The sequence below is a fragment of the Microbacterium sp. NPDC079176 genome, assembly GCF_040686675.1.
Classification (GTDB): Bacteria; Actinomycetota; Actinomycetes; order Actinomycetales; family Microbacteriaceae; genus Microbacterium.
This window is the reverse complement of sequence record NZ_JBFBLM010000001.1, coordinates 168,214-224,744: the sequence shown is the minus strand read 5'-3', so window position 1 is coordinate 224,744 and position 56,531 is coordinate 168,214. Positions and strand designations below refer to the sequence as shown.

At 68.8% G+C, this 56,531-nt stretch carries 54 protein-coding genes (1 of these 54 running past the window's edge); 25 read left to right on the top strand and 29 right to left on the bottom strand.

Annotation, left to right across the window (positions count from 1 at the left end):
• On the top strand, window positions 1-915 hold the 3' portion of the coding sequence (locus AB0P11_RS01110) for a WYL domain-containing protein (protein ID WP_363519003.1). 39 nt of this gene lie to the left of the window's left edge; 915 of the gene's 954 nt are visible here — the last part of the coding sequence; its start codon lies off the left edge, out of view; it ends in the stop codon at window positions 913-915.
• 52 nt (window positions 916-967) lie between these two features.
• Here AB0P11_RS01110 and AB0P11_RS01105 read toward each other — a convergent pair whose 3' ends face one another.
• Genes AB0P11_RS01105 through AB0P11_RS01090 form a run of 4 tightly spaced genes read right to left on the bottom strand, consistent with a single transcriptional unit; the run spans window position 968 to window position 5,275 of the window.
• On the bottom strand, window positions 968-1,363 hold the full coding sequence (locus AB0P11_RS01105; protein WP_200955145.1) for a Rid family hydrolase: 396 nt from the start codon (window positions 1,361-1,363) through the stop codon (window positions 968-970).
• A 32-nt stretch (window positions 1,364-1,395) separates the two neighbouring features.
• Complete coding sequence (gene solA, locus AB0P11_RS01100) at window positions 1,396-2,607, bottom strand: N-methyl-L-tryptophan oxidase (protein ID WP_072590479.1); 1,212 nt, start codon at window positions 2,605-2,607, stop codon at window positions 1,396-1,398.
• A complete protein-coding gene (locus AB0P11_RS01095) occupies window positions 2,604-3,743 on the bottom strand; it encodes a tyramine oxidase subunit B (RefSeq protein ID WP_056276002.1) in 1,140 nt (379 codons plus the stop codon). Before AB0P11_RS01095 ends, solA begins: the two co-directional genes overlap by 4 nt.
• A 59-nt stretch (window positions 3,744-3,802) precedes the next feature.
• On the bottom strand, window positions 3,803-5,275 hold the full coding sequence (locus tag AB0P11_RS01090) for an APC family permease (RefSeq protein WP_053098388.1): 1,473 nt from the start codon (window positions 5,273-5,275) through the stop codon (window positions 3,803-3,805).
• Window positions 5,276-5,495: 220 nt separating this feature from the next.
• Here AB0P11_RS01090 and AB0P11_RS01085 point away from each other — a divergent pair, with 220 nt between their 5' ends.
• The 5 genes from AB0P11_RS01085 to AB0P11_RS01065 all read left to right on the top strand — a co-directional run bounded on the left by AB0P11_RS01085 (window position 5,496) and on the right by AB0P11_RS01065 (window position 11,199).
• A complete protein-coding gene (locus AB0P11_RS01085; RefSeq protein ID WP_363518997.1) occupies window positions 5,496-7,007 on the top strand; it encodes an APC family permease in 1,512 nt (503 codons plus the stop codon).
• Window positions 7,004-7,687 (top strand): helix-turn-helix domain-containing protein, encoded by a 684-nt coding sequence (locus tag AB0P11_RS01080; protein WP_187249056.1) that lies wholly within the window; start codon window positions 7,004-7,006, stop codon window positions 7,685-7,687. The genes AB0P11_RS01085 and AB0P11_RS01080 overlap by 4 nt, the downstream gene beginning before the upstream one ends.
• A gap of 84 nt (window positions 7,688-7,771) precedes the next feature.
• Complete coding sequence (gene purL, locus AB0P11_RS01075) at window positions 7,772-10,105, top strand: phosphoribosylformylglycinamidine synthase subunit PurL (RefSeq protein ID WP_230101074.1); 2,334 nt, start codon at window positions 7,772-7,774, stop codon at window positions 10,103-10,105.
• Complete coding sequence (locus tag AB0P11_RS01070; RefSeq protein WP_171821968.1) at window positions 10,102-10,245, top strand: hypothetical protein; 144 nt, start codon at window positions 10,102-10,104, stop codon at window positions 10,243-10,245. Before purL ends, AB0P11_RS01070 begins: the two co-directional genes overlap by 4 nt.
• A gap of 243 nt (window positions 10,246-10,488) precedes the next feature.
• Complete coding sequence (locus tag AB0P11_RS01065; protein WP_363518988.1) at window positions 10,489-11,199, top strand: DUF2786 domain-containing protein; 711 nt, start codon at window positions 10,489-10,491, stop codon at window positions 11,197-11,199.
• Between the two features lie 17 nt (window positions 11,200-11,216).
• On the opposite strand, the gene AB0P11_RS01060 is transcribed toward AB0P11_RS01065, so the two are convergent.
• Window positions 11,217-11,789: a TetR/AcrR family transcriptional regulator gene (locus AB0P11_RS01060; RefSeq protein WP_285363651.1), complete on the bottom strand. Its 573-nt coding sequence runs from the start codon at window positions 11,787-11,789 to the stop codon at window positions 11,217-11,219.
• Window positions 11,790-11,858: 69 nt separating this feature from the next.
• Here AB0P11_RS01060 and AB0P11_RS01055 point away from each other — a divergent pair, with 69 nt between their 5' ends.
• Entirely contained in the window at window positions 11,859-14,399 is a 2,541-nt protein-coding gene (locus AB0P11_RS01055; RefSeq protein WP_363518984.1) for an MMPL family transporter, read from the top strand.
• A 416-nt stretch (window positions 14,400-14,815) separates the two neighbouring features.
• Here the strand turns inward: AB0P11_RS01055 and AB0P11_RS01050 are convergent, their stop codons facing one another.
• The 3 genes from AB0P11_RS01050 to AB0P11_RS01040 are packed head-to-tail and all read right to left on the bottom strand — an operon-like array spanning window position 14,816 to window position 16,601.
• Entirely contained in the window at window positions 14,816-15,565 is a 750-nt protein-coding gene (locus tag AB0P11_RS01050; protein WP_363518982.1) for a TetR/AcrR family transcriptional regulator, read from the bottom strand.
• Complete coding sequence (locus AB0P11_RS01045) at window positions 15,562-16,329, bottom strand: tyrosine-protein phosphatase (protein ID WP_363518979.1); 768 nt, start codon at window positions 16,327-16,329, stop codon at window positions 15,562-15,564. Before AB0P11_RS01045 ends, AB0P11_RS01050 begins: the two co-directional genes overlap by 4 nt.
• Window positions 16,326-16,601 (bottom strand): ABC transporter permease subunit, encoded by a 276-nt coding sequence (locus AB0P11_RS01040; protein ID WP_363518976.1) that lies wholly within the window; start codon window positions 16,599-16,601, stop codon window positions 16,326-16,328. The genes AB0P11_RS01045 and AB0P11_RS01040 overlap by 4 nt, the downstream gene beginning before the upstream one ends.
• A 74-nt stretch (window positions 16,602-16,675) precedes the next feature.
• Between AB0P11_RS01040 and AB0P11_RS01035 the strand changes: the two genes are divergently transcribed.
• The 3 genes from AB0P11_RS01035 (at window position 16,676) to AB0P11_RS01025 (ending at window position 18,880) form a co-directional block, all read left to right on the top strand.
• Window positions 16,676-17,026 carry a TraR/DksA C4-type zinc finger protein gene (locus tag AB0P11_RS01035; RefSeq protein WP_053098380.1) on the top strand — a complete coding sequence of 117 codons (351 nt, stop codon included), beginning with the start codon at window positions 16,676-16,678 and terminating at the stop codon, window positions 17,024-17,026.
• Window positions 17,027-17,210: 184 nt separating this feature from the next.
• Window positions 17,211-18,038, top strand: coding sequence for a hypothetical protein (locus AB0P11_RS01030; protein WP_363518973.1), 828 nt, complete (start codon window positions 17,211-17,213; stop codon window positions 18,036-18,038).
• Complete coding sequence (locus AB0P11_RS01025; RefSeq protein WP_363518970.1) at window positions 18,035-18,880, top strand: SMP-30/gluconolactonase/LRE family protein; 846 nt, start codon at window positions 18,035-18,037, stop codon at window positions 18,878-18,880. Before AB0P11_RS01030 ends, AB0P11_RS01025 begins: the two co-directional genes overlap by 4 nt.
• A 102-nt stretch (window positions 18,881-18,982) precedes the next feature.
• Here the strand turns inward: AB0P11_RS01025 and AB0P11_RS01020 are convergent, their stop codons facing one another.
• From AB0P11_RS01020 to AB0P11_RS01010, 3 genes are read right to left on the bottom strand one after another with little or no spacing between them, the layout of a single operon-like run.
• Window positions 18,983-19,837, bottom strand: coding sequence for a fumarylacetoacetate hydrolase family protein (locus AB0P11_RS01020; RefSeq protein WP_363518968.1), 855 nt, complete (start codon window positions 19,835-19,837; stop codon window positions 18,983-18,985).
• A gap of 32 nt (window positions 19,838-19,869) precedes the next feature.
• On the bottom strand, window positions 19,870-20,844 hold the full coding sequence (locus AB0P11_RS01015; RefSeq protein ID WP_363518965.1) for a C-terminal binding protein: 975 nt from the start codon (window positions 20,842-20,844) through the stop codon (window positions 19,870-19,872).
• Window positions 20,845-20,863: 19 nt separating this feature from the next.
• Window positions 20,864-21,805 carry a LysR family transcriptional regulator gene (locus AB0P11_RS01010; protein ID WP_363518962.1) on the bottom strand — a complete coding sequence of 314 codons (942 nt, stop codon included), beginning with the start codon at window positions 21,803-21,805 and terminating at the stop codon, window positions 20,864-20,866.
• Between AB0P11_RS01010 and AB0P11_RS01005 the strand changes: the two genes are divergently transcribed.
• Genes AB0P11_RS01005 through AB0P11_RS00995 form a run of 3 tightly spaced genes read left to right on the top strand, consistent with a single transcriptional unit; the run spans window position 21,785 to window position 23,485 of the window.
• Window positions 21,785-22,348: an amidohydrolase family protein gene (locus tag AB0P11_RS01005; protein WP_363518959.1), complete on the top strand. Its 564-nt coding sequence runs from the start codon at window positions 21,785-21,787 to the stop codon at window positions 22,346-22,348. The two genes, AB0P11_RS01010 and AB0P11_RS01005, sit on opposite strands and share 21 nt — an antisense overlap.
• A gap of 59 nt (window positions 22,349-22,407) precedes the next feature.
• Window positions 22,408-23,157: an SDR family NAD(P)-dependent oxidoreductase gene (locus AB0P11_RS01000; RefSeq protein ID WP_363518956.1), complete on the top strand. Its 750-nt coding sequence runs from the start codon at window positions 22,408-22,410 to the stop codon at window positions 23,155-23,157.
• The gene (locus AB0P11_RS00995) at window positions 23,150-23,485 is read left to right on the top strand and encodes a nuclear transport factor 2 family protein (RefSeq protein ID WP_363518953.1); all 336 of its coding nucleotides are present in this window, start codon (window positions 23,150-23,152) and stop codon (window positions 23,483-23,485) included. The genes AB0P11_RS01000 and AB0P11_RS00995 overlap by 8 nt, the downstream gene beginning before the upstream one ends.
• 5 nt (window positions 23,486-23,490) lie before the next feature.
• On the opposite strand, the gene AB0P11_RS00990 is transcribed toward AB0P11_RS00995, so the two are convergent.
• The 4 genes from AB0P11_RS00990 to AB0P11_RS00975 are packed head-to-tail and all read right to left on the bottom strand — an operon-like array spanning window position 23,491 to window position 27,568.
• Entirely contained in the window at window positions 23,491-24,282 is a 792-nt protein-coding gene (locus AB0P11_RS00990; protein WP_363518950.1) for an SDR family oxidoreductase, read from the bottom strand.
• A gap of 1 nt (window position 24,283) precedes the next feature.
• Window positions 24,284-25,360, bottom strand: coding sequence for an enolase C-terminal domain-like protein (locus tag AB0P11_RS00985; RefSeq protein ID WP_363518947.1), 1,077 nt, complete (start codon window positions 25,358-25,360; stop codon window positions 24,284-24,286).
• Window positions 25,357-26,130 (bottom strand): SDR family oxidoreductase, encoded by a 774-nt coding sequence (locus AB0P11_RS00980; protein WP_363518944.1) that lies wholly within the window; start codon window positions 26,128-26,130, stop codon window positions 25,357-25,359. The genes AB0P11_RS00985 and AB0P11_RS00980 overlap by 4 nt, the downstream gene beginning before the upstream one ends.
• 52 nt (window positions 26,131-26,182) lie before the next feature.
• On the bottom strand, window positions 26,183-27,568 hold the full coding sequence (locus tag AB0P11_RS00975) for a hypothetical protein (RefSeq protein ID WP_363518942.1): 1,386 nt from the start codon (window positions 27,566-27,568) through the stop codon (window positions 26,183-26,185).
• 81 nt (window positions 27,569-27,649) lie between these two features.
• On the opposite strand from AB0P11_RS00975, the gene AB0P11_RS00970 reads away from it, so the two are divergent.
• Both AB0P11_RS00970 and AB0P11_RS00965 read left to right on the top strand, forming a co-directional pair.
• Window positions 27,650-28,306 (top strand): GntR family transcriptional regulator, encoded by a 657-nt coding sequence (locus AB0P11_RS00970; RefSeq protein WP_363518938.1) that lies wholly within the window; start codon window positions 27,650-27,652, stop codon window positions 28,304-28,306.
• 8 nt (window positions 28,307-28,314) lie between these two features.
• Window positions 28,315-29,157, top strand: a complete 843-nt coding sequence (locus tag AB0P11_RS00965; protein ID WP_363518936.1) for an SDR family NAD(P)-dependent oxidoreductase — start codon at window positions 28,315-28,317, stop codon at window positions 29,155-29,157.
• A gap of 34 nt (window positions 29,158-29,191) precedes the next feature.
• Here AB0P11_RS00965 and AB0P11_RS00960 read toward each other — a convergent pair whose 3' ends face one another.
• The 8 genes from AB0P11_RS00960 to AB0P11_RS00925 form a co-directional block, all read right to left on the bottom strand.
• Complete coding sequence (locus AB0P11_RS00960; protein WP_363518933.1) at window positions 29,192-31,345, bottom strand: peptidase C14; 2,154 nt, start codon at window positions 31,343-31,345, stop codon at window positions 29,192-29,194.
• Window positions 31,346-31,347: 2 nt separating this feature from the next.
• Entirely contained in the window at window positions 31,348-32,376 is a 1,029-nt protein-coding gene (locus tag AB0P11_RS00955; protein WP_363518930.1) for a hypothetical protein, read from the bottom strand.
• A complete protein-coding gene (locus AB0P11_RS00950) occupies window positions 32,373-33,374 on the bottom strand; it encodes a hydroxyacid dehydrogenase (protein ID WP_363518927.1) in 1,002 nt (333 codons plus the stop codon). The genes AB0P11_RS00955 and AB0P11_RS00950 overlap by 4 nt, the downstream gene beginning before the upstream one ends.
• The gene (locus tag AB0P11_RS00945) at window positions 33,371-34,432 is read right to left on the bottom strand and encodes a dihydrodipicolinate synthase family protein (RefSeq protein WP_363518924.1); all 1,062 of its coding nucleotides are present in this window, start codon (window positions 34,430-34,432) and stop codon (window positions 33,371-33,373) included. The genes AB0P11_RS00950 and AB0P11_RS00945 overlap by 4 nt, the downstream gene beginning before the upstream one ends.
• Complete coding sequence (locus AB0P11_RS00940) at window positions 34,432-35,466, bottom strand: epimerase (protein WP_363518922.1); 1,035 nt, start codon at window positions 35,464-35,466, stop codon at window positions 34,432-34,434. Before AB0P11_RS00940 ends, AB0P11_RS00945 begins: the two co-directional genes overlap by 1 nt.
• Before the next feature lie 19 nt (window positions 35,467-35,485).
• Window positions 35,486-36,286 (bottom strand): carbohydrate ABC transporter permease, encoded by an 801-nt coding sequence (locus AB0P11_RS00935; protein ID WP_363518919.1) that lies wholly within the window; start codon window positions 36,284-36,286, stop codon window positions 35,486-35,488.
• A gap of 104 nt (window positions 36,287-36,390) precedes the next feature.
• A complete protein-coding gene (locus AB0P11_RS00930) occupies window positions 36,391-37,299 on the bottom strand; it encodes a sugar ABC transporter permease (RefSeq protein WP_363518916.1) in 909 nt (302 codons plus the stop codon).
• Window positions 37,300-37,365: 66 nt separating this feature from the next.
• Window positions 37,366-38,604 (bottom strand): sugar ABC transporter substrate-binding protein, encoded by a 1,239-nt coding sequence (locus AB0P11_RS00925; RefSeq protein WP_363518913.1) that lies wholly within the window; start codon window positions 38,602-38,604, stop codon window positions 37,366-37,368.
• A gap of 186 nt (window positions 38,605-38,790) precedes the next feature.
• Between AB0P11_RS00925 and AB0P11_RS00920 the strand changes: the two genes are divergently transcribed.
• From AB0P11_RS00920 to AB0P11_RS00905, 4 genes are all read left to right on the top strand, one after another.
• On the top strand, window positions 38,791-39,963 hold the full coding sequence (locus AB0P11_RS00920; protein WP_363518910.1) for an ROK family transcriptional regulator: 1,173 nt from the start codon (window positions 38,791-38,793) through the stop codon (window positions 39,961-39,963).
• On the top strand, window positions 39,960-40,964 hold the full coding sequence (locus AB0P11_RS00915; RefSeq protein WP_363518908.1) for a Gfo/Idh/MocA family oxidoreductase: 1,005 nt from the start codon (window positions 39,960-39,962) through the stop codon (window positions 40,962-40,964). The genes AB0P11_RS00920 and AB0P11_RS00915 overlap by 4 nt, the downstream gene beginning before the upstream one ends.
• Window positions 40,961-41,986 carry a Gfo/Idh/MocA family oxidoreductase gene (locus AB0P11_RS00910; RefSeq protein ID WP_363518905.1) on the top strand — a complete coding sequence of 342 codons (1,026 nt, stop codon included), beginning with the start codon at window positions 40,961-40,963 and terminating at the stop codon, window positions 41,984-41,986. Before AB0P11_RS00915 ends, AB0P11_RS00910 begins: the two co-directional genes overlap by 4 nt.
• Before the next feature lie 291 nt (window positions 41,987-42,277).
• Complete coding sequence (locus AB0P11_RS00905) at window positions 42,278-43,279, top strand: magnesium and cobalt transport protein CorA (protein WP_363518902.1); 1,002 nt, start codon at window positions 42,278-42,280, stop codon at window positions 43,277-43,279.
• A gap of 12 nt (window positions 43,280-43,291) precedes the next feature.
• Here AB0P11_RS00905 and AB0P11_RS00900 read toward each other — a convergent pair whose 3' ends face one another.
• Entirely contained in the window at window positions 43,292-43,825 is a 534-nt protein-coding gene (locus tag AB0P11_RS00900) for a hypothetical protein (RefSeq protein WP_053098376.1), read from the bottom strand.
• A 41-nt stretch (window positions 43,826-43,866) separates the two neighbouring features.
• Between AB0P11_RS00900 and AB0P11_RS00895 the strand changes: the two genes are divergently transcribed.
• The 6 genes from AB0P11_RS00895 to AB0P11_RS00870 all read left to right on the top strand — a co-directional run bounded on the left by AB0P11_RS00895 (window position 43,867) and on the right by AB0P11_RS00870 (window position 48,544).
• On the top strand, window positions 43,867-44,598 hold the full coding sequence (locus AB0P11_RS00895) for an SGNH/GDSL hydrolase family protein (RefSeq protein ID WP_363518899.1): 732 nt from the start codon (window positions 43,867-43,869) through the stop codon (window positions 44,596-44,598).
• A 96-nt stretch (window positions 44,599-44,694) separates the two neighbouring features.
• Complete coding sequence (locus AB0P11_RS00890) at window positions 44,695-46,059, top strand: threonine/serine exporter family protein (protein ID WP_363518896.1); 1,365 nt, start codon at window positions 44,695-44,697, stop codon at window positions 46,057-46,059.
• Between the two features lie 206 nt (window positions 46,060-46,265).
• Window positions 46,266-46,625, top strand: coding sequence for a PadR family transcriptional regulator (locus AB0P11_RS00885; protein WP_053098373.1), 360 nt, complete (start codon window positions 46,266-46,268; stop codon window positions 46,623-46,625).
• A gap of 1 nt (window position 46,626) precedes the next feature.
• Window positions 46,627-46,998 (top strand): DUF1048 domain-containing protein, encoded by a 372-nt coding sequence (locus tag AB0P11_RS00880; protein ID WP_053098372.1) that lies wholly within the window; start codon window positions 46,627-46,629, stop codon window positions 46,996-46,998.
• A complete protein-coding gene (locus AB0P11_RS00875) occupies window positions 46,995-47,780 on the top strand; it encodes an ATP-binding cassette domain-containing protein (RefSeq protein WP_056275960.1) in 786 nt (261 codons plus the stop codon). Before AB0P11_RS00880 ends, AB0P11_RS00875 begins: the two co-directional genes overlap by 4 nt.
• Entirely contained in the window at window positions 47,777-48,544 is a 768-nt protein-coding gene (locus AB0P11_RS00870; protein WP_363518891.1) for an ABC transporter permease, read from the top strand. Before AB0P11_RS00875 ends, AB0P11_RS00870 begins: the two co-directional genes overlap by 4 nt.
• A 195-nt stretch (window positions 48,545-48,739) precedes the next feature.
• Here AB0P11_RS00870 and AB0P11_RS00865 read toward each other — a convergent pair whose 3' ends face one another.
• From AB0P11_RS00865 to AB0P11_RS00845, 5 genes are all read right to left on the bottom strand, one after another.
• A complete protein-coding gene (locus AB0P11_RS00865; RefSeq protein WP_363518888.1) occupies window positions 48,740-50,212 on the bottom strand; it encodes a lipase maturation factor family protein in 1,473 nt (490 codons plus the stop codon).
• 183 nt (window positions 50,213-50,395) lie between these two features.
• Entirely contained in the window at window positions 50,396-52,696 is a 2,301-nt protein-coding gene (locus tag AB0P11_RS00860; protein WP_363518885.1) for a GEVED domain-containing protein, read from the bottom strand.
• A gap of 288 nt (window positions 52,697-52,984) precedes the next feature.
• On the bottom strand, window positions 52,985-53,902 hold the full coding sequence (locus AB0P11_RS00855; RefSeq protein ID WP_053098368.1) for a glycine betaine ABC transporter substrate-binding protein: 918 nt from the start codon (window positions 53,900-53,902) through the stop codon (window positions 52,985-52,987).
• A gap of 76 nt (window positions 53,903-53,978) precedes the next feature.
• Window positions 53,979-55,007: a proline/glycine betaine ABC transporter permease gene (locus AB0P11_RS00850; RefSeq protein ID WP_363518882.1), complete on the bottom strand. Its 1,029-nt coding sequence runs from the start codon at window positions 55,005-55,007 to the stop codon at window positions 53,979-53,981.
• Window positions 55,007-56,311 (bottom strand): glycine betaine/L-proline ABC transporter ATP-binding protein, encoded by a 1,305-nt coding sequence (locus tag AB0P11_RS00845; protein ID WP_053098367.1) that lies wholly within the window; start codon window positions 56,309-56,311, stop codon window positions 55,007-55,009. Before AB0P11_RS00845 ends, AB0P11_RS00850 begins: the two co-directional genes overlap by 1 nt.
• Window positions 56,312-56,531: the final 220 nt, after the last annotated feature.

The following is a 56,531-nucleotide window of genomic DNA, read 5'->3' as shown; positions in this document are numbered from 1 at the left end:
CTGCTGCAGACGGCTCGCGATTGGCCGGGGCAGGTGCTCGCCGACCGCCTCGACGTCACACCCCGCACGGTGCGACGAGACGTCGACCGACTGCGCGAGCTCGGCTACCGCATCAGCGCGATCAAGGGCCCCGACGGCGGATACCGCCTCGCCGCCGGTTCCGAGCTGCCGCCGCTGCTCTTCGACGACGAGCAGGCCGTCGCGATCGCCGTCGCGCTGCAGAACGTGCCGGCCACAGGGATCGACATCGACGAGGGCGCGGCTCGTGCGCTGGCCACCGTGCGCCAGGTGATGCCGTCGCGCCTACGGCACCGGGTCGACGGCATCCGCTTCGCCGGGGTCGAGAACGAGACGCGCGTGGATCCGGCGGTGCTCGAAGCCGTCAGCGGTGCGGTGCGAGACCACCACGTGCTGCGCTTCGATTACGGAGAGAACCATGACCGCCCGGCGCGGCGCACCGAGCCACACGCAGTCGTCGCCCGGGAGGGCCGCTGGTACCTGCTCGCGTGGGACCTCGAGGCCGATGACTGGCGCACCTTCCGACTCGACCGGATGACACCGCGCATCCCGACCGGCCCCGCTTTCACGCCACGCGAGCTGCCCGCCGCCGACGCCCAGACCTACCTCGCAGCTCGGGCGAAGGGATCGGATGCCGCAGACCGCTGGCCGTGCATCGGAGAGCTCGTGCTCGATCTGCCCGCCCGCGAGGTCGCGCACTGGATCGGCCGCGACGGCACCGTCGAGCCGATCGACGACAGCTCGTGCCGCGTGACCGTCGGATCGTGGTCGTGGGTCGGCATCCTCGCGTCGATCGCCCGCTTCGACGCGCCGTTCCGCGTCGTCGCACCGCCCGCGCTGGCGGACGCCGCGACCGCCCTCTCGCGACGCCTGTCCGGCGCGGGCGAGGCCCGCTGACCCGGTCAGGCCTGACCGTATCCGAGACCCCGCACCCCGAGTCGCCGAGTGCTCACAGATCGATCTGCGTGCGCCTCGCCGCCCCCGCCCCGCGGTGCGCGGTCACCTCGATCTCGGCCTTGTACTCGCCCGCGAGCGGGCTGCGCGTCATGGTGAGTGCCGGGTCGATGCCGCGGAACTCCTCGCCGAGCACTTCGATCGTCTCGTCCTGATCGGACGCATCCGGAACGAAGACCTGGATCCGGACGACATCGGAGAGCGACGAATCCACGGCGGCGAGCGCCCGCGCGACGGTGGCGATCGCGAGACGCAGCTGCTCTGCCGCCGTGTCCGGCAGGGTCCTCGTCTCGTAATCGATGCCGGCGGTGTTCGAGACGAAGATCCAGTCGCCGATCGCGACGGCCCGCGAATAGCTTGCGAGGGTCTCGAACTTGCTGCCGCTCTTCACGCTGGTGATTATCAACGGTTCCGTCTTTCGTGTCAGTGGCCCTGGAGGACCGGATAGTCGTCTGCGAGGACAAGATCGTCGGCCCGCGCCTGAGCACGGCGCCGGTGGTGACCGAGCGTGAACAGGGGGTGCTGCAGCGCGCTCGACCCGCTCTCGGCGAGTTGCGCCAACACTCGCCCGTAGGCGGGCGAGAACTTGAAGCCGTTGCCGGAGAATCCGGCTCCGATGATGGTCCGGCCCGACTCGGAGACGTCGAGGATCGGGACATGATCGGCCGTCGCCGACTCCGGGTGGATGGACGACCGGACCACCTCGGGCAGGATGCCGGGGAACATCCGGGTGGCGATCGCCGTGCATCTCCGCAGTTGCTCACGCGACAGATCGCGGGGATCTGTGTCGGGGTCCTCGATCGTGTCGATGCGGGTCGTGGGGGCGATCTTGACCGAGTAGCCGTCGAGTGTGGGGACCCCGAAGGCATGGTCGCCGTCCAGGTCCCGCATCCAGCATGGGAAGCGATCCGGGGTGAACTGGCTGATGTCCTCCGGCATGAACCACGTGAGCGGTATGGCGATGGCGCTCACCAGATCGCGCACCTCCGGCACGATCCTCGTCGTCCACGCACCGGTCGTCACGATCACCTTCTGCGCGTGGACGATCCCCTCGGATGTCGAGATCACGACACCGCTCTCGTGCTCATCGATGCCGAGCACCGGAGTGTTGTACAGGATCTCCGCCCCGCGCCTGATCGCGGCCCGCTGCGCGGTCGCCACCGCCAGCTCCGAGCGCAAGCCGCCGCCCAGCAGGTCCATGATCCCGATGTCGCCGTCCTCGACGGTGAACTGCGGATACTCCCGGCGGAGCTCTGCGGCGTCGAGGAACCGGTGCGGCAGATCGCCCTCCACGATCGACCGCTGCGTGGACTCGAGGAATGGATGTCCCTCCGGCGCGATCGCGAGGACGCCGGTCTTCAGCAGCAGCTGGCGGCCGGTTTCACGCTCCAGCTCGGTCCACAGCGCCCTGGCCTCGAGAGCAGCGGCCGTGTAGAGCGCGCCCTCCTTGTTCGCCGCACGGAACAGACGCGACTCGCCGGCGAATGCCGCGTGGCCGTGCGCCGGTCCGTACTGCTCGATGCCCAGCACGGACATCCCCGTCGATCTCGCGAGGTGCCACAGCGCCATCGATCCCATGGAGCCTGCACCCACCACCGCGACGTCGACGGTCCGGATGACCTCTGCCGCACTCACGCGAGAGCCGGCTCGGTCCACAGGTTCAGCTTCTGGCCGATGCCGCGCTCAAGGGCGTTGCGATACACCTTCGTCCCCCACGCGACGTCCTCCACCGGCATCCCGCCGACCGACATGATGACGATCTCGTCGTCGCTCTGCCGACCGGGCCGCTTTCCGGAGACGACATCGCCGATGTCGACGAGCTCGTCACGTGAGAGCTCCCCGGCCTTCACGAGATCCATCCACTTCTGCCCGACCATCGGAATGTACTCGAACGACGGCTTCGGGAACTCCTCATACCAGGTCTCGTACAACCCGTACGCATCGACGACCTTCGTGATGTCGCTGTCCAGCAGCGAGTCGTCGGTGTTGCACAGGGACGGCATCGCGAAGAACGCCCCCGGCGTGATCCACTCCCGCTGGATCGTGGGGTAGCTCTCCGAGCCGCCGGCACCGGTGCCCGTGGTGCAGAAGCTCACCAGGTCGCTGCCCCGGACGACGTCTTCGATCGAGTCGACGACTTCGATCGTGGTGATCGTCGGGAACTCCTCGCGCACCCACTCCTGGAAGCGCGCGAGGCTCTCCGCCCCTCGCCCCTTGATCTTCAGCGTGTCGATCAGCGGGCACGCATCCATGAAGGCCAGGAGCACCGTGCGTGCCATGACGCCGGGCCCGGCGATCCCCGCGACGCGCGAGTCCTTGCGGGCGAAGTGCCGCGCACCGACCCCCGGCACGGCGCCGGTCCGGTATGCCGACAGCAGGTTCGCCGACATGAACGCGAGTGGCGCCCCGGTGTCGGTGTCGTTGAGCGTGAACATGAGGATCGACCGCGGCAGACCCTTCTCGCGGTTGGCGATGTTGGATCCGTACCACTTGACGCCAGTCGTCTGGAAGTCTCCGCCGAGGTACGCCGGCATCGCCATGAACCGTCGATCCTCAGTGGGCACCGGCATGTTCGGGAACGGCGACGCCTCAGGGAACGTCATCATCGCGCCGTGCGAGTCGTTGCTCTCACCGGTCATGCGGTAGTCGCCGGCCGCGAACAGTGCGAACATCTCCTCCATGGTGTCGACGCACTGGTGCATATCGGTCACTCCGGCCGCGATCATGTCGGCTTCGGAAAGGTAGAGGAAATCCACGTGGGGCAGGGGCATGACGGTCCTTCTCGTCGAGGGGGTGGGGGAGAGTGTGTCGGTCGCGCTCATGGTGCGCCTCAGCCGGCGATGGCGTCGGTGAGCTTGACGTATGCCGCGGGCCTGCGGGCTCTGATCCACGCGGCCTGGGCGTACCCGATGAGGGGGAAGACGATCACCAGCCCGAGCAGACTCCAGCTGACCGCGCCGAACACCGGGGCGCCTGTGGCATCCGCATCGCCGACCATGATCGGGAAGTAGACGACGATCATGACCACGGAGAGCACCAGGCCGATGAAACCGAGCACGGGGGCGATCACGGTGTTCCAGATCCTCCGGTCCTTGCGTGTCCTCGCGAAGTAGACGATGACTGCGATCGAGGTGACCGCCATCAGGAGGGCGATCGCCACGGTCGCGACCCCGGCGAACCAGGTGAACACCTGCAGCACCGGGTCGAGCTGCAGGACGGCGAACAGCGCGACGAGGACGATCGCGGTGATGCTCTGCACGAGCGAGGACACGTGCGGAGACATGTGCCGGGGGTGCACGGCGCCCACCCGGTCGGGCAGCACGCCGGCGCCTGACATGGAGTACTGGTAACGGGCGACGACGTTGTGGAACGACAGCACGCAGGCGAACATCGCGGTGATGAGGAGGATGTTCGTGATGATCTCGCCGGTGGCGCCGAGGTACGCCGACATCGTGCGGAGGATGAGCGTTCCCGGGTCGGCCGCGGCCTCCTCCAGGATGTTCGAGGGACCCCACGCCATGACGAGGCCCCATGAGGCGAGCGTGTAGAACACGCCGACGCCGATCACGGCCATATAGGTGGCGCGGGGGATCGTGCGGTCGGGATCGCGCGCCTCGCTGCGGAAGACGGCGGTCGCCTCGAACCCGATGAAGGCGGCGATCGCCATCATGAGGCCGACGCCGGGGGAGCCGCTCGCGACGTTCTTCGGCTCGAACGGAGCCAGGCTCAGACCTTCAGGGCCGCCGGAGATCACGACCGCCGCTACGAGAAGGAGGACGATTCCGACCTCGGCGCAGAGCAGGACGCCGAGCACTTTGCTGGACAGATCGATGTGGCGATAGCCGAGGAACCCGACGAGCGCGACGACGGCGATCGAGTACAGCCACCACGGGAGCGTGATGCCGAACCCCTCGAAAGTGAAGCTCAGCACGTAGCCCATGTACCCGTACACGGACACCTGGATCGTCGTATACGTGAGCATCGCGATCCAGGCGGACGCGAGACCGGTCGAGCGTCCGAGGCCGTATCCGACGTAGGTGAAGAACGCCCCGGGGTTGGGGACGTGCTTGGCCATCGCGGAGACGCCGACGGCGAAGAGCACGAGAACGACGGCGCTGATCGCATACAGCGCCGGGAAGCCCGCCCCGTTGCCGAGCAGGATGCCGAGTGGGGCGGACCCGCCGATGACAGTCAGGGGCGAGGCGGCGGCGACGACCATGAAGACGATCGCGGTAGCACCGAGCGATCCCGACAGGACCTTCTTCGGGGAGGTCTCGGTGGCGCTGGGTTGAATCTGGACCATGTGCAAACCCTTCTGAGAGAAGCGGAGTGGAGCGGTTCCCCCACCCTGCCGCGGCGGGATTTCCCACCCGTCTCGCCGGAGTGACGTCTGCGTTCGCCGCGAACGGGACGCCGGAACTCCGGCCGTCTCATTCGGGTGACATCTGCGTGAAACATCGCAGACGCGCTCCGGCAACAGGCCGCTCGTAGCCTCCTCCCATCACGAGACAGGCGGAGGCCCCATGTCTGCACTGGAAGAGGCGATCGAGCGCCCGCAGACCGTGCGCTCGTTCGCCGCCCGCTCGCCGTTGCACGGACTGGACAGACACACCGTGGGTTTCGCCGACATCCTCGCGCAATCGGTCGCGGCCGTCGCCCCAGCCGCCGCCTCGGCGATGGCGGTGCTGCTGGTGGCGGACCTGGCGGGCGGCGCCACCGTGCTCGTGATGGCCCTCGCCATGATCATCACGTTCCTGGTCGCTCGGACGATCAACCAGTTCACTCGTCGGTTCGCCGCCAGCGGCTCCCTGTACACCTACGCGGCGCGCGGACTCGGCGCGGCGGGCGGACTCGCGACCGGTGCAGCGATCCTCGTCGGGTATGCCTTCATCTCGATCTTCGCTCTTCTGGGCGGCGCCCATTATGCGACCATGCTCGTGACCCGACTGTGGCCTCAGCTCGCCGCGACGCCGATCGCCCTGGGCGCTCTCGTCGTCGAAGCAGCGGTGCTCGCGATCGTCCTCGTGCGCGGCATCCGCCTCTCATCCCGGGTCGCGCTCGTCGTCGAACTCATCTCCGTCGCGCTGATCCTGTCGCTGATGATCGTGCTCCTCGTGCACATCGGGCCGCTCCAACCGGCGGCGATCTTCTCGGCCGACGGCATCTCCGTGGCCGGCGTCGCCGGCGGTGCCGTTCTCGCGATCACCGCGTTCGTGGGGTTCGAGAGCTCCGCGACGCTCGGCGTCGAGGCCCGCTCGCCGCTGAAGAACATCCCTCGCGCCATCGTGTGGAGCGTCGGCGTCGCCGGAGTGTTCTACCTCATCGCCGCCTACACGCAGATCGCAGGAGCCGCCGCGATCGGGGGGACGGCATCGGTCGCGCTCCTCGACGATCTCGCGTCGCGTTTCGGCCTCTCCGCATGGGCCGCCGTGGCGGACGTCGGCATCGCCACCTCGGGTCTGGCCTGCGCGATCGCCTCGACGACCGCCCTCACCCGTATCGTGTTCGCGCTCGCCCGCGACGGTGTCCTCCCCGCCCGACTCGGCCGCACGCACGGGCGCCACCGCACCCCGATCGGCGCGGTCGTCGTCGCGGTCCCGCCGATCGTCCTCGCACCGCTCGTGATCGTCGCGGCCGGCGTGTCACCGTGGGACGCGATGAAGGCCGTCCTGCTGATCTCGGCAGCGGGCTACATCGTCGCCTACGTGCTGGTCTGCATCGCCGCTCCCCTGTTCCTGCGCCGTATCGGGGAGGTCACCGTCGGTTCCATCATCGCCGCCGTCAGCGCGGCGGCGGCGCTTGCGGCATGCCTGACGGTCTATCTCGTCGCGGAGGCGGCCGCGGGAAACCCCGGGGTCTGGTTCGCCCTCGGCTTCGCCCTGATCGCCGCGGTACTGATCCGGTGGCGACGGCGCTCGCCTCTCGGCGAGGTCGGGCGCTACGACGAGCCGGTCGCCGCCCACGTTCTCGGCGGCGTGGCCCGCACCGGCGGCGGCAGCGCACACGGGGGCGAACCGGGGGACGCCGACGGATGACGGCTGGCGACGCGGTATCGATCACGGCCCGACAGCCCGCCGCCATCCACAGCGCACTGTCGATGCTGGAGGCCGTCGCTGCGATGGGTGCCGGCGTCACAGCGCGGCAGCTGGCCGACCGGCTCGGGATGCCGCGTGCGACCACCTATCGCCTGCTCAACCTGCTGGTGCAGGACGAGTACCTCGTCCGGACGCCGGATCTCACCGGATTCGCCCTGGGCACGAAGGTGGCGCTGCTGGCCGGCAGCATCGGCGTCGAGCGCATCCCGCGCGCCGCACGGGACGTGCTCGAGCGCACCAGGGCGAGCGCGAGGGGCGGCATCCACCTCGTGCTCTATCGTGACGACCGGGTCGTCGTCGCCGATGAGGACCCCGACTTCCCCCTCTCGAATCGGCAGGGCCTGCAGCAGGAGCCCACCCGCTACGCCCTCGGCCTGCTGCCCCTGGTCGTGCGCGGGGAGACCGCCGCCGGTGACCTGGTCTCCGAACTCCGCTCGCAGGGGGTGATCCGCGCCCGCGACGGTCAGCGTGGCTGCCTCGTCGCGCCGATCACCGATGCCTCCGGCACGCTCGCCGGAGCGCTCTCCTACTCGGGCCCGCGCCGGCAGATCGACAGCTCCGACTCGATCGCGCTCTCCCTCATCGCGGCCGCACGGGAGCTCGGGCCGCTCCTGACGTAGACCCCGCTGTCCGCCCGGGCCGATGGCCACGGCATCCCCCGGTAGACTGGCCATGCCCCGCCGGCCCCTCATCTAGGAGTGCGCGTGACCACCGCCCCTGCACCTGCCCACAAGCACGTCCCCGACTCCGTCGAGAACGCCACCGCGACTCCGGAGAAGGAGCAGCCGTACGCAGCGCTGGGCCTCAAGGACGACGAGTACGCCCGCATCAAGGAGATCCTGGGCCGCCGCCCGACCTCCGGCGAGCTGGCGATGTACTCGGTCATGTGGTCGGAGCACTGCTCGTACAAGTCGTCGAAGAACTACCTGCGCCGCTTCGGCCAGAAGGTCTCCGACGAGATGAAGGAACGCCTCATGGTGGGCATGGGCCAGAACGCGGGCGTCATCGACGTCGGCGAGGGCTGGGCCGTCACCTTCAAGGCCGAGAGCCACAACCACCCCAGCTTCATCGAGCCGTTCCAGGGCGCCGCGACCGGCGTCGGCGGCATCGTCCGCGACATCATCTCGATGGGCGCACGTCCGGTCGCGGTCATGGACGCCCTCCGCTTCGGCGCGATCGACCACCCCGACACCGCTCGCGTCGTGCACGGCGTGACCAGCGGCATCAGCTTCTACGGCAACTGCCTGGGTCTGCCGAACATCGGGGGCGAGACGGTCTTCGACTCCGTCTACCAGGCCAACCCGCTCGTCAACGCGCTCGCGGTCGGCGTGCTCCGCCACGAGGACCTCAAGCTCGCCAATGCGACCGGCGTCGGCAACAAGGTCGTGCTGTTCGGCGCCCGCACGGGTGGCGACGGCATCGGCGGTGCCAGCATCCTGGCATCCGACTCGTTCGACAGCACCGGACCCACCAAGCGCCCCGCGGTGCAGGTGGGCGACCCGTTCGCCGAGAAGGTGCTCATCGAGTGCTGCCTCGAGCTCTACCGCGACGAGCTGGTCGAGGCCATCCAGGACCTCGGTGCTGCCGGCATCTCGTGCGCGACCAGCGAGCTCGCGGCCAACGGCAACAGCGGCATGAAGGTCTCGCTCGACAACGTGCTGCTGCGCGACCCGTCGCTCACGGCCGAGGAGATCCTCATGTCGGAGTCGCAGGAGCGCATGATGGCGATCGTCGCTCCCGAGAAGCTCGACGCGTTCCTTGCCGTCGTTGAGAAGTGGGACGTCGAGACGTCGGTCCTCGGTGAGGTCACCGGCGACGGCCGCCTCATCATCGACTGGCAGGGCGAGCGCATCGTCGACGTCGACCCCTCGACCGTCGCGGTCGACGGCCCGGTCTACGACCGCCCGGTCGCGTACCCGACGTGGATCGACGCACTGCAGGCGGATGCCGCCGAGAACCTTCCGCGGTCGAACGACCCCGAGGTGCTCCGCGAGCAGTTCCTCGACCTGGTCGCGTCGCCGAACCTCGCCGACACCCGCTGGATCACCAACCAGTACGACTACTACGTGCTCGGCAACACGGCCCTGTCGTTCCCCGATGACGCCGGCATGATCCGCGTCGACGAGGAGTCGGGACTCGGCTTCGCGATCTCGACCGACGCCAACGGACGCTACTGCCAGCTCGACCCGTACGCCGGTGCGCAGCTCGCACTCGCCGAGGCGTACCGCAACGTCGCCGTCACGGGTGCCGTTCCCACCGCGATCACCGACTGCCTGAACTTCGGCTCTCCCGAGAACCCCGAGGTCATGTGGCAGTTCGGGCAGACCGTCGACGGTCTCGCCGACGGATGCTACGAACTCGGCACCCCGGTCACCGGCGGCAACGTCTCGTTCTACAACCAGACCGGCGACGTGCCGATCCACCCGACCCCGCTCGTCGGCGTGCTCGGCATCATCGACGACGTCTCGCGCCGCATCCCCTCGGGATGGCAGGACGAGGGTCAGAACATCTACCTGCTGGGCACGACCTCGACCGAGCTCTCGGGTTCGGCGTGGGCCGAGACCGTGCACCAGCACCTCGGCGGACTGCCCCCGAAGGTCGACCTCGCGGGCGAGAAGCGCCTCGCGGGTCTGCTCGGAGCCGCCCGTGACGAGTGGCTGATCTCGTCGGCGCACGACGTGTCGGAGGGTGGCCTCGCGCAGGCCCTCGCCGAGGGCGTCTCGCGCTTCGGCGTCGGCGCACGCGTCTGGCTGAACGAGATCATCGAGCGCGACGGTGTGGATGCGGCATCCGCCCTCTTCTCGGAGTCGACGGGCCGCGTCATCGTCACCGTTCCGCGTGAAGACGACGTCAAGTTCCGCGGACTCTGCGAAGGCCGCGACTACCCGGTGATGCGCATCGGCGTGACCGACTCCGAGGGCGACAAGCTCGAGGTGCAGGACGTCTTCACCGTGCCGATCGCCGAGATCCGCGAGCGTTCGCAGGCCACCCTGCCCGCCGCCTTCGGCCCCACGGTCACCGAGCCGGTCAGCGCATGAGCGGCGACGGTCTGAGCGAGGACTACGGCGATCTCGGCGAGAAGCGCAATCGCCGCATGCGCATCGTCGCCTGGACCGTCATCATCGCCCTCATCCTGGGTGGCGGCGGCGCGACAGTCATCACGCTGATCCTGGGCTGAGTCGAGTTCTTATCGGGTCTCATTCCGACGCGTTTTCGGGTGCCCGACGGCACTCCGGCGACCCCGGCCCCCGTGGCGGCGTGTCGGCGACCGGGTCCGAACCTGCGCCCGGCCGGCCTCGCGGCATCCTCTTCTGCACCGGCATCCGTCATCCGGGTTTCTTCACACTCCCCGGAGCTCGGCCTCGCAGTGTAGGTAACCCCGCGAAGGATCCGAGGCATCACAGATCCATTGGGGGATGCCATGACCGAAGCCAAGCTCGACCTGATCGCCAAACTGCTCGCCAAGGCCGAGAGCACGACGCCCGAAGAGGCCGAGGCTCTGACCGAGCACGCCGAGCGCCTGATCGTGAAGTACGGGATCGAGCAGGCGCAGATCGACGAAAGACGGGGACTCCTGGGGCAGACGCGCGAGCAGATCGTCACCGAAAGGATGCTGTTCCGCGGCGTCTACGCGAAGGACCTTCGTGAGATAGGCATCGGCGTGGCCTACGGGCTGGGCGCGGTGCGCCCGATCCTGGCGGAGTACCCGCCGATCGCCGGCCTGCTTCTGGTCGGGCACTCGTCGGATGTGACGCAGGTGCAGACGCTGACCGCCAGTCTGCAGGTGCAGGCCACGGTCGCGATGCGCGCGTGGTGGATCGCGCATCGCGATCTGTATGCCGGCCATCGCGAAGGGGTGAGACGTCGAGCGCGCAGCGGCTTCCTCCGGGGGTTCGCCGCGGGTGCCATGAACCGGATCGAGCAGAGTCGCCGCGCTGCGGTCGAAGAGAGCGGCTCGGGGACCGAGCTCGTTCTCACCTCGCGCCGGAGCCGAGTGGACGACGCGGTCGACGAGATGGCGACGACACACGCCCGGCGACGCCGCGGCGCGGATCCCGGCTCCTTCGCGCACGGCCACCGTTCGGGCCTGGAGGCTCAGATCGGCGGCGGCAGAGCGGTCTCGGCGCGATGACCACGCGCCCGCTGCTGCTATCGCGAGAAGAGGAAGCGCGTCAGCCGAACGATCGCGTCGGTGTCGTGCTCGTCTCGAACGAGGGACTCGACGATGATCGCCCCGAGGATCGCCCGTCCCAGCTGCTCGACCGGTGCGTCCGGGGCGAGCTGCCCGTCGCGGATGCCGCCGCGGATACGCTCGGCGAGGTACTTCTCGACGCCGAGGCTCTCACCGAGGTGCGCGCCGACTCCGGCGTCCTCGGTGGCGGCCGCCACGAGCGAGCGGAGAAGTGCCCCTCCCTCCGGCGCTTCGAGGATGGACAGCACGCTGCGCAGCCAGGTCTCGACATCGTCGGCGAGGTCTCCCGTGTCGGGAACCACGAAGTCGACGGGGATCAGGCGGCCCTCGGCGAGGCATTCGCCGATGAGGGCTCCGCGCGACGGCCACCACCGATAGATGGTCTGCTTGCCGACGCCGGCCTCTTTCGCGATTCCCTCGATCGTGAGACGGTCGTACCCCTGGTTATGGAAGAGGCGAGCGGTGGCGTCGAGGATCGCTTCACGGGCAGCCGTGCTGCGCACGGGTCCGCTCCGATGCTCGTTCACCACACGTTCAGGATAACCACAGAACACTAGACGAGACGCCCCGTATGATCTATTCGTCTGAAGGAGATCGTTGTGGCTTCACTGCTGTTCCGCCTGGGTTCGTTCGCTGCACGCAAGGCGTGGACGGTGATCGTCTCGTGGGTCGTCATCCTCGGCCTGGGTGTCGGCGCGTTCCTCACGCTCGGCGGCACGCTGAGCAACAGCTTCGACATCCCCGGCACCGCCTCGGGCGCTGTGACCGACCAGCTCGCCGAGAAGCTGCCCGACACCGCCGGCGGCACGGGCACGGTGGTCTATCAGACGACCGACGGCTCGGCTTTCACGGAGCAGCAGAAGCAGGAGATCTCCGCGCTCGCGAAGAGCGCCGAAGACCTCGACGGCGTGGCGTCCGTGATCGACCCGTTCGACGCACAGCAGCAGCAGGCCGTGCAGGCGCAGGATCTCGCCGACGGCAAGGACCAGATCGAGGGCGGCCGGGCGCAGCTCGACGCCGGTCAGGCGCAGCTCGACGAGGGTCGCACGCAGCTCGAGGCCGGTCTCGACCAGCTGACCACGGCTCGGTCGCAGGCAGAAGCGGGCGGCGCTCCGGCCCAGCAGCTCGCAGCACTGGATGCGCAGATCGAAGCTCTGAACGCGCAGGCAGCCCAGCTCGATGCGCAGCACAAGACCATCGACGACTCGCGCGCCGAACTCGATGCGAACGCCGAGAAGGTCGACCTCGGTTCCACGCTCCTCGACCTCACGAACGGCATCGGCGTCGTCTCGGAGGATGGCTCGACGGCCATCGTCAACGTCTCGTTCGAAGACCCCCGTCTCGAACTCTCCGAAGAGGTCAAGCAGGGCACGATCGAGCACTTCGAGTCCTCGCCGATCGAGGGCGTCGAGGTCGACTTCGGCACCGACATCGCGCAGGGCGTGCCCGAGATCTTCGGCGTCGGCGAAGCGATCGGACTCGCATTCGCCGCAGTCGTGCTGATCGTCATGCTCGGCACACTCATCGGCGCAGCACTGCCGATCGTGACGGCCGTCGTCGGCGTGGGCGTCGGCGTGACCGCATCTCTCGCCTTCTCGGGCGTCGTCGACATGGCATCCGTCACCCCCGTGCTCGGCGTCATGCTCGGTCTCGCCGTCGGCATCGACTACTCGCTCTTCATCGTGAACCGGCACCGCAAGCAGCTGCTCAACGGTGTTCCGGTTCGCGAATCCATCGGCCTCGCCACCGGCACCTCGGGGACGGCCGTGGTGTTCGCCGGCACCACGGTGATCGTCGCGCTGCTGGCCCTCAACGTCACCGGCGTTCCGTTCCTCGGACTCATGGGCACGGTCGGCGCGGTCTGCGTCGGCGTCGCCGTGCTCGTCGCCATCACGCTCGCCCCCGCGATCCTCGGGCTCGTCGGAACACGACTGCTCAGCGGCAAGGCTCGCGCCACGATCGGCCAGCCGCACGCCGCGGGCAAGCCCGTGAAGCGGATGTCCACGCTCCGCGCGATCGTCACCGTGCTCGTCAGCGTGATCGCACTGCTGATCGTCGCGGTCCCGTCGATGTCGATGCGCCTCGGACTGCCCGACGGCGCGAGCGAACCGTCGGATTCGACCAGCTACCGCGCCTTCCACATCGTCGACGAGCAGTTCGGCGAAGGGGCGAACGGTCCGCTGCTCGTCACAGCCACCCTCGACGACGCGGTGAGCGACGACGACCTGCTCGCCACGCAGGTCGAGATCGCCCAGAAGATCGCCGACCAGGACGACGTCGTGGGTGTCGCGCCGATCGCGAACTCCGACGACAACACCCTGCTCGCGTTCCAGGTGCTCCCCGCCGAAGGCCCGAACAGCGCATCGACCGAGAAGCTCGTGCAGGACATCCGCGCCCTGCCGCAGCTCGACGGCGGCATCACCCTCGGCGTCGCCGGGCAGGCCGCGACCAACATCGACATCTCCGAGGCGCTGGCCGCCGTCCTGCCGCTCTACCTCGTGGTCGTGGTCGGGCTCTCGCTGCTCATCATGATCGTCGTGTTCCGCTCGCTGCTCGTGCCGATCATCGCCACCGGTGGCTTCGTGCTCTCGCTGTTCGCGACCTACGGCCTGATCGTCGCCGTGTTCCAGTGGGGCTGGGGCGCCGACCTCATCGGCCTGGACAGCCCGGGGCCCATCCTCAGCTTCCTGCCCGTGATCCTCGTCGGCATCCTGTTCGGGTTGGCGATGGACTACCAGCTCTTCCTCGCCTCGGGGATGCGCGAGGCGTACGTGCACGGAGCCTCGGCACGGGATGCCGTCGCCCAGGGCTTCCGGGCCGGACGTTCGGTCGTCGTCGCCGCGGCACTCATCATGGTGTCGGTCTTCGGCGGATTCATCTTCTCGGAGTCGACCATCATCCGCTCGATCGGCTTCGGCCTGGCGTTCGGTGTGCTGCTCGACGCCTTCGTCGTCCGGATGCTGCTCATGCCGGCGCTCATGCACCTGCTCGGCCGGTCGGCCTGGTGGCTGCCGCAGTGGCTCGATCGCATCCTTCCGAACGTCGACATGGAGGGTACTGCGCTCGAGCGCGAGCACCCGGGAGTCAGGACCGACACGGTGCAGGTCGTGGCGAGCTCGGAGACGCCTGAGGCGCGCTGACGTCGCGGCAGTGGCTGTCGCTCGGACTGCCGCTCGGCGTCCCTGCGAAGGAGATCTCGCACAACGAAGGAGCCCATCCGCGGAATGCTCCTTCCGTGCGTGAGATCTCCTTCCGTGCGTGAGATCCCTTCGGTATGTGAGATCCCTTCGGTATGTGAGATCTCCTTCGGTGCGTGAGATCCCTTCGGCGCGTGAGATCTCCTTCCGCTGACGTCGCGGCAGTGACTGCCGCTCGGCGTCCCTGCGAAGGAGATCTCGCACAACGAAGGAGCCCATCCGAGGAATGCTCCTTCGTTGCGTGAGATCTCCTTCGGTACGTGAGATCCCCTGAGGGCGATGCTCCCGCCATTCGTGACCCAGCCCGCCGTCTGCATCACCTCACCCGGATGCCCGGGTGGGTCCCCGGGACGCGTGAGTCAGGCCACCATCCCGCGCCAGATCGTCTCGACCGCAGCCCGCAGGCGAGCGGCCACTGCAGGGTCGTCCATCCGGTCGCCGCGCACGACGATCTGGTAGTACGCGGTGCCGGCTATCGCATCGAAGCACGCCTCGACGTCGAGGTCGGCCCGCAGCTCGCCGCGGGAGATTCCCGCGCGCAACGCGTTCAGGAGCGGCACTCGTCGCCGCGACACGTGCGACTGCCAGTACGCCTTCTGCAGTGCGCGATCCGCCATGACGAGTCGGATGCGCTGCCGGAATCGTTCCTCCGCATAGCCGGATGCCGCGACAGACAGCGCCACACCGGTGTCACCGAGACCGAACCCGTCGAACAGCGCCTCGCGCAGGTCGACATGGTCCGGGTATTCGGGCGGGATGGTGCGTCCGACGTCGAGCGCCGCCGCGATCAGCGTCGTGAGCGACGGCCACCGCCGATACAGGGCAGCGCGACTGACTCCGCTCCGCGCGACGACGCGGCTGACGGTGACGTCCTCGCCCGCATCGATGATCTCGAGCGTCGCGGCGACGATCTGCCCGTCCATGTCCTCATCGCGCGGGCGGCCGGGGCGGCGGCGGACCGCAGCCCCGGCATCCGACGCGCCCGCAGACTTCGAGCCCACAGACTTCGCGCCCGCAGACGTCGAGCCCGCAGTTGCGACGGCGACCGGAACGGCACCGACAGCGTCACCCGCGCTCGCGACGCGAGCCTCCAGCTCCACGGTCGTCACGCGGCGAGCGCCCGCTCACGGAGCCGCGCGACAGTCGCATCCGACAGTCCCGCCGCTCGCAGCGGAGCGAGTGCATCGCCGTGCTGCGCACGGAGGGTGTCGAGCAGGGTGCGCATCGACACCTCCATCGACCCCTCCAGCAGCGACGACGTCGCACCGGCGGCATCCGCGTCGAAGCCGAGCGCCTTCCACATCGCGCCCATCACGGGTGCGGTGCGCTGCATGATCGCGACCATGTTGCCGCCGGTGAGGGCGTAGTCGGCGACGATGTCATCATCGGCCGCGCCGAGGGCGAGCAGCAGCATCGCCGCCACGACTCCGGTGCGGTCGCGTCCGGCCGCGCAGTGGAACGCCGCGGTTCCCGGTGTGTGGGCGATCACGTTCAGCGCGGTGACGAGCTGGGGTGCGGCGACCTCGACCATGCGCAGGTACATCCGGCCCATGGCGTCGTGGCTGAGCTCGGGAGCGTCGCGGTTCATCGACTCCCCGACATCCGCGATCAGCGGCAGGTGGTGGTACGCGACCGGGTAGTCGGCGAGCGGACCCCGCCCCGTGACCGAGACCTCGAGCGGCGAGCGCAGGTCGATGATCGCGGTGAGCCCTGCGGCTACGAGCTGCGACGCGATCTCGGTCGTGACGTAGGCGAGGTCATCCGTGCGGATCGCGAGACCCTCCCGCAGTACTCCCCCCTCGATCGGGATGCCGCCGAGGTCGCGCAGGTTCACGGGGGCGCTGAGCACCAGGTCGATGTCGGCGATGGTCATGTGATTCTCCTTCGGATGAGGGCGCTGCCCTGGTCGATCGCCGTGACGAGCACGATGATGCAGATGATGATGGCGCTGAGGTGGCCGTAGTCGTACATGCGCATGGCGGTGGTCAGCTCGAGGCCGATGCCACCGGCGCCGACGAGGCCGAGGATGGTCGCGCCGCGCACGTTGCCCTCGAACAGCAGCAGCGTGTAGGACGTGAGCAGCGGTGCGCTCTGCGGCCGAATTCCGAGAACACGGGTATTCCAACTCGCGAAGGTGACAGGCAATTACGAGACCGCCGTACTCGAAACGGAACGCTGAGTGAACGGCTGGTGTCGGAGGTGCCGCCTAGAGTGTGCGGATGACGTCGGATGCCCGCTCACGCCTCGAGATGCTGCGCGCCGAGGCGACGGCGCGGGTCGCATCGACGGCGGCGACCCTCGCCGAGCTGATGCACGATCGCGAAGGCTCGAACGACGACGACGAGCACGACCCCGAGGGCGTCACGCTCTCGTCCGAGTGGTCACGGCTGACCGGGCTCGCCGACGCGGCGGCATCCGAACTCCAGCAGGTCGACGACGCGATCGCACGACTGGATGCCGGCACCTACGGCGTCTGCGCGCACTGCGGCAGGCCGATTCCCGAGGCGCGACTCGAGGTGCGCCCGTTCGCCACGCACTGCGTCGCCTGCGCGGAGAAGCTCGGCCTCTGATCGGCGCCCCGGGGGCTCCATAACTCCGGAGATCCTGTGCACCCCCGCGAGGGCCGCCCGTCTTCTCGGCGCTTGCGAACGAACGTGGTCGCCTGCCAGTCCGGATCTCCGGAGTTGTGGACCACACGCGCACGTAACCCCGGCCGCCCACGCCGCACAGCGCGAGAAGTAGGCTGAGGGCATCATGGACGAGTTCATCCAGGGCTTCTGGAACTTCGCGGGGCACTACTGGTGGCTCGTCTTCCCCATCATGGGCATGGCCGGCGGCGCCGCGAAGGCGTGGGAGCGCAACTCGAAGCGTCGCCACGAACGTCGCATCGAGACCCTGCGACTGAAGGCCGAGATCAAGACGGCTCAGCTCGAAGCTCGCACCGGAAGGGCGAGGCAGGCGGGACCGGCGTTCGTCGACACTCGTGCTTCCGTCGCACCGAACACCCTGCTCGAGCGGCTCTTCTCCGAGCACGACGAGATCACCGCGCGGTGGCTCGACTACGAGCTCGACGTCGCGAAGCTCATCGCCTTCCCCGCCATGAGCGACGGACGCCAGCCTCTGGTCGCGGCGTTCCTGCGGGCCAAGAGGACGGCGGATGCGCTGCGCCCGCTCTCCGCTGACGCAGCCGTGACGGAGCAGCAGGTGTCGGAGTACCTCGACGCCGTCGGCGCGTACGCCGTCGCATTCGAGATCGCCGAGAAGGATGCCCGGCGGCTGCGCGACTCGACCTTCACCGAACCTGAGCGCAAGCGCCTCGACCGCGCGCAGCAGCTGCTCAAGGTCGCCGTCGACGAGTCGGCCACCCAGGCCGAGCGCAACGTCGCCTACCGACGCGTGCGCGACGAGCTCGAGGGCCTGATCCTGCTGAGCGACGAGGCCGTGCAGGTGCTCGAGAAGCAGGTCGCGCGCGAGCTCCCCGCACATCCGTCAGTGGGCACCGTCACGGATGCCGCATCGCCGAGCACGCCCGAAACCCAGCCCGAGCGGATGCCGCTGCGCAGGACCGACGAGACGTCATGAGGCCCGAGAACGTCACGGGGCCGATCTGCGTGCACGCGGAGGCCCCTGTGTGGTCGCCGTCGTGGGGCGGAATCCGCTGGGTCGACGGCGACGCCGCCGATCTGGTGACCCTGCGCGACGACGGCATCCACCGCCTGCATCTCGCCGACGAGTACGCGGCCTTCGTGCGTCCGCGGGTCAACGGCGGCTTCGTCGCGATGGGTGCGCGCAGCCTGCATCTCGCCGACTCGGCCGACGGCCCGACCCACCTCGCCACGTCGTTCGACCTCGGATCGGCGCGTTTCAACGACGGCACGATCGATCCGCGCGGTCGTCTGCTCGCCGGGTCGATGGCGCTCGACGGCGCAGGCCAGGTCGGCCGCGTGCTGCAGATAGGTGCCGGCCTCACCGGCATCGAGGTGCTGTCGGGGGTCGAGTGCTCGAACGGCGTCGGCTTCGATCCCGACGAAGCGAGGGCCTATTACACCGACACACCGACCGGCCGCGTCGACGTGTTCGACGTGGCCGACGGCGAGCTGAGCGACAGGCGCCCGTTCGTCACGATCGCCGACGACCAGGGCATGCCGGACGGCCTGTGCGTGGCAGCGGACGGATCGGTCTGGGTCGCGCTCTGGGGCGGAGGAGCCGTGCACGGGTACGCACCGGACGGCACACTGATCGCGCGCATCGAACTGCCGGCACCGCAGGTGAGCGCCTGCACGTTCGGCGGCGACGACCTCGACACCCTGTTCATCACCACCTCGGCGCAGGGCCTCGGCGATCGCCACGGCACCGAGGCCGGATCATTGTTCGCAGTGACCCTCGGCATCCAGGGCCAACCGGTCGTGCCCTTCGCCGGGTGAGACGGAGCCGCGTCTGCGAGGCGGACCCGGCGACTTCCGCCCGCGACACGGTTGCACTCAGCCATGAACCGTGCCGCGGGCGCAAGCCGCCAGGCCTCGTGCTCACCCCAGAGCGACCCTCTCGACCTGCTGGGTCTGAACTCCGAGGCCCTCGATCTCGATGCGCATCTCGTCGCCCTCGACGAGATACGGGAAACGACCCGAGAGCGCCACACCCTGCGGTGTGCCCGTGTTCACGACGTCGCCCGGCTCGAGCACCATGTACTGACTGAGATCGCGGATCAGCTCGTGCACCGAGAAGATCATGTCGGCCGTCGACGAGTCCTGCCTGGGCGATCCGTTGACGAACGACCGCAGCCGCAGGCTCTGCGGCTCGACCTCGTCGGCGGGGACGAGCGCCGGACCCAGCGGGTTGAACGTCTCGGCGCACTTGCCCTTCGACCACTGCCCGCCGGACACCTCGATCTGCAGCTCGCGCTCAGACACGTCGTTCGACACCGTATAGCCGGCGATCACGTCGCGTGCAGCCTCGGCACACGGAAGATACCGCGCGCGGCGACCGATCACGACGGCGAGCTCCACCTCCCAGTCCACCCTGTCGGCGCCCGGAGGCATCAGCACCACGTCGTCGGGCCCGACGACCGTGTTCGGATGCTTGAAGAAGACGACGGGGTGCTCGGGCGGCAGCGATCCCGACTCCGCGGCATGGGCGGCGTAGTTCATGCCGATGCAGATCACGGCACCCGGACGGGCGACCGGGGGACCCACGCGCAGCCCGTCGGCATCGGCGACGGGAAGTTCACCCGTCGCGACCGCGGCGCGCACGCGACGGATGCCGTCTGCAGCGAGGAAGGCACCGTCGATGTCGGCCGTTACGGCGGTGAGGTCGTAGGTGATGCCCGCGTGGCGCACGAAGGGGCGCTCTTCACCGGCGGAGCCGAGACGAAGGAGTTCCATGGGTGTCTTTCGATGAGGGGTCGACGCTCGGCTCACCGTGCGTCGGCGTAAGCGGGGTTCACGACGGGGACGGAATCGCCGGCGAGGAAGCGGATGATGTTCTCGGCGGCGTGCACCGGAAGATCGAGCAGCGCCTCGGGGGAGAACCACGCGGCGTGCGGGGTGAGCAGCACGCTCTCGAGGTCGCGCAGCGGAGAGTCGGCGCCGAGCGGCTCTCCGTCGAACACATCGAGCGCGGCAGCGCCGAGGTGCCCCGCCCGCAGCGACGCGGCCAGCGCGGCCTCATCGATCAACGGACCCCGGCAGGTGTTCACGACGACTGCTCCCGGCCTCATCATCGACAGTGCGGCAGCGTCGATCAGGTGGCGCGTCGCGTCGGTCAAAGGCACATGCAGGGTCAGGATGTCGGCCTGCGCCACCGCGTCGGGTATCTCGACGGGTTCGCAGCCGGCCCCGCGGATCGCGTCAGGGGCGGCGAAGGGATCGGCGACGAGCACGCGGAACCCGATCGCTCTGCACGCCTGAGCGACGATCGAGCCGATGCGTCCGAAACCGAGAACCGAGACGGTCGTGCGCGAGGGCCGCACGGCCATCGGGCGGGCGTCGACCGCCCTCCAGGTGCCGGCCCGCACCGCACGGTCATAGGCGGGAAGGCCCCTGGCCTGGGTCATGATCATCGCGACGGTGTGGGCCGCCACCTCTTCGATGCAGTAGCTCGGCGTGTTCGCCACGGCGATTCCGCGCGCGGTCGCCGCGGCGACGTCGACCATGTCGTAGCCGATGCCGACGCGGCTGATGATGCGCAGCCGCGGCATGCGGTCCATGATCTCGCCCGTGATGGGCGCCCACTGCACGACGAGCCCTTCGGCCTGCGCTCCTGCGACGGCGAGATCGTTTGGGGCTGGCGATGTGGCGCGCACGCAGCGGAGTCCGGCGTCGCGAAGGGTGTCTTCGATGACGGTTCCCGGGAGGTCGCAGTCGCTGACCAGGATGAACGGCTCTGTCATGCACCAAATGCTATAGCATCTAGCGCTCGCTACCGGCCGGGTCGTACAACCCGCGCACATGATCGCCCGCGAACTCGGCGAGCTCCTGCACCACCCGGCGGATGTCCTCACGGGCGTAGTGCGTGCGCTCCCAGCTCGCGTAGAGGGCGCATTGCATCGGTTCACCCCGGTGATGGAGCGGCCGGGAGAGGAGCCCGAAGCGTGGCGGCTCGACCACGACGCACGGACCGTGACCGGCCGATGACCGCGCCTGGATGATCGGGGCATCCGCACCGAACCCCGCCATCTCGATCGACCACGCCTCGCTCTCGGCCGCTCGCTGGATCTGCGTCCAGGCGGCCGATCCCGCACCGGAGGTGAGGAAGGGCGCCGCGAGCATCTCCTCCAGCTCCGGGCGATCCCGTGCCGCCAGCGGATGCGACGCCGGCATCTGACAGAGCAGGGGCAGCGTCAGGACGCGCACGCTGCTCAGCCGCGAATCCGGCATGCTCGTGGTCACGGCGAGGTCGGCGCCGCTGCGAAGCCGGTCGTAGGTCTCGGGCGGCGTCGCGACGACGACATCCGAGATCGGACCACCCCGTGCGATGAACGGAGCGAGCACGAGCACGCTCGTCATCTCGGGCGCTGCGGCGACGAACGATCGCTGTTCCTGCACGATGCCGGTCATCACCTCTCTCGCACGCCTCCCGCGTCGCACGAGGTCCCGTGCCATGGGTTCGAGGCGGTCACCCGCATAGGTCTTGACCATCCCGTGCGGCATGCGTCGGAAGAGAGACGCCCCCACCTGTCGCTCGAGCAGGGCGATCTGCCGAGACACCGTCGGCTGCGTCCTGATCAGGCGTTCTGCGGCCAGGCTCACCGACCCACAGTCGATGACCGCGACGAACGCTTCCAGCTCTCGCTCTCCGTACATACGTAAAGCGACCGAGCCATCGCGCATGTGCTCGATGCGATCGAGCACGCCCAGAGCATCGCACCGCGGCCCGGTGTGCGGCATCGCATCGAGCACTTCGCCCTCGCGAGCGACGCCGACATCGCCAGGGCTGCGGCGCTCGGCGTCATCCCCGTGCCGCAGGGTGTGTTCGTCTCGGACTTCGGCGACGGTATGGCGGCGGCGGTAGACGTGGACCGCCGGGACGACATCTATCGCGTGAAGTCGCTGGCGGATGCCGGGATCGTGCTCAACGGCTCGACGGATTCCCCCATCTCCGACGCGAATCCCCTCGTCTCGCTGCGCGACATGGTGCTGCGCCGCACGTCGAGCGGACAGGTGCTCGGAGCCCGCGAGCGCGTGAGCATCGACGAGGCCGTGCGCGCCTACACCCACGGCTCGGCATATGCCGTCGGGCAGGAGCAGCACAAGGGCACGCTGAAGGTCGGCATGCTCGCCGACTTCATCGCCCTGAGCGACGACCTCTTCGAGATCGCCCCCGAGCGGATCACCGATCAGCAGGTCACGACGACGGTCGTCGGCGGCGAGGTCGTCTTCGGCGGAGCACCCTGATCGGTCACCCGGCGAGCGCGGATCGAGACGAGCTGATGATTTTGCTATAGCGTTTAGACATGACCTCCCGTCGCGCACTCATCACCGGCGCCAGCTCCGGCATCGGTACCGCCGCCGCTCTCGAACTCGCTCGAGCCGGCCTGTCGCTCTGGCTGACCTACACGGGCCGCCAGGCCGAGGCCGCCCAGGTCGCCGACGAGTGCCGCGCGGCCGGGTCGCCCGACGTGCGGGTCTCTCGACTCGACCTCCGCGACCCCGAGTCCATCGATGCCCTGGCCGCTGAGATCACCGCCGCCTGGGGCGACCTGCACGTGCTCGTCAACAACGGCGGCGTCTGCCCGTACACGCCCTACCCCGACATCGATGTCGACGAGTGGGACTTCGTCCTCGAGACCAACGCCCGCGGCACCTTCCTGCTCACACGCGCCGCGCTGCCGCTGCTCCGCGCCGCAGTCGGCGACCGCTCGGTCGTGAACATCGCGTCGATCGCCGGTCAGGTCGGCGCACTGCAGACCGGCATCCATTACGCCGCCAGCAAGGGAGCCCTGCTCGCGATCACGCGCAGCTTCGCCCGCCACCTCGCCGCGGAAGGCATCCGAGTGAACGCCGTGACCCCGGGGCCGGTGGCGAGCGCGATCACCGACCAGTTGCAGGGCGACGGGCGACAGATGCTCGAAGCGTCGATCCCGCTCGGATCGTTCGGGCAGCCGGGCGACGTCGCCTGGATCATCTCGTCACTGGCCTCGGAGCGCGCCCGATTCATCACCGGTGCCACCTACGACGTCAACGGTGGTGTGCGCATTGACTGATCGCACCGCCCACGACACCGTCCAGGCACAGCTCGACGCATTCAACGCGCACGACCTCGACGCCTTCGTCGCGGCCTACGCCGCCGATGCCGTGATCACAGGAGTCGCCGCAGAGCCGATCGTCGGGGCCTCGGCGATCCGTGCGTTCTACGAGCCGCGCCTGCAGAACCCCGAGCTGTCGTGCACCATCGAGACGAGCGTGCTCTTCGGCGCCCGCTGGGTCGTGGCGCAGGAGCAGGTCATCAACGGCGGCGTCGCGACCGAGACCATCGCGACGTTCGACGTCGTCGACGGCCTGATCGTCCGCGCCTCGATGCTCAAGGCCTGACCGGATCAGCGTTCGAAGCGCGCACGCAGAGCCGGATCGACCGTGATGTGCCCGAAGGATGCCGTCCATGCGCCGTCGACCGCGATCGACTGACCAGACAGGTACGGCGCCTCCTCCGACAGCAGGAACGCCGTGACGGCGGCGACCTCGTCGGCGCGGGCGATGCGACCCATCGGGGGCCCTCCTGCGAGCGCCCGCTCGGCCGCGACCGGATCGACGGACGCGGCAATCTGAGCCTCGAGGTGCGGTGTGCGCACTCCCCCCGGGGCGACTGTGTTGGCGCGGATGCCGAGCCCGCCGTACGTGACGGCGACGCTGCGGGTCAGCGCGTCGATGCCGCCCTTGGTGAATTCGTACGCCGCGTGGTCGATGAAGCCGGCGCGACCGTGAATGGATCCGATGTTCACGATCGCTCCGGCGACGCCCTGATCGACGAAGGCAGACACCGCGACCGAGCACCCCCAGATGTATCCGAAGCCGTTGATGCCGACCAGCTCGCGCACCGCGTGCTCGTCGAGCTCGTGCAGCGGAGTGCGCCTGGTGACGCCCGCATTGTTCACCCACCCGGCGAGCGGCGCCAGCGAACCGGCGACCTCGGCCGCCCTCTTGTGCACCGCGCGATCGGCGGCATCGCCGAGCACGACCTCCGCCACGATGCCGTCGTCGACGGTGCCCGAACCTGCAGACCTCTCGAGCCCGACGACGATCCAGCCGTCGGCGGTGAGGCGCTCGGCGACCGCCCGTCCGATGCCCTTGCCGCTGCCGGTGACGACGGCGCTGCGTGCGATGCGCGTCATGTCAGTTCCCCTCGAATCGGAAGACGGAGTCATCGAGCCCGAAACCGAGCCCCGGCGACGTCGGCGGCCGCACCCGCCCCTCGAACCGCGGCCCGCCGATGATGAACGACGGCGCCGGATCATAGGGATTCACGCCGCGCGCGAACGTCTCGACGCCGATGCCGAGGTGTGCGGTGACCTCGGGATACACATGCCCCGAGACAGAGACGCCGCCCTCGGATGCCCAGGCGATCACATCCCGAGCCGGGGTCACACCGCCGATCGCGACGACGTCGAGGCGCAGCACGTCGACGCCGCCCTCATCGACCAGTGCGCGCAGCACGGCCGGGTCGGTGACCTCGTCGCCGACCGCGACGGCCAGCCCCGATTCGCGGCGGATGCGCGCGCACCCCGCCGCGTCCTCGGGGAGCAGCGGATCCTCGAGCCACGCGAGGTGCGGATCGCCCCACTGCGCGATCTCGGCGAGCGCCGTGTCGGCATCGGGCCAGCCGAAGCCGACGTCGACCACGAGTGCCGTGCCGTCCGGCAGCTCGCGACTCACCGTCGTGATCAGTTCCCGCATGTAGGCCGGGTCGGGCGTCCGCGAGATCTTCACCTGCGCCCACCCGGCCGACTGGACGAGCACCTCGTCGGCGACCTCGCGGGGTGTCCGCGCCGGCGACGGATACGCCGCCACGAGCATGGCGTCACGAGGCGCATCGCCCGTGCCGAGCATCTGCCACAGCGGCATGCCCGCACGCCGTGCCGCGATGTCCCACAGTGCGATGTCGACGAGGCCGATGGCTCGCCGGACGAGTCCGACGCGGCCGACGATCGCGCTGCCTCTGAGCATCCGCTCCCAGGTGGCCGCCGGGTCGTCCGCGTCGGTGTCGATCGCGTGGCCCGCGACGAGCCTCTCGACGATCTCGGCCATCGGCGCCTCGCGAGAGAGGCAGTACGCGACGCCGACGGTGCCGTCGGCGTCTGTCACGCGCACTGCGCTGTACTCGCGCCGGGTCACCGTCATCGCACCGAGGTGCAGAGGCGCGGCAAGCGGCAGAACCGTCGTGGCGGTGTCGATGCGGGCGATCTCGGTCATGCGGGCCTCTTCGCGAGCGGCACGCCGTAGTCGACCATGAAGCCGCCGTCGACGTACAGGGTCTGCCCGTTCATGTAGCGCGACTGGTCCGACACGAGGAAGCTGACCGCGTCGGCGATCTCGGTGGCATCGGCCAGGCGCTGTGCCGGGATGCGCGACAGGATGGCCTCGAGACTGAGAGTGCCGTGCTCGACGCCCTGCCGGAAGACGCCGGTGTCGACATACCCCGGTGCGACCGCGTTGACCCGCACGCCCCTCGCCGCCCACTCGGCCCCGGCGGTGGAGGTCAGTCCGATCACGGCGGCCTTGGTGGTCGCATACGGCGCACGCCCGGCCGAGCCACGGGACGAGATCGACGAGATGTTCACGATGCGCCCCTCGCCGCGCGCCAGCATGCGCCTGCCCGCCGCCTGCAGCGCCGAGAAGACCCCGTGCAGGTTGACGTCGACGACGGCGGCCCACTCGTCCCAGCTGAGGTCCTCGATGCCGCGGTGGCGCTGGATCCCCGCGTTGTTGACCAGCACCTCGATCGGCCCCAGCTCGGCCTCCACCTCTCCGAACACCCGGTCGACGTCGGCGTGATCGGTGACATCGAGTTCGCGCCAGAGGATGCCGGCGTCGGTCTCGGCCTCGGCCTCGGTGAGACCGGGCACCCGATCGGCGGCGACGACGAGGTAGCCGTCGGCGGCGAGGCGTCGACCGATCGCCCAGCCGATGCCGGCGGATCCCCCGGTGACGATGGCGACGGGTGCGGGAACGGGGGTGGTCATTTCTCTCCTCGGTGACGGGCGGCTCCGCGACAGCGGGCCTGGCGGCGGTGTGTCAGTGGTCCAGCAGCTCGGCGACGACGGCGCAGGCGTGTTCCTCGAGCAGTTCGAGCGCGCCGGGCGCGAGCGGCGTCTGCCAGGCCTGATACGCGCCGCGTTCATACGCCTCGCGCGTGGGCAGATAGACGAAGCCGGGCCCGTTGGTCAGGTTCATGACGACGATCGGGGTGTCGGGGAATCGCGCACGCACCGTCGTCTGCAGCCGCGAGTAGGCCTCGCCAGGGTGACCGATGACCACCGCATCCCCGAGCCGCCACGCCCACAGCGGATGCTGCACCGAGGGGCCGTCCATGTATCCGTCGCGGAGGTTGCGCGCCCGCCCCAGCCGCTCCTCGAGGGAGCGTCCGTCGATGTCCTTCCATTCCTCGGCCAGCTCGTCGAGAGTCGGCAGAGCTCGCAGCGGAAGCTCCACGCTCGTCAGCGACCCCGCGGCACCTCCGCCGCCCTCTGCCGGATGCCCTGCCCAGATCGCGAGTGGCGCCCCCGACTCGACGACGCCCGTGAGAGTCAGATCGTCACCCGGCTCGGGCAGCGAATCGAGAGCCGCGAGCACGGAATGCCCGAGAGAGCGGCCGTGTCGATCGGCCACAGCGGTGTCGCCCGTGTACTGCTCGCGCGGAGCCAGCTCGCCCGACGCCCCCTGGACGAACAGGCAGGGCGCGGCGGTGGCCGTCTCGACGACCTCCCGCAGTGCTCCGACGTAGTCAGGAGACACCTCTCGGTTCTGCCATGCGAGCGTGGTGGGGTGGCATGCGTAGTTCACGACGGTGGCGCGCACGACTCCGTCGACGCTGACTCGACCGATCGTCACGGTGTCGTCGGCGACGGTCGTCGGATTGAATCCCACGAGCGCCCGGCCGTCGAGGTCGAGTTCGCGGTCGGCCGCCAGCCCGCACCGGCCGGTGGTCCATTCGATGAGCCCGGGTGCCGCCGTCTGCAGGGCCTGGCGACCCGCCTCGGCACCTCGCGTCGCGAGCATGTCGAGGTAGCCGGGAATGAGTTCGCCTCCGGGCAGGTGCGCATCGGCGGCGCACAGCACCGCACCCGCGTGGGTGTGCGAGAGCGAGAGCATGAGCTGATCGGGGGCGAGGCCGAGCGCGCCGAGGATCGCACCCCGCACACGGTGCTCGTCGGCCACCCGGCGCCACCAGGTGCCGTCGACGGCGAGCAGCAGCCGGGGCCGTCGATCGGCCCCGATCACGGCGAGCGCGGTCAGCTCGAACGGCCGATGGGCGCCCTCCGACGTCTCCCAGTCGGCGGGACCCCAGTTCTTGGCCCTGATGCCCGTCGGCGGAGTGATGTCGCGGCGCGCGATGCCGATCGATGCGCGGGTCCGCGGGGTGCCGAACCGGTCGCCGATCACTGTCGTGCCGACGCGCATCAGGCACGCCCCCGTCGATCGTCTGCTGCACCTGGTCTGCTATAGCCTCGGGATAGCAAGCTCGCCGGGAAGGGCACACGAATGCGCAGCGTCTCAGACCAGAACATCGCGGAGCAGGTCGCCGACGAGCTGCGCGCGGCGATCCACTCGGGTGAGCTCGCCCCCGGCGAGCGACTCGTCGAACGCAAGCTCGCCGCGCGCCTGGGAGTGAGCCACATCCCGCTGCGCGAGGCACTGACCCGACTGGCGCAGGAGCGACTGGTGATCCGCGAGCCCCGTCGCGGCGCTCGCGTCGCCGCGCTCACCGCCCGAGACCTCGAGGAGATCTCGAGCCTGCGCATCGTGCTCGAGCAGTTCATGGCCATCCGTGTGCAGGAGCGCTGGGATGCCGAGTCGGCCGAGCGCCTCGGCGCGATCGTCGACGCGATGTCGGCTGCCGCCCCCGGGGACATCGCCGAGGTGCTGCGCCAGGATCGGCTCTTCCACGAGACACTCGCCGACCTCGCCGAGCATCGGTTCCTCGACGAGATCAGCTCGCAGCTGCGCGGCCGCATCGCAGGCTTCCTGCAGGCGGCCAACGCGGCGCTCGACCCCGCCGAGCAGGAGGAGCACGTGCGCAGCCACCAGCAGATCATCGACGCTCTCGCGAGCGGCGACCCCGAGAGGGCACGCACGGTCATCGCCGAGCATGTGACCCGCGCGGTCGAGCGCATCGCACCGACGGCCCCGACGGAATGACACCGACCATGACACGCAAGACGATCGTCCTCACCGGAGCCTCCGACGGCATCGGAGCCGCAGCCGCGCGCCAGCTCGCGACGGCGGGCCACCGGCTGATCCTCGTCGGCAGATCCGTCGAGAAGACGAAGGCTGTGGCCGAGGCGGCATCGGCTGAGTTCCTCACCGCCGACTTCGCCCGTCTCGACGAGGTGCGAGAGCTGGCCGAGCAGATCTCCGCGCTCGTCGACGGCGACGGCATCGACGTGCTCGCCAACAACGCCGGCGGCATCTTCGGAGACCGCACCCCGACGGTCGACGGACACGAGAAGACGATCCAGGTCAATCACCTGGCCCCCTTCCTGCTGACGAACCTGCTGCTGCCGCAGCTCCTGCAGGCGGATGCCGCGGTGATCAACACGTCGAGCGTCGGTCACCGCCTGTTCGGACGCATCGATGTCGACGATCTCGACAACGACCGCCGCTACAGCGCGAACAAGGCCTACGGCGACGCGAAGCTCGCGAACGTCCTGTTCACCAAGAGCCTGCACACCAGGTTCCATGCCGACGGCCTCAGCTCGGTCGCGTTCCATCCGGGAACCGTGCGAACCAACTTCGCGTCGGACTCGTCGACGATCATGCGCCTCGTCTACCGCTCGCCGCTCAAGCACCTGCTGCTCACCAGCACGACAGAGGGCGGCAGCGTCCTGCGGTGGTTCATCGAGGGCACGCCTGACGAGACCTGGTACTCGGGCGCCTACTACGACGAGCGGACTCTGAGCAATCGCGTGAATCCGCAGGTCGACGACGCCGACATCGCCGACGCCCTCTGGCGCAGGAGCGCCGAGCTCGTGGGGCTCGACAGCCGCTGATCCGACGTCCACCGGCTCAGACGCCCCACCCGACTCAGACAACGAGGTTCGCGGTGTCGACCACACGATCGCCCTCCGCGGGGAACGACGTGCGCGTGACCCCCGACTCGACGTTGCCGGTGTGCAGCAGCGTCGAGTCCGCACCGAATGCACCGTCGGCGAGTTCGATCGACCCGCCCTCGAAGCGGTTGCCGACGGCGCGGTAGTGGGTCGAACCGGTCTTCACCGACACGTGCGAGGCCGGGCCCTCGGCGCGCAGGATGCTGTCGGCCACCGTGAGGTGCAGCGTCCCGCTGCCGGTGCGCGAGACGCCGATGCCGCTTTTCAGCCCGACGTCCGACCCGACGATCTCGACGCTCTGCTGCTCGCCTCTCGCGGCGGCGATCCTGGCGTTGCGCAGCGTAGACCCCTCGAACCGCAGCCGCTCGGACGACGAGGTGATGGGTGTGGCGTCGTCGGCCGCCGTGAGCGTCGAGCCACGGAACGTCACGGTACCGGGCCCTGAGATCTTCATGCCGCCGACACCGCTCAGCACTGTGTCGACGAACGTCACCGGCGTCGTCACCGCGGTGCTCGTGAGCTCGCCCGGGGCGACGAATGTGAAATGCGAATCGGCGATGACGGTGGGTCGGGCCGAGGCATCCGACTGCTGGGTGATGATGAGCGTGTCGGATGCCGTGCAGCCCCGCAGCTGAGCGCCGTCGGCGTTGATCCAGAGCATCCCCGAGCCGGCGAGAGACGGCTTGCCGATGACCTGGACGTCCTCGAGGGTCAGGTCGGTGATGCGCACCCTGGCGACGAACCACGAGCAGACGTGCTTGCGCACGGTGATGCGCTTCGCCGCCGACCCCCAGGCGGCACCCGAGTTCGCGAACGTCATCAGCCCCGAGTTGCCGGTGTATGTGAGGTCGTGCTCGTACTGGCCGTGCGTCACGAAAGGCCCCTGGTCGTCGCCGTCGCCGTGACAGTTCTCGACGAGGCAGTAGGCGCTCGCGGTGAAGTCGTTCAGGTGACGTGCGTTCGCCGTGTGGCAGTTCGCGACATAGCCGTAGAGGCAGTAGATCTGCTGCGTCAGGTATCCGGCACCGCCCCAGGTGACCGATGTCGGGTTGGTGAGGTTGCAGCTCTCGGTCGTGAAGTAGGTGTTCCAACGGCGCTGGATGAGGGGCCAGAACGTCGCCGTCCCGTCGATGTGGTCGACGTCACAGCGCACCGCGTATTCGAAGGCGAGCGGATGCGACCCCGTGAACTCGTCGGCGCCCCCGCCGAGGAACCTCAGGTTCGAGACCGTGATGTCCTGCACGGGCACGACATGACGCCACGTCATCGTACGGTCCTTGCCCAGCGGCCAGCCGTTCTTGTAGTTGACGCGGATGTGCGTGCCGTCGACGATCTGAGTCACCTGAACCAGGCGCTGGAGCTCGCGCTCCCACCGGCCGGCAAGCGCGTTGACCTCTGCCGCGTACCAGCTGCCGACCGTGAAGAACGACGAGTCGGCCACCGGAAAGACGTCGCCGAGATCGGGGACGGCTTCGCCGAGCTTCGCCTCCTGCACGGCGTCGGTGACCTCGCCGCGGAAGAACATCACCGCAGCGAACGGGTCGTCCTTCGGCGCGTTCTCGATCCCCTGCGTGGTCATGAGGTGGTTGCCGAAGTCGAACGCGAGGCCGGATCGTGTGAAGCGGTGACGGCGCACGAAGTTCAGATCGGTGTGGGCCTCGATCCGGCGGACCGCGGCATCGCGGACCATCGCGTCGAGGGCGTCGTCTGCCGGCGCCGAGGCATCGAAGATCCCGAACTGGCGGAACTCCACCGTGCCCGAGTGCACGAGCACCCACACGCCCTCTTTCCGGGCGGCCAGCACGGTGCCGCCGTTGACGGCCGGGGCGTCCTTCTTCACGAAGCGGTACAGGCCGTGACCGCCGTCGCCCGCGACTGCGTACCCGGACGTGCGCACGAGGTCGCCGGTCTTGCCCTTGAGTTCGGCGAGGTCGACAGCCGTGCCGGCGTTGCCGACGGCCGTCGACGTCGCGGCGCTCAGTGGCGCGACTGGACCGGCTGCTTGCGCCGGCGTGTGACCGGCGACGGCCACCACCCCGCCGAGCGCCGCCGCTCCGAACCCGGCGAGGAGCATCCGCCTGCTGCGGAATGCGGCCGTCTCGGACTTCTCTTCCTGCGTGATCGTCATGGTCATCCTTCGTGCGGCATGGCAGCCGCGGTCGGGCGTGCGGCCTCGCGGTCGCACGCGGCATCCGGAACTTCCCCAGATCCCCAGGTCTCATCGGGCCCAGGGCCCGCGGTCCGGCGCGCGATCTGCGCGGCATGGACGGTGTTCTCGACCACGGCCCGCGCGGTCGCCCAGGGAGCGACGACGCGGCCTTCGGCGCTCGCCTCGCACAACGCGGCCACGAGCCCGCGGAACCCCAGCGACTCGTTCGCGTCCGTGGTGTCGAGTTCGAGTGAGCGGATGCCGTCGCTCGTGACGACCTCGACCCCGTAGGCGTCCGGCCCAGGCACCCCGGTGACGCTCAGCTGCACCCGGACGACGGTGCCGCCCGCATCGATCACGGCATCGATGCCGGCGGCGTCCTCGGAGTACGACGAACCGGCGCGGCAGCGCACCCATCCGGTGCCGGAGAGGATCCTGGCACCCGGACGGAGCACGTCGAGGATCTCCCATGCATGCACGCCGACGGTCACGAGGATCCCGCCGCCGAGCTCGGGGTCGTCCTGCCAGAGGCGCTCGGCAGTGCGGAACCCGGCCGCATCGTGCTGCACCCGCAGACGGATGCTCAGGATCTCGGCACCGAGGAGTTCGTCGCGCAGCGCGGCGAGCGCCGGGGCGAACCGCAGCACGGAGGTCGTGCCCACCCGCAGCCCCTGCACCGCATCCGTCCAGTCGGCGAGCTGACCAGCGGTCGCCGCGACCACCTTGTTGACGAAGACGGGGGCGTCGATCGCAGCCAGCGCACGCACGACTCTCGCGGCCTCATCGGGTCGCGGAGTCGCGATGATCAGGTCGGGACTCTCCGCCGCGAGAGCGCCGAGCGAGAGCGTCGCCACGCCCCCGAACCGCTCGGCGAAGTCCGCTGCGGCGCGTGCATCCTCATCGAACACCGCCACGACCCGGCCGCCCGAGACCGTGACGTTCGCCGCGTCGGCAGCGGGGTGGGAGTGGGCGAGTCCGGCGAAGGCGACGCGCAGCGGCTGACGGGTCATGCCATCGACGCCAGCTGGTCTTGGTCCACGGCGTGCGCGAGTGCGCGACCGCTGACGAATGCCTCGACCTCGTCGGTGATGATCCTGCCCTGTCGAAGACGCCCCTCGCTCGTGCCTGCCGCACGGTGCGGGGTGAGCAGCACTCCGTGCAGTCGACGCAAGGGACTGTCGACGGCGATGGGCTCTTCATCGAACACGTCGATCCCCGCGCACAGGCGACCCGCGCGGATCTCGTCGATCAGCGCCTCCTCGTCGACCACCCACGAACGCGCGGTGTTGACCAGCCCCGCGCCGTCGGTCATGCGCGCGAGCTCCCGACGACCGATCAGGTGATGCGTCTCGGCGAGAGTGGGGGCGTGCACGGCGACGATCCTGGCGCGGGTGAGGGCCTCGTCGAGGGGCACGAGCTCTGCCCCGAGACTCGACGCCGCAGCGGCGTCGAGCGTCGGATCGACCAGCAGAGGCTCGGCGCCGAGCGCACGGATCAGCTCGAGGTAGGCACGCCCCGTACGCGAGGCGCCGATCACCGCGATCGGCGCACCGAGGATCTCATGCTGAGTCCCGACCGACACGGCGTCGTACCATCGGCCGCCCTCGCGCATCGCGTTGTGCATCTGCGGGATGCGGTGCAGCAGCGCCAACGTGAAGGTCAGCGACACCTCGGCTACCGACCGGGCCATCGCGGCGCCCGCCTGGGTCACGGTCACACCGCGGTCGAAGAGCTCCTGCGTCGCGAAAGCCTTGAGCGACGCGCCGGTGTGCGCGACGAGCTCGAGCTCGGGCAGAGCGGCGAGCACAGCGTGGTCGAACGGCGGCATCCCCCAGCTCGTGATCACGACGCGAGCCTCGTCGAGCCGCGCCTGCTCGAGCCGGTCCACACGCACGAAGGCGTCGCTGGCCGGTCCTGCGGCGGCGCGCAGCCGTTCGGCGTCCTCGGGAGAGAAGAACTCCGCGAAGAGCTCCTGCGGCACCACGGCGACCACGGTCGGAGCGCTCATGTCAGCCACGCCTCGAGGTGCTCCGCGATGAACGCATCGTCGTTGAGCTCTGGATACGCGAGGCGCACGCGCTCGATCTCGGTCGCCTGCCCCGGCGACAGACCTTCGCCGGGATCGAGGCACCAGGTGCCTTCGAGCAGGCCCTGCTGCGCGAGCATCTCGTGCACTCCGGCGATCACGCCGTGAAAGTCGTTGCCGGGGTCGAACACGGCCTGGTTGACATCGACCATGTCGGAGGCGATGAGTCCGAGCGCTCGGTAGGCATCGGCGTCGCCCTCCATGGCACGACGGGCCTGGTCGAGCAGCCGCACAGCAGCGCGTGTGCCCACGGCCCACTGCCCGAGCAGCCCGCCCACGAACCGCAGCGTGCGCGGGCCGGAGGGCGAGTCGACGTGGAACTCCGACAGCAGGTCGGCGACGATCGCGTCGTCGTTGCCCGTGTACAGCGCGATCTCGTCGGCGCGGCCGGATGCTGCCACTCCCCGCACGAGCTCGAGCGTGCGGTACCGGTCGAACGGTGCGGCCTTGACGGCGACGACGGCGGGGATCGCCGCGAACTCGCGCCAGAAGTCCCGATCGAGCACGGGTCCGCCGATCGCCGTCTGCAGGTAGAACCCGACGATCGGCAGTACCTCGCCGACGGCCCTGGCACGCTCGAGCAGCGCCCGCTCGTCGGCTCCGGCGACACGAGGGCTCACGAGCACCGCGTCGTATCCGAGCGACCGGGCGAGCTCGGCCTCGGCCACGGCCTGCGCGGTTCCGCCTGCGACACCGGCGATGCGCACGAGCCCCGTGTCGGCGCGCGCATCCATCTCGTCTGCGGCGAGCGCGAGCACGGGTTCGAGCAGCGCATGCTCGGGGTCTCTGATCTCGAACTGGGTCGTGTGCACCCCGACGGCGATGCCGCCTGCACCCGCATCGAGGTAGTACCTGGTCAGGGCTCGCTGCCGCCGCTCGTCGAGGCTGCGATCGGCGGTGAGGGCGAGCGGGTGCGCGGGGATCACGGCGCCGCGGGCGAGAGTCGCCGCGGCGTCGGGGCGGAGTCGGGGAACCGTCATCAGAACTTCCCGTCCCTGACAGCCCACTTGGTCGGCTTGGCGATCATCGGCAGGCCTGCGGTGATCCATTCCGCCTGCATCCCGATGAGCGACTCGGCCGACACGGAGGGATACCCGAAAAGAGCCATGCAGCGCCGGGCGTCGCTGAGCAGGGCGGTGGCCTGCGGTTCGTCGACGAGCGTCACGTCACGATCGAACAGCGTCCCGAACCGGCGCGCGATCGATTCGACGCTGAGCAGCTCGGGACCGGTCAGGTTGATCGTGAACGGGTCGGTTGACGCATGACGCAGGCTGCGGAGCACGACCTCGTTCGCGTACCCCTGCCAGATCACGTTGACGTTCGCCGTCGCGACCGACACCGGCTGCCCGGCGTTCACCGCGCTTCCGATGTCGGCCAGCACGCCGTATCGCAGGTCGACCGCGTAGTTCAGTCGGATGATCGCGACCTCGGTGCCCCGCTCCTGCGCTCCGAACTCGAACACCCGCTCACGGCCGAGGCACGACTGCGCGTACTCGCCGATGGGCGCGGGTGGGACCTCTTCGGAGGCGCCACCCGACGAGGCGGGGACGAACGGGTACACGTTGCCGGTGGACAGCACCGAGATGGAGCTGTCGCGGTATCGACGGGCCACCCTGTCGGGAAGCGCGGCGTTGACCTCCCACGCCCACGAGGCGTTGGTCGCCGCGCCGAACTTCGCTCCGACCATGAACACCACGTTGGGCGCATCGGGGAGGGCTGCGAAGTCGTCGTTCTCGATGAGGTCGAAAGGCACCACCCGGATGCCGGCCGCTTCGAGGCGCTCGCGGATCGCCGCCTCCCCGAAGCGCGACACCGCGTAGACGGCGTCGTCCTGCCGACCAGCGGCGTCCATGCCCCGGCGGGCGAGCATCGCCAGCGTCGGGCCCATCTTTCCGCCGGCGCCGAGGATCACGAGATCGCCCGATCCTGCGGCCAGGTCCTCGATGAGGGCGGCGCTGGGGGTGGCGAGTGCCTCCTCCAGCTCTGCCTCCGATGTGAATGCGTGCTGAGTCACGTGGTGCTTTCCCTTCTTCTCAGCCCTTGATGCCCGTGCCGGTGACGCCCTCCTGCACATACCTCTGGGCGATGAGGTAGGCGAGGAAGATGGGCAGCAGTGCGACGACGGACCCCGCGAGCATGGTGCTCAGCGGTACGTTCTGCTGCTGCAGCGACGAGATCCCGACGGTGAGTGTGAACATCGAGTTCGACTTGGCGATGATGAGCGGCCAGAGGAAGTCGTTCCAGTGCCACAGGAAGACGAAGATGCCGAGCGTGGCGAGGATCGGCTTGCACAACGGCAGCACGATCCGCAGGAAGATGCGGAACTCCCCCGCGCCGTCGATGCGAGCGGCTTCGAACAGCTCGTCGGGAAGACCCTCGATGAACTGGCGCATGAGGAAGACGGCCTGGGCGTTGGCCAGGGTCGGGAGGATCAGACCCCAGTAGGTGTCGATGCCGCCCAGGTTCGCCATCAGGATGAACGTCGGGATCAGGGTGACGTGGAACGGCACCATGACCATCGCCAGGAACGACCAGAACATCACCTCCTTGCCCGCGAAGCGCTTCTTCGCGAAGGCGTACCCGGCGAGCGCCGACAGGAACAGCACGGCGACCACCGAGACGAGGGAGTACACGAGCGTGTTACCCAGCCATCCGACGATGTTCTGGCCGCCGAGCACCTGCTCGTACGACTCGAACGAGATGTCCTTCCACGGCAGCAGCGAGCCGGGCAGCTCGACGACCATGCCCGGCTTGAGGCTCAGCACGACCATCGCGTAGAAGGGGAAGAAGCTCAGGATGCCGGCGATGCTCAGCCAGATCCATCGAAGGACCACACCGCCCCTCGTCGGTTCGAGCGCACGGAACGAACGACGTCGCCGCGAGGACGACTGCCGCGGCTCCTCAGCCTGTGTGGTGACGGGCGGCTGGATCAGGGCGGTCATTTCTGCTTTCCGATCACGAGGCGCTGGATGAGTGCGACCGCGAGGGTCATGATGAACAGGGCGACCCCGACCGCGGCGGCGTAGCCGTAGTCGAAGTAGCGGAAGCCCTGGTCGTACAGCAGGTAGACGAGCGAGTAGCTGGCGTTGGCCGGGCCCCCCTGGGTCATCACGTAGATGACGTCGAAGACCTGGAACGCGGCGGTCGTCTCGATCACCGCGAGAAAGAAGAAGGTCGGACGCAGGTACGGCAGCACGATCCAGCGGAAGCGCTGCCACGCGTTGGCGCCGTCGACCAGCGCAGCCTCTTCGAGTTCGCGGGGCACGTCCTGCAGCGCGGCGATGATGATCATCATCCCGTAGCCGAACCGCGACCAGACGCCCACGACGACGATCGCGGGGATCACGAGCACGGTGCTGCCGAGCCATGATCCGCCGAGTCCGAGAGGCGCCATCAGGGTCGACCACGGACCATTGCTCGAGAAGATCCAGACGAAGATCGACCCGGCGAGCACGAGAGAGGTGATGACGGGGAGGAAGAAGATCGAGCGGAAGAAGCGCGCGCCGCGGAATGCCCGGCGCACGCCCAGCGCCATCACGGTCGAGAGCACGAGCGAGATGGGAACCGCGAAGACCGTGTAGATCAGCGTCGTGCCCATCGCGCGCCAGAACAGTGGATCCGCGACGAGACGCTGGAAGTGGTCGAGGCCGCGCCAGGCCACCTCGCCGGAGATGTCGTAGTCGAAGAAGCTCAGCGCGACCCCGGCGATGCTGGGCCCGAAGCGGAAGGCGATGAACAGCAGGAACGCGGGGAGCACGAACAGGAAGGCCACCCGGGCCTCCCGCCGGGCGAGCGCCCGCGTCACCCGCCCTCGGGGCCTCGTCGGCGTGGTTGCCATCGTCGTCATCATTCGAACCTCACGTGGTGATGAAGCGGGAGGGGCGCACGACGGATGCCGTGCGCCCCTTGGTCACTACTTGATCAGCGGTGCGGCAGCGGTCGCCGCATCCTTCAGGGCATCCTCCGGAGACTTCTGACCGAGCAGAGCCGCCTGGATCTCGGGTGCGAGCACGCCCATGAGTGCGCGCGACGAGGCGTTGAGCTCGCCGACGGTCGTGTCGGGCACGTACTTCTCGACCTCGCCGAGCAGCGGGTCGTCCGCGTACAGCGGCTCGGTGGTGCTGAGCGCCGAGAAGTATCCGGCCGCCGTCAGGTAGGGCTCGACGATGTCGGCGCTCGTGGCGAACTCGGCGAACTTCGCCGCGGCATCCTGAGCCTTCGAGCCTTCGAGCACCGAGAGCGACCCGACGGTTCCGTACGCGACGGACTCCTCATCCGTGAGCGGGGCCATGACCTTAACGTTCTCCTCGCCCCAGAACGGAGCGACTTCGTTCACGGCGTTGTTCCACGTGCACGCGACCTTGCCCTGGGCGATGGCGGTCTGCTCGAGCGGGACGTTGGTGGTGAGGGCCTCGGGGTCGAGCGCACCAACCTCGGCGAGATCGGTGATGAACGTGAGCGCGTTCTCGCCGGCCTTGCTGTCGAATCCGACCGCGCCCTCGTCGTCGTAGACCTCTCCGCCCGCCTGCCACAGCAGCGGATAGAAGGTGAGGTTGAGGGTGTTCTCCGCAGAAGCCGGGTAGTTCAGGACGTACATGTCCTTCGCCGTGAACTTCGGGGCGATCTCGGCGATGTCGTCCCACGTCTCGGGATACTCGGTGACGCCCGCCGCCTCGAACGCCGCGGCGTTGCAGATGAGCGGCTGGGCGCTGGTGAGGATCGGGGCTCCGAGGATGTCGCCGTCGATCGTGACGGACGTCTTGACGTTGGGCAGGAGATCGTTCTGACGTTCCTCGCTCAGCAGGTCGTTGAGCGGAGCGATCGACTTCTGGTAGGCCGCGAGCTGGTCGGGGATCAGATAGACGACGTCGGGGCCCTTGCCTGCGGCGATCGCCGTCTGCAGCGCCTCGTCGCGGTTCGCCCACGGGAAGATCTCGTACGAGACGTTGACGTTCTCGTTCTCCTTCTCGAACTCGGCGATCGTCGAGTCCCAGAAGTCCTTGTGCACCGCCTCGTCGGCGATGACCGGATAGAGCCAGACGGTGATGTCCTGCTCCCCCTCTGCGGTGTCCCCTCCGCCGGCCGAACAACCGGCCAACAGGGTGGCTGTCGCGATTCCCGCGACGATGCCGGTGATCTTGCTGACGCGCATGGTGCTCCTTTGCTCATACCGTGCTGAGTACGGTTCATTATGACATTGGTGTGGGATAATTCGTCAAGTACAACTTCTCAGGCGTTCGTTACAGCCGTGTTTCCAGCACGAAAACGACTTGTCTTGATTTGAAAATGCGGTGTGCTATTTTGATCGCACCAGCGACGGCGAAAAGGAGGACCGCTCATGGTCGTGCCCAGTCAGTTGTCGATCGTCGCGCGATCGGCCCTGCACCTGAGAGACGTCGGACCCGCGACGGTGAACGAGATCTCACGATCGCTCGAGATCTCGCGCACCTCCGTCGAGAACGCGGTCGCCGTGCTCAGCGACTCCGGCCTCATCGCCGACGCGTCCGTGCAGGTCGCCGCCGGAGCCGGCCGCCCCGCCCGCCGATACTCGTTCCTCGCCGATGCGGGCACGGTCGTCGGAGTCGACATCGGCGTCGCGAGCGTGCGGGTCGTCCTCTCCGATCTCACCGGCCGCGTGATCGCCCAGCAGGGATTCCCCGGTGTCGCGGCACAGAACGACGGCGCATCCAAACTCGCCGCCGTCATCGACGACATCAGGCAGACCCTGACGAGAGCATCCGTCGCCCCCTCTCGGGTGCGTGCGATCGGGGTCTCGCTGCCCGGCCTCGTCGACGACGCGGGTCGAGTGGTCAAGTCGGTGGTGATCCCGGAATGGTCGGGTGTCGACATCGGCTCGCAGCTGCGGCACGCATTCGGGTGCCCGGTCTGCGTCGACAACGGCGTGCGCCTGGCGGCCGTCGCCGAGCATCACCTCGGCGTCGCGCAACTCGTCGACGACGTCATCTACCTCTCCGTGGGCAACCGCATCTCGATGGGGCTGATCCTCGGCGGGCGACCGAGGCGGGGCATCCACAATGCCGCGGGCGACATCGGCCGCCTGGCGTTCCGCGGACTCAACACCGAGACGGGGCAGATCTCGTGGCGCAGCGCCGAGACCGCCGCCGAGGTCTTCGCCCTCGCGCGCACCGGCGACGCCGCAGCGCAGAACGAGCTCGACTCCTTCATCGACGAGCTCGCCCACGGCATCGCGACGCTCACGATGACCGTCGATCCCGCGATGATCGTGATCGGCGGTGGGCTCTCGGCCGCGCACGAGCAGCTGCTGACTCCGCTGCGTTCCGCCCTGCCCGCCCATCTGGGCCTGCCCTTCCAGGTGCCGATCGCCGAAGCGAGGCTCGGTGCGGACGCTGCAGCGCACGGAGCCCTCGTCCACGCGTTCCAACGCAACGGCTCCGATGTCTACGGCATCCACGACATGTCCGTCCCGCCGATCACACCCCTGCCGCACGAGCACGTGGCACCCGCCGACCCCATCGAGGAGAAGAAGTGAGAACGTTGAAGGTCGGACTCATCGGAGCCGGCGGAATCTCCCGCGTTCACGCGGACGCATGGCGGGCACTCGGTTCCACCGGCTACGTGACCTCGCTGGTCGGCGCCGAGGAGATCGCCGAAGAGTATGGATTCGATGTGGTCGCCGACGTCGACGACCTCATCGATCTCGTCGACATCGTCGACATCGTCACGCCGAGCAGCACGCACGCCGACTTCGCGCTGCGGGCGATCGCCAGAGGGCGCGATGTCATCTGCGAGAAGCCCCTGGCGGCGACCGCCGACGCCGCCGAGGAGGTCGCCCGTGCGGCCGCTGCTGCGGGCGTGCGCCTCTTCCCCGCGCACGTCGTGCGCTACATGGCCGAGTATCGGGCCATCAAGGCCGGCATCGACGCGGGGCAGATCGGCACGGTGGCCGTGCAGCGCTTCAGTAGGTCGGGTTCCGCGCCACAGACGCCCTGGTTCTTCTCCGAGCGCGCGGGCGGGGGTCTCATCCGCGACCTGATGATCCATGACATCGATCAGGCCCTGTGGTTCGCGGGTCCGGTGGCATCGGTGTACGCGGTGCAGAATCCGCCGACGATCGATGACAGCGTGCCGGTGCCGGTGTCGTCGCACGTCGTGCTCACGCACCGCAGCGGCGTGATCAGCCACATCCACGGCAGCTGGGTCGCCACCGGGATGCCGTTCCGCACGAGCGTCGAGGTCGCCGGCTCAGACGGCCGATTGCGTCACGATAGTGCTGAGGAGCAGGCGCACAGAACGGATGCCGTGCTCGACACCGCCAGCACCGACTACCTGCCCCCGATGTCTGCCGAACAGAGCCCGTACTTCACCGAGATCGCCGACTTCGTCGCCGCGCTCGCCGACGGACGAGAGGCGTCTGTCACGCCGCGCGACGGGATCGAGGCGGTCGCCGTCGCCGAGGCGGCCTACGCCTCGATCGCCCTGGGCGCCCCCGTCGCGCTCGCCCCCGCCGAGGCCGAGGAGGTCATCCGATGATCGCCCTGCCGACGCTGCGGATCGCCGTGCTGTCGTTCGCCCACACCCATGCGCTCAGTTACGTGCACGCGCTGAAGACGATGCCGGGTGTCCAGCTGATCGCCACCGATCCCGACGGCACGCGCGCCCCCGACGAGGCACTGCGAGGCCCCCGTCTCGCCGCCGAGCTCGGCGTTGACTACGTGGCCGACTACGACGCGGCCTTCGCGTGGCGACCGGACGCCGTCGTCGTCGCAGCCGAGAACTCGCGGCACCGTGAGCTGGTCGAGCGCGCCGCCGCCGCCGGTGTGCACGTGCTGTGCGAGAAGCCGCTGGCAACGAGTGTCGCGGATGCCGTCGCCATGCGCGACGCGTGCGAGCGTGCCGGCGTGATGCTGATGGTCGCATATCCGGTGCGCTTCTCGCCCGTGATCCTCGGCGCCATCGCGCAGCTCCGCAGCGGGAGCCTCGGGCGGATCCTCAGCGTCACTGGCATCAACAACGGCAAGCTCCCCAAGGATCGCGCCTGGTTCACCGACCCCGAGCTCGCCGGCGGCGGCGCGCTCGTCGACCACGTCGTGCACTGCGCCGATCTTCTCGACGAGCTTCTCGACGAGCGCGCCGAGTCGGTGCGAGCGGTGAGCAACCGCATCCTGCACTCGCAGCGAGAGCTGTCGGTCGAGACCGGCGGGCTTGTGACGCTGCGCTACCCCAGCGGTGTCATCGCGACGATCGACTGCTCGTGGAGCTGGCCGATGAGTTCGCCGACCTGGGGTGGCGTCACCCTGCAGATCGTCGCCGAACGCGGCACCGTGACCGTCAGCCCCTTCGCACAGGGCGTGGCAGGGCACGACTCCCGCGGAGAGACTTGGACTCCCGTCGGGGCCGACCTCGACGCCCTGCTGCTCGAGGAGTTCGTGGCAGCGGTGCGCGACGGGCGTCAGCCGCAGCCCGACGCCGAGGTCGGCATCCGGACGGTCGAGATCGTGAAGGCCGCTCAGGAGTCGGCCGCGAACGGCGGCGAGGTCGTGGCCCTCGCCTGAGCGCACCACTCATCCGGGCGACGCGCCCGGAGGTCACCTCCAGCAGGCAGGAGTATGCTGGCACACCGGGTCACATGACCCCTTCAGAGCGCGAGAGGCGGTGATGGCGATGTCCGGTGATAGTTGCGACGCCGCCTTCGTTGCGTCGCGTCTGACGGCATCCGTGCGTTGAGCTCCGGCTCCGCACCTGCACGTCCTGCTCCGCAGCCGTCGGCGGCGTCTTCCGCCCCCTGACGAATACTGCGCACGCCCCCTCTGACCCGGCGTGCGCCTGCGAGAACGGAGCCAGCCATGGCCCTCATCGACAACGGCGTGTACGTCCACGGACGTCGCGTGGAGACCCCGAAGAACCTCGACGAGACCTACCGGTCGCTCGATGCCCACGGCGGCATCGCCTGGATCGGCCTCTACCGCCCGAGCCCTCAGGAGGTCGCCTCGGTCGCGCGCGAGTTCGACCTGCATCCGCTCGCCGTCGAGGATGCCCTCTCGGGTCACCAGCGGTCGAAGGTCGAGCGCTACGGTGACACGCTCTTCGCCGTGCTGCGCCCCGCCCGTTATCGCGACGAGCAGGAGTCGATCGAGTTCGGCGAGCTGCACCTGTTCGTCGGCCCCGACTTCGTGGTGACCATCCGGCACGCCGAGTCGCCCGACCTCGTGGGCGTGCGTCGTCGCATGGAGGCGCACCCCGACCTGCTCGCGATGGGCCCCGAGGCCGTGTTCTACGCGATCCTCGACGAGGTCGTCGACGGCTATGAGCCCATCGTCACGGGCCTGCTGAACGACATCGACGAGATCGAGGACCAGCTCTTCGGCGACAGCGACGACGACGCCCTCTCGCGGCGCATCTACGAGCTCTCGCGCGAGGTCATCAACTTCCAGCGCGCGGTGCACCCCCTCGCCGGGATGCTGGAATGGTTGCGCCGCGGATCCGAGAAGTACCGCATCGATGAAGAACTGCAGCGCTCACTCCGCGACGTGCTCGACCACGTCATCCGCGTGAACGAGCGGGTCGACTCGTTCCGCGCGATCCTCGAGAACGCCCTCACGGTGCAGTCGGCTCTCGTCGCACGCCGGCAGTCGGATGCGAGCCTCGCCCAGAACGACGAGATCAAGAAGATCTCGTCGTGGGCGGCGATCATCTTCGCGCCCACCCTCGTCGGCACGGTCTACGGCATGAACTTCGACGTCATGCCCGAGCTGCACTGGGTGCACGGCTATCCGATGGCGATCGGTGCGATGGCCGCCTTCGCGGTCGCCCTCTACGGGGTGTTCAAGTACAAGAAGTGGCTGTGACCCGCGGCGGGCTCAGCGGTCGTCGCCGCTGAGCCTGTCGAGCAGCTCGTCGAGATCGTCGAACTCCAGGACCTCGACGTCAGCGGCATCCCGGTCGCGCACCTCGATGTTCGCGACTTCGAGGTCGTCGTCGAGCTGCACCAGGATCCGCGAGTCCGGGAACTGCTTCGGCGCATCGAAGGCGATCAGCACGGCATCGGCGAACACCACCACCGAGGTGGCTTCGAGATCGTCGCGCAGGTCGACCTGCTCGATCACAGGCTCGTCGTCGACGGCCTCGTCGATGTCGTCGGCGACCTCGTCGATCACCGCCCGCCACCGGGTCTCGGACACCGACAGGATGCGGGTGATCGCCGCGATCAGCGCGTCGTCGTCGAGGGTCTCCTCGTCGTCCTCCAGCTCGGGGTCGACGTTGACGGTGACGACCGCGCCGGCGGCATCGATGGTGGCCCGCCCGTAGACGAGACCGTTCTCGGCGACCGGATCGTCGAGCAGTCCGCTGTCGACGATGCGGGCGAGGAGAGTGTCGAGCAGTGGGGAGGACATGGCACCAGTCTTCCACTCTCGCCGCCGCTAGGCTCTAGGGCGTGCCGAATGCTGACTCCGCTGCCTCCGCCGCATCCGACCTCCGCCGCATCGCGGCTTCCCTCGCGGGAGCCGAGCCGCTGAACTGGGTCATCACCGGAGACTCCATCACGCACGGCCTGCTGCACACGCAGGGCGGGCGCAGCTACTCCGAACATCTGCACGAGCTGATCCGCGGCGAGCTCGGGCGTGTGCGCGACATCGTGATCAACACCGCGATCAGCGGCAACCGGATCATCGACATCCTCGACGACTGGGACCGCCGCGTCGCGTCATGGCGACCCGATCTCGTGACGCTGATGATTGGCACGAACGATGCCTCCGACGGCGGGCCCCGTGTCGTCATCGGAGCCGACGACTACGCCAGCTCACTGCGCGAGTTCGTCGCGCGGGTCAGGGCGCTGGGGGCCATCCCCGTGCTGCAGACCCCGCCGACCATCGACACGGCGAACGCGCCCGAACGCGCCCGGATCGCGGAGTTCGCGGATGCCGTGCGCACCGTCGCGGCATCCGAGGACGTGATCCTCGTCGACCAGCACGCGCGCTTCATCGAGCTGGGCAACGGCGGTGTTCCGTGGGGGCTGATGGGCGACCCGTTCCATCCGAACGCCGCCGGTCACGCCGCGCTGGCTCTCGAACTCGCGAACGCCCTCGACATCTGCCCGCAGCCCGAGGCCGATCGCACCCTGCCGCTGCTCGAGGCGCAGGTCGCGATGGCGCGCCTGAACGGCTGATCGCGGCGGTCGCCCCGCCCGGGTGAGATCACCCCCCGCGGCGCCCCGAACCCCAATACGCTGAGCGCATTCGCAGACGACAGCGGGGGTGGCGACGTGTCTCATGTGGTGGCGACGGGCGCGGGCAAGGCCATGATGGAGCGTCGGAACGATCCGACGCACGACTACATCCTCGGGCTCACCCGCAAGGAGAGACCTCGAGTGCTGTTCGTCGGCACGGCGACGGGCGATGACGCGGCATACATCGTGAGCTTCTACGCGACGTACGACTCGGACCGCTGCGCACCGCATCATCTGCCCCTCTTCCACCGATCGATCGACGACGGCGACGACGAGGAATCGCGAGTCGCGATCCGGTCGGCGACCAACGCCTCGTTCCGCTTCGACCAGATCGCGGCCCTGTACGAGTTGATCGCGCAGGCGCGCACCGCCTCGGTGTCGCCGCTCGACGGCATCCGTCGCCTGAACGAGATCGGGGCGATGCGTCCACGGCTGGGCTGGGTCACCCGCACGTTCGGGCATGCCGTGCTGACGACCGGCTTGGCGCTGCTGCTCGCCCCCACCTGGCAGGGCGCGATCGTCGCCTTCGTACTGGGTGCGGGCATCGGGCTGCTCAAGCTCGTGCGCTCGCCCACCCTGCAGCTCGTGATGCCGATCGCCGCGGCGTTCGTGTGCGCCGCCGCGGTGTTCCTGCTCGCCGAGGTCATCGAGATCGGCGATCCGATCCGGCTGCTCATCGCCCCGCTGGTCACCTTCCTGCCCGGCGGCGTACTGACGACCGCGACCGTCGAGCTCGCGGCGGGGCAGATGATCTCGGGCGCCTCGCGTCTGATCTACGGCTTCGTGCAGCTCGCCCTGCTGGCATTCGGCATCCTGGCGGCAGGCACCGTCGTGGGTGTCGAATCGCGCTCCTACGAGCCGCTCCAGGCGGCATCCTTCCTACCGTGGTGGGTCGCGCTGATCGGCATCCCGGTGTTCGCGCTCGGCAACTATCTGCACTTCTCGGCCCCCACCTCGACATTCGGGTGGGTGCTGCTGGCGCTCGTCGTGGCGTACATCGGACAGTGGGTCGGCACCGCGCTGCTCGGCGCGACCCTGGGCGGATTCGTCGGGGCCGTGGCGATGGCACTCGTGGTGTTCTGGATCGCCTCGCTGCGCCGCGGCGTCCCGGCGCAGATCACGTTCCTTCCCGCGTTCTGGCTGCTCGTACCCGGTGCTGCAGGACTCGTCGGACTCACCGAGGCCGTCGCCACCGACAGCGGCCTCGCCGACTTCCTGGCGGCGCTGCTGTCTATCATGTCGATCGCGCTCGGAGTGCTCATCGGCACCGCGCTGTATCGGGTGGTGCACCACGGGGCCGAGCAGATCGTGCAGTTCGCCGTCGCTCCGCCCACGGTGGTGTCCGAGGCGCCGCGGCGGTTGCTCGACCGGCTGCTGCCCTGGCGGCGCGCTCGCGACTGAGCCGCGCTCGCGACTGAGCCCGGCCGCGGATCGCTCAGCCACCCGGGCGGCAGCAGCCCGCGCAGCACGAAGCGCGACCGTCAACGCGGCCACCGGGAGGCTTCCGAGAAAGTTCAGTATTCGGTGTTGCTAAGTACCGGTACTCAGTGTTACTTTGTACCGGTACCCAGCAACACTGAGTACCGAACCAACGAAAGGAGGCTCTCATGGGCAAGCAGATGACCGAGATGCTCAAGGGCACACTCGAGGGCATCGTCCTGGCACTCCTCGCCGAGCAGCCGGCTTACGGCTACGAGATCACCAGCCGCGTGCGCGACCACGGATTCACCGACATCGCCGAGGGCACGATCTACGCACTGCTGGTGCGCGTCGAGCAGAAGAAGCTCGTCGACGTCGAGAAGGTGCCGAGCGAGAAGGGACCGCCCCGCAAGGTGTACTCCCTGAACGCCGCAGGCACGCAGGAGCTCGAGGAGTTCTGGAAGACGTGGAGCTTCCTCTCCGAGCACATCGAACAGCTGAACACGAACAGCACGAACAGCACGAACACGAACAACAAGGAGAACTGACATGGCCGCCAAGTGGATCGAAGCGCTCACCGGATCGCTCGAGCAGAAGAAGCAGTACCGCGATGCGAAGAAGCGCATCGACGCCCTCCCCGAGCCGTATCGCACGGTCGCCAACGCCCAGCACCGCTACACGATGTACTACGGGGGCATCACCGACGGCGACATCCTCGTGCAGATCTTCCTCGACCTCGCCGATCTGTGGGAGCGCGCCGCCATAGACGGCACCCCGATCGACGACATCGTCGGCGACGACCCCGTCTCGTTCGCCGAGACCTACGCCGAGGCGTACGGCGGAACCCACTGGATCGACAAGGAGCGCGCCCGCCTCGTCACGGCGGTCGACGACGCGAAGAAGAAGGAGTCACGATCATGAACGCACCAGCGATCGCCGTTCGCGGCATCGAGAAGTCCTACAAGGACCTCCACGTGCTGCGAGGCGTCGACTTCGAGGTCGAGAAAGGGACGATCTTCGCCCTCCTCGGCTCGAACGGCGCCGGCAAGACGACGATGGTCCGCATCCTCTCGACGCTGCTGAAGTCGGATGCCGGCGCAGCCACCGTGCAGGGGATCGACGTGGCCGCCGACCCCCTCGGCGTCCGTCAGCGCATCAGCCTCACCGGTCAGTTCGCCGCAGTGGACGAGATCCTCACCGGACGCGAGAACCTCGTGCTCGTCGCCCAGCTGCGCCACCTGCCCGACCCCGGAACGGTGGCCGACGAACTGCTCGCGACGTTCCGGCTGACGGATGCCGGGGGCCGCAAGGTCGGCACCTACTCCGGCGGTATGCGCCGCCGACTCGACATCGCGATGAGCCTCGTCGGGAATCCCGAGGTGATCTACCTCGACGAGCCGACCACCGGTCTCGACCCCGAGGCCCGCATCGAGGTGTGGGACGTGGTGAAGAAGCTCGCGAACACCGGCACCACCGTGCTGCTCACCACGCAGTACCTCGATGAGGCCGAGCAGCTGGCCGACCGCATCGCGATCCTGCACGAGGGTCGGATCATCGCCAACGGCACCCTCGCCGACCTCAAGCGGCTGCTGCCCGCGGCGAAGGTCGAGTACGTCGAGAAGCAGCCCACCCTCGAGGAGATCTTCCTCACTCTCATCGGACCGAAGTCGGGTTCGACCACCGGAAAGGAGAACGCAGCATGAGCACGCACTTCGCCGCCGATACGGCGACACTCACCGGCCGCTCGATGCGGCACATCTTCCGCAGCCCCGACACGATCATCACGACGGCGGTCACCCCGATCACCCTGATGCTGCTGTTCGTCTACGTCTTCGGCGGGGCTCTGCAGACGAGCACCGGGGTCGACAACTACGTGAACTACCTGCTTCCGGGCATCCTGCTGATCGCGATCGCGTCCGGCATCGCCTACACGGCGTTCCGGCTCTTCACCGACATGCAGAGCGGCATCTTCGAGCGCTTCCACTCCATGCCGATCGCCCGATCGAGCGTGCTGTGGGCGCACGTGCTCACATCACTCACCGCGAACGCCATCACCCTCGCGATCATCTTCGCGGTCGGGTTCGTGATGGGATTCCGCACCGGGGCGAGCGTCTGGGCCTGGCTCGCCGTCATCGGCATCCTGATGCTGTTCACCCTGGCGCTCACGTGGCTCGCGATCATCGCGGGGCTCAACGCCAAGACGGTCGACGGGGCGAGCGCGTTCTCGTATCCGCTGATCTTCCTGCCGTTCATCAGCTCGGCCTTCGTGCCGACCGACACGATGCCGGGTCCGGTGCAGTGGTTCGCCGAGAACCAGCCGGTCACCTCGATCGTCGACACCATCCAGGCGCTGTTCGCCGAGCAGCCGGTCGGCACCGACATCTGGGTCGCTCTCGCCTGGTGCGTCGGCATCCTGGTCGTCGCCTACGTGTTCGCGATCATCTCGTACCGCAAGAAGGTCAGTTGAACGTCTGCAGTGAGACGGAACGCTCCGTCCGGGCCCCGCGCCCGGCCGGGGCGTTTCGCCGCGCTCGGCGTCGGCTTCATGCGGGAGGAGATCTGCGATTCGGAGGGTGAGTCTCGGCAATGTGCCCTCCCGATCGCAGATCTCCTCCGGAACGATGGTGGGGGATGCCGGGCGCCGGACGCCGGGCGCCGCGGCCTACCGCAGCCCGAGGGGACCGAGCACGACGGACTGGCGCGTGCGCACCCACACCCCGGCGCCGTCGCGCCGTTCGGCCCGCGTCGCGAAGCGGTAGCGGTATGACACGGCGCGCACCCACCGCGGCGGCTCACCGTCGAACGGGTCGGACCGCAGCAGAGCGAGCGTCGGAGCATCGGCCTCGAGCAGTCGCAGCAGGAAGACCGTGAACCAGTCGTCGAGCGAACGGCCGAGCGGCAGGAACCACATCAGCCAGTCGAGGCGCAGGTGGTACGGCGCGAACTGCCGGGGGATGCGTCGCACGTCGCCCGGCTTTCCCTTGAACTCGTACTCGCGCCACAGCAGACCGTCGTCGTCGACCGATCCCTCGACGACGATCTCGACCCGCTGCTTCGTGACCGTGCCGAACGCTCCGTAGGCGTTGCCGATCTGCCACCGGTTGAAGCTCGCGTTCATCAGCTGCCGCCGCGCGAACAGGTTGCGCAGGGCGGGCCCGCTCAGCGCCACGACGAGCACGCCCACGGCCGCCGTGAGCACGAACCAGTACAGCGGGATGCCGGGCCACAGCGTGTCGTCCATCGCATCGTCGCGCGGTGCCGCGCCCACCCCCGGCAGTCCGATCGCCGAGAAGGCGATCACGATCGTCACCCAGTTCAGCCAGGCGAAGTTGCCTGTCGCGACGAGCCACACCTGGGTCGCGATCATGATCGTCGCGGCCACCGCCCCGACGATCTGGGGCACGGGACCGGGAATCCAGACCGACAGCAGCGGAGCGAACACGAAGAAGGGCACGACGAGCTGCGCGACGTGGTTGCCGACGACCTCGGCGCGATGGAACCACCGTGGCAGCAGATGGGCCTGCCTGCTGAGCGGCCCCGGCATGGGCTGCGTCTCGTGGTGGTACATCAGCGCCGTGAGGTCACGCCACTCCCGCCCGCCGCGGATCTTGATCATGCCGGCACCGAACTCGACACGGAACAGCAGCCACCAGAACAGCACGATCACGACGGTCGGCGGAGGCTGATCGTTCGAACCGAGGAAGGCTGCCAGGAACCCCGCCTCGAGCAGCAGCATCTCCCAGCCGAACGAATAGAAGGTCTGACCGATGCTGACCACCGACATGTATCCGAGCCAGAGCGCGAGGAAGCACAGCATCGGCACCCACGGCGGACCCCACTGCGGGATGCCGACGACCAGTGCCGCGGACACGACGATCCCTGCCCCGCACAGCAGCGCGAGCCTGCGGTCGGAGTACCGGATGCGGAGGAAGAGGGTCGGATGCAGCATCCGCCGCCGTGACTCCTTGTGCCCGATCCAGTCGAGCAGCGCCGGTGCCGGCAGCAGCCCGTGCTCGCCGAGCAGCGGTCGGAACTGGTTCAGAGTCGAGATGAACGCGACGAGATAGAGCGCCGCGACGCCCCGTTGCAGGACCTCGCGGGCGAACCCGAAGTCGACCGCCGCGAACCCGTCCACGGCCACAGGCTAACCCCGGGTGCGACAGGTCGAAGAGGGGGTTGCGCGTGCCGGGTGGCGCCGTGTCGCGGGTCGCTGTGTCACGAGACGATCGGGAGGAGAACGGCGATCGGGAGGAGGATCCACCGGGGACCTCCCTCCCGAGTGCAGATCTCCTCCCGATCGCAGACGACTCGACCCGGGTCAGCTGACGGCGTCGAGCACTTCCTCGCGACGCCCACGCCGTGCGCGACGGATCTCCAGCGCGACCACGCCCGCGATCGCGAGCGCGATCAGCAGACCTCCGGTGAGCGTGAAGCCGTGCGTCCCCGTTCCGCCCGCGGCCGGCAGCTCGAACACCGGCACGTCCCGCACCGACACCGTGCTGCCGGCGAGGGTGACCTGCGGACTCGACTGCCCGTCGGCGATCGACAGCACACCGGCCGCCGACACGATGATCTTCACCGGCTCGGCGAGGAGTGAGAACCCTTCCGGCGCCGTCGTCTCTTCGAGCCAGTACGTGCCAGGGCGCAGGCCAGCGGCGGTGAACAGCCCGACCTCGGCCCCGGCGATCAGCCCGGGAGTCACCGGCGCACCGGGAACCCCCGCGGCGTCGGCGAGCAGCCGGAAGCCCGACCCGTCCATCCGCACCCAGTCGCCGTTGACGTCTTCGCCGAGCTTCTCGACGATGAGCGAGGCCAGCACCTCACGCGTGGTCGCGTGGGCCGGATCGGTGTCCGTCACCCGAGCCCCGCCCGACGCCGGCTGCCCTGAGGCGGTCGCCGTGTTCTTGTGCAGCACGCCGCCCGTGGTCGGGGCGGGGTAGGTCGCGGTGAACACGACTGACTCCCCCGGATCGAGCGTGCCGTCCCACGCGCCGACGGGAAGGATCGAGGCGGCCGCGATGACGTCATCCGCGAGCTGCACGGCGGTCAGCACGACATTGCCCGTGTTCGTGACCCGGAACTCGAACGTCATCGCCGATCCGGCGTCGACGGCGACTCCCGGGGCGGTGTTCGCGTCGTCGCCGTTCACGAGCTTGACGACCTCGATCGCGGGTGCCGCCGCGGCGAGGGTGAGGATGTAGTCCTCGACCTCACCGGACTGCGAGATGCCTCGCGGGTCAGCCACTTCCGCAGCGGTGAACGATGTGCGCAGACGCAGGTACGTGTCACCCACGACGGCCGTGCCCGGCACCGTCCACGCGAGGTTCACCGAGGTCGCACCGGCGAGGAATGCGGCCTGCACCCGCTCGGTCGCATCGAAGATGCCGTTCTTGTTGAAGTCGATCCATCCGGCGACCGTGCCGGGCGACGTGGTGCCCGACAGCGGGATCGGCAGCGAGTACGCGGTGCCGCGGATCGCGCGCGGAGCCCGGATGCCGTCGGCGATCGCGTCATCCGTGTCGAGCGAGGCTCCTGCACCGGCGTTCGGCGAGAGCGTCGGCTTGGCCGTCGCGTCGGCATCCGACGTGATGCCCGCACCGAGGCGCAGCGGCCCCTGGACGTGCACCGCGGCCTGAGCGGCGTCGTAGCTGCTCGGCGCGTCGCCCATGTCCTCGTGCAGCCGGATCGAGAGCCGGATCAGGTCACCGAGGCTCTTGCCCGGGTCGTAGGTGTTGTACCCGTTCGCCCAGCCACCCGCCGCCGGCGCCCGCTGGATGTGCGTGCCGAGATTCATGGTGACCGTCTGGAAGGTGCCCTTCAGCACGACGGAGCCGCAGCCGGCGAGCGCCGTGCTGGTCATCGTCCGCCCAGCCAGCTCGGCCGCAGTGGGGAGCATGGTGTTGCACCGCGAGCTGCTCGTCTTCGTCGCAGCGGTGAGCGTGGTGGGGGTGACGCTGAGGTTCTGCGCGCCGGCGATCGGAGAGAAGGTCACTCCGGGTGTCACGATGTCCATCTGCATGGCGATCCAGCCCGCGGCTGTGCGGTCACCATCGGCATCCGTCTTCATCGTGAATCCGTTGCCGGTGATGATCTCGCAGAACGTGTCGGCTGTATTGCGCTCCTCGACGCACTGGGCGTAGCCGCCGAGACCGGAGATGTCGATGATCGGATCCGTGACCGCGCGGCTGAATGCCACGGTGAGGGTGCCGTTCTTGTTCGCGCAGTAGCCGGAGAAGTCCAGGCCGTCGCACATGCCGGCGCCGGCCTCGAGTCCTACCGTCGGCGTGGTCGCGACGTCCAGGCCGGGCGCGAACATGGCGTTGGTCGCGCCGTATCCGTTGTGCGGCGTGGTCGCCAGGAACTGCACGCCGGCCGAGCCCGACTTCGTGGTCGCCGGGTTCACCGTCAGTGTGGCCGTGACTCCGCCGCGGTAGTTCATGGTCGCGCTCGTCGCGGTGCGCGTCGTGCTCAGCGCTTCCTCGATGGCCTCTGCCGGCTGCTGCGTCATCGGCAGCCCGCCGGCGAGCAGGATCGCGCCCATGAGCGCGACTCCGAGGATCGTTCGGAGGCGACGGCGCCCTCGGGGTACGCGTGCGGATGCCGGTGCGGGTGCTGTCATGAGGTCCTCGAATCACAGGGACATCTCGCAGGAGTTCCGGGATCCGAGCAACGGACCGATGCGCATGGCAATCAGCCCCGGCGAAGCATGTCTGGGGTGTCGTCGATCTTTCGACGGCACTCACAAGACGTGGGGCTCGCGACATCGTGACGGGGGTGCATGGCCGCTGTTTCGGTACATCAATACACCCGCCCAGACACAGCGATGGGCGGAGGATCCGTGACAGATCCTCCGCCCATCGGAGGGGAGTCCACCCGCGTGAGGACGGACTCGTTCCCGTGAGTCAGGTCAGCTGACGACCCAGTCGAACTGGTCGCCGTTCTCCTCGAGCCACGCGTCGATGGCATCCGCTTCCTTGCCCTCGCCGTACTCGTTCACGACCATGTCCTCGAGCGAACCGTACTGCTCGTCGTCGAGCTTGATCTGCTCGATCAGCTCGGCGGCCTCGGGGAACTCCTCCGCGAAGCCCTTCGTGCCGAGGAAGTGCAGGGCCTCGGACTCGCCCATCGCACCCTTGGGGTCTTCGAGGTCCTTCACGGGGAAGGCGTCGTTGGCCCAGAACGGACGCCACAGCGTCACGACGATGTCCTCCTGCTTGTCGGTCGCCGACTTCAGCTCGGTGAGCATCGCCGCGGTCGACGAGGTGACGAGCTCGTACTCGCCGTCGAGACCGTACTCCGGCATCATCTTCTGGGTCTGCGCGGTGAGGCCGGCACCCGGCTCGATGCCGTAGATCTTGCCGTCGAGCTCTGCGCCCTTGCCCGCGAGGTCCTCGATCGAGTTCAGGTCGGAGTACTCCGGAACCGCGAGGGTCAGCTTCGCGTTGTCGTAGTACGCGCCGAGGTCCTCGATGTCGTCGCCGTACGTCTCCATGTACTCGGCGTGGGTCAGCTCGGGCCAGGCCGACGGGTACATGTCGACATCGCCCTGCGCCAGGCCGGTGTACAGCGGACCCGCCTCGGTCAGCGTCTTCATCTCGACCGTGTAGCCGATCTTCTCGAGCTGGTCCTGCAGCAGGTATGCGGTGCTGAGTCCGTCGGTCCACGAGGGCAGGAACCCGAGGGTGATCGTGCCCTTGTCGCCCGAACCGGACTCGCTGCCGCCGGTGTCTCCGCCGGTTCCGCCCATGCCGTCACCGCTGCAGCCGGCGAGGGTCAGTGTCGCTGCGGCGCCGATCGCCGCGATGGTCAGGATCTTCTTCTTCATGTGTATGTCTCTCGTTCCGTATATATAGGTGCTGTGTTGCTGTGTACTGCGTGTTCTCTTGTGCGGAAGGGATGAGTCAGTGCACGCCGCCGCCGACAGGGGCGCGGCGCGGGGAGGCCTTCAGTCGCTCGGCCTCGGCGTCGGCATCCAGCGCGTCGGCCGCGTCGGCCGATGCGGGAGCGGATGCCGTCGCCGTCGTGTCCGCCTCGGCGGATGCGGCATCGAGACGCTTCTGCGTGCGGCGACGCGCCAGCATCCCGAGCAGCGACGAGCGGTTGCTGCTCAGGTCGCCGAGGGCCGCGGTGACGCGGTCGAGGAAGACGGCGATGAGCACGACGCCCAGACCGGCTTCGACGCCCTTGGCGATGTTGATGGTCGAGATCGCCTCGACGACGATCTTCCCGAGGCCGTCGGCGCCCGCCATACCGGCGATGACCGCCATCGACAGCGCGAGCATGATGACCTGGTTGACGCCGGCGAGGATCGTCGGCATCGCGAGCGGGAGCTGGATGCCGCGCAGGATCTGACCCGGCTTGGCGCCGAATGCCTGACCGGCCTCGACGGTCTCGGAGTCGACTCCGCGGATGCCGAGCTCGGTCAGTCGCACACCCGGAGGCAGCGCGAAGATGACGGTGGCGACGAGACCGGGCACGACGCCGATGCTGAAGAACACGATCGCCGGGATCAGGTAGACGAACGCCGGCATCGTCTGCATGAAGTCGAGCACGGGCTTGAGCACCGCGCGCACGGTGGCGTTGCGGGCCGACCAGATGCCCAGCGGCACCGCGATCAGCACGGCGATCACCGCGGCGACGAGCACGAGGGCGAGGGTCTGCATCGCGGGGACCCAGAGGCCCATGGCCACGATCAGACCGAACGAGACGATCGTCCCGATCGCGAGCTGCCACGAGCGCACGAGCCACGCGATGAACGCCGCGATCAGGATGATGACCACGAAATGCGGGCTCAGCAGGGCGCGGGTGAGGCCGTCGACCAGGAAGCTGACCACGAACGAGATGACGTCGAGCAGACCGTCGAGGTTCGTCTTGATCCAGTCGACTCCCGTTGCGACCCAGCTGCCGAGAGGAATGCGGAAACCATCCATCAGCGCACCTCCTCCGTCGTCGTCGCGACCGGCAGCGGCTCGGCCGTCCATCCGTCGTCGAGCACGGCATCGATCTCGGCCTGCGGCATCGGAAGAAGCGGCAGGGTGAGCTCGCCCGTGGCACCGGGGCCGGGGCCCAGGGCTGCGAGCAGGGTGATGCGTGGGATCACGCCGACGAGGCGCCCCTCGGCATCCACCACGGCCAGAGGCAGCGGCGATTCGACGGAGGGGATGAACAGGTTCATCAGCACCTCGTCCTTGCTGACGCTCTGCGGCGCCGGCTTGATGATGGAGTCGAGGGTCGACACCCCCTGGCGCACGAGCTTGACGGCATCGCGGTCGGTGACGATTCCCAGAAGCTTGCGGTCGCGACCGGTCACGTAGGTGGCCGACATGAACGCGTCGCGCATCTGGCGAAGCGCCGTGCGGGGGCCGGCGGTCTCGGCGACGACCGGGCGCGGGCGCTCCATGACGTTCGCGGCGGTGAGCACGCGAGCGCGGTCGACGTCCTGCACGAATTGCTCGACGTAGTCGTTGGCGGGGTCCGTGAGGATGTCCTCGGGCGTGCCGATCTGCACGATGCGACCGTCGCGCATGACAGCGATGCGGTCGCCGAGGAACATGGCCTCATTGAGGTCGTGGGTGATGAAGACGATCGTCTTCTGCAGCTTCTCCTGCAGTTCGAGGAGCTGCTCCTGCATCTCGCGACGGATCAGCGGGTCGAGGGCGCTGAACGCCTCGTCCATGAGCAGGATGTCGGAGTCGGCGGCGAGCGCACGGGCGATGCCGACGCGCTGCTGCATGCCGCCCGAGAGCTCGGATGGGAGCTTGTCGGCCTGGCCTTCGAGACCCACCAGGGTGAGGATCTCCTCGGCCTTCTTCAGTCGCTCGTCCTTGCCGACGCCCTTGAGCTCGAGCGGATAGGCGACGTTCGCGGCGACCGTGCGGTGCGGCAGCAGGGCGAAGTGCTGGAACACCATCGAGACGCGGTCGCGGCGGATCTCGCGGAGCCGTGACGACGGGATGCCCGTGATCGGGTCGCCGTTCACGATGACGGATCCGTCGGTCACATCGTGCAGGCCGTTGAGCATGCGGATGATGGTGGACTTGCCGGAACCGGAGAGCCCCATGATCACGAAGATCTCGCCGCGGTTCACGGTGAAACTGGCGTCGATGACGGCGGCGGTTCCTGCGTCGCCGACGGCGGATCTGCTCTCACCGGCCTTGAGTCGACGGACGGCACTGCTCGGATTCTTCCCGAACACCTTGTACAGATTGCGCGCTTCAAGAGCGATTTCGGACACGTTTCCCCTGCGGCTCGCCTTCGGGTGGCTGAGCCTGCTTCGGTTACGCCCGGGTGATCCTCCCGGCCGTTTCGAGTTGGAGCTGTGGCGGCGCGGACGGCGGATTTCGGATCCACCGCGATAGAGCATCGACCGTACGTCCACGCCTCTTCGCAGCACAGCACATTCGAAAGAAGGACGTGGTCGCGGACTGGTCTTCGGGCCGTCAGGCCCACCAACC

Bases quoted from the DNA above. Each gene is read 5' to 3' on its own strand.
- AB0P11_RS01095 (WP_056276002.1), bottom strand. From the start codon at position 3,743: ATGCCCCTGCCCCACGTGGATTTCCTCTACCTTTCCGAAGCCGACATG.
- AB0P11_RS01090 (WP_053098388.1), bottom strand. From the start codon at position 5,275: ATGGTCCAGATTCAACCCAGCGCCACCGAGACCTCCCCGAAGAAGGTC.
- AB0P11_RS01085 (WP_363518997.1), top strand. From the start codon at position 5,496: ATGTCTGCACTGGAAGAGGCGATCGAGCGCCCGCAGACCGTGCGCTCG.
- AB0P11_RS01080 (WP_187249056.1), top strand. From the start codon at position 7,004: ATGACGGCTGGCGACGCGGTATCGATCACGGCCCGACAGCCCGCCGCC.
- AB0P11_RS01070 (WP_171821968.1), top strand. From the start codon at position 10,102: ATGAGCGGCGACGGTCTGAGCGAGGACTACGGCGATCTCGGCGAGAAG.
- AB0P11_RS01065 (WP_363518988.1), top strand. From the start codon at position 10,489: ATGACCGAAGCCAAGCTCGACCTGATCGCCAAACTGCTCGCCAAGGCC.
- AB0P11_RS01045 (WP_363518979.1), bottom strand. From the start codon at position 16,329: ATGACCATCGCCGACATCGACCTGGTGCTCAGCGCCCCCGTGAACCTG.
- AB0P11_RS01035 (WP_053098380.1), top strand. From the start codon at position 16,676: ATGACGTCGGATGCCCGCTCACGCCTCGAGATGCTGCGCGCCGAGGCG.
- AB0P11_RS01030 (WP_363518973.1), top strand. From the start codon at position 17,211: ATGGACGAGTTCATCCAGGGCTTCTGGAACTTCGCGGGGCACTACTGG.
- AB0P11_RS01025 (WP_363518970.1), top strand. From the start codon at position 18,035: ATGAGGCCCGAGAACGTCACGGGGCCGATCTGCGTGCACGCGGAGGCC.
- AB0P11_RS01020 (WP_363518968.1), bottom strand. From the start codon at position 19,837: ATGGAACTCCTTCGTCTCGGCTCCGCCGGTGAAGAGCGCCCCTTCGTG.
- AB0P11_RS01015 (WP_363518965.1), bottom strand. From the start codon at position 20,844: ATGACAGAGCCGTTCATCCTGGTCAGCGACTGCGACCTCCCGGGAACC.
- AB0P11_RS01000 (WP_363518956.1), top strand. From the start codon at position 22,408: ATGACCTCCCGTCGCGCACTCATCACCGGCGCCAGCTCCGGCATCGGT.
- AB0P11_RS00990 (WP_363518950.1), bottom strand. From the start codon at position 24,282: ATGACGCGCATCGCACGCAGCGCCGTCGTCACCGGCAGCGGCAAGGGC.
- AB0P11_RS00985 (WP_363518947.1), bottom strand. From the start codon at position 25,360: ATGACCGAGATCGCCCGCATCGACACCGCCACGACGGTTCTGCCGCTT.
- AB0P11_RS00980 (WP_363518944.1), bottom strand. From the start codon at position 26,130: ATGACCACCCCCGTTCCCGCACCCGTCGCCATCGTCACCGGGGGATCC.
- AB0P11_RS00975 (WP_363518942.1), bottom strand. From the start codon at position 27,568: ATGCGCGTCGGCACGACAGTGATCGGCGACCGGTTCGGCACCCCGCGG.
- AB0P11_RS00970 (WP_363518938.1), top strand. From the start codon at position 27,650: ATGCGCAGCGTCTCAGACCAGAACATCGCGGAGCAGGTCGCCGACGAG.
- AB0P11_RS00965 (WP_363518936.1), top strand. From the start codon at position 28,315: ATGACACGCAAGACGATCGTCCTCACCGGAGCCTCCGACGGCATCGGA.
- AB0P11_RS00960 (WP_363518933.1), bottom strand. From the start codon at position 31,345: ATGACGATCACGCAGGAAGAGAAGTCCGAGACGGCCGCATTCCGCAGC.
- AB0P11_RS00955 (WP_363518930.1), bottom strand. From the start codon at position 32,376: ATGACCCGTCAGCCGCTGCGCGTCGCCTTCGCCGGACTCGCCCACTCC.
- AB0P11_RS00950 (WP_363518927.1), bottom strand. From the start codon at position 33,374: ATGAGCGCTCCGACCGTGGTCGCCGTGGTGCCGCAGGAGCTCTTCGCG.
- AB0P11_RS00945 (WP_363518924.1), bottom strand. From the start codon at position 34,432: ATGACGGTTCCCCGACTCCGCCCCGACGCCGCGGCGACTCTCGCCCGC.
- AB0P11_RS00930 (WP_363518916.1), bottom strand. From the start codon at position 37,299: ATGACGACGATGGCAACCACGCCGACGAGGCCCCGAGGGCGGGTGACG.
- AB0P11_RS00925 (WP_363518913.1), bottom strand. From the start codon at position 38,604: ATGCGCGTCAGCAAGATCACCGGCATCGTCGCGGGAATCGCGACAGCC.
- AB0P11_RS00920 (WP_363518910.1), top strand. From the start codon at position 38,791: ATGGTCGTGCCCAGTCAGTTGTCGATCGTCGCGCGATCGGCCCTGCAC.
- AB0P11_RS00910 (WP_363518905.1), top strand. From the start codon at position 40,961: ATGATCGCCCTGCCGACGCTGCGGATCGCCGTGCTGTCGTTCGCCCAC.
- AB0P11_RS00905 (WP_363518902.1), top strand. From the start codon at position 42,278: ATGGCCCTCATCGACAACGGCGTGTACGTCCACGGACGTCGCGTGGAG.
- AB0P11_RS00900 (WP_053098376.1), bottom strand. From the start codon at position 43,825: ATGTCCTCCCCACTGCTCGACACTCTCCTCGCCCGCATCGTCGACAGC.
- AB0P11_RS00885 (WP_053098373.1), top strand. From the start codon at position 46,266: ATGGGCAAGCAGATGACCGAGATGCTCAAGGGCACACTCGAGGGCATC.
- AB0P11_RS00880 (WP_053098372.1), top strand. From the start codon at position 46,627: ATGGCCGCCAAGTGGATCGAAGCGCTCACCGGATCGCTCGAGCAGAAG.
- AB0P11_RS00875 (WP_056275960.1), top strand. From the start codon at position 46,995: ATGAACGCACCAGCGATCGCCGTTCGCGGCATCGAGAAGTCCTACAAG.
- AB0P11_RS00870 (WP_363518891.1), top strand. From the start codon at position 47,777: ATGAGCACGCACTTCGCCGCCGATACGGCGACACTCACCGGCCGCTCG.
- AB0P11_RS00860 (WP_363518885.1), bottom strand. From the start codon at position 52,696: ATGACAGCACCCGCACCGGCATCCGCACGCGTACCCCGAGGGCGCCGT.
- AB0P11_RS00855 (WP_053098368.1), bottom strand. From the start codon at position 53,902: ATGAAGAAGAAGATCCTGACCATCGCGGCGATCGGCGCCGCAGCGACA.
- AB0P11_RS00850 (WP_363518882.1), bottom strand. From the start codon at position 55,007: ATGGATGGTTTCCGCATTCCTCTCGGCAGCTGGGTCGCAACGGGAGTC.